Annotated in this window: 39 protein-coding genes and 1 pseudogene; 21 read left to right on the forward strand and 19 right to left on the reverse strand. The window is 41.9% G+C overall.

The annotated features are described in order from the left end of the window. Positions 1-72: 72 nt before the first annotated feature. Genes G9Q97_RS23940 through G9Q97_RS23955 form a run of 4 tightly spaced genes read right to left on the reverse strand, consistent with a single transcriptional unit; the run spans position 73 to position 4,634 of the window. The gene (locus tag G9Q97_RS23940) at positions 73-2,961 is read right to left on the reverse strand and encodes a PAS domain-containing hybrid sensor histidine kinase/response regulator (protein WP_166151687.1); all 2,889 of its coding nucleotides are present in this window, start codon (positions 2,959-2,961) and stop codon (positions 73-75) included. Continuing rightward, entirely contained in the window at positions 2,954-3,955 is a 1,002-nt protein-coding gene (locus G9Q97_RS23945) for a cache domain-containing protein (protein ID WP_166151689.1), read from the reverse strand. Before G9Q97_RS23945 ends, G9Q97_RS23940 begins: the two co-directional genes overlap by 8 nt. 26 nt (positions 3,956-3,981) lie before the next feature. Then, a complete protein-coding gene (locus G9Q97_RS23950; RefSeq protein WP_166151691.1) occupies positions 3,982-4,221 on the reverse strand; it encodes a hypothetical protein in 240 nt (79 codons plus the stop codon). Next, a complete protein-coding gene (locus tag G9Q97_RS23955; RefSeq protein WP_166151693.1) occupies positions 4,218-4,634 on the reverse strand; it encodes an OsmC family protein in 417 nt (138 codons plus the stop codon). Before G9Q97_RS23955 ends, G9Q97_RS23950 begins: the two co-directional genes overlap by 4 nt. Before the next feature lie 245 nt (positions 4,635-4,879). Here G9Q97_RS23955 and G9Q97_RS23960 point away from each other — a divergent pair, with 245 nt between their 5' ends. Genes G9Q97_RS23960 through G9Q97_RS23970 form a run of 3 tightly spaced genes read left to right on the forward strand, consistent with a single transcriptional unit; the run spans position 4,880 to position 9,907 of the window. After that, on the forward strand, positions 4,880-5,959 hold the full coding sequence (locus G9Q97_RS23960; protein WP_166151695.1) for a site-2 protease family protein: 1,080 nt from the start codon (positions 4,880-4,882) through the stop codon (positions 5,957-5,959). After that, positions 5,956-8,616 carry a cation-translocating P-type ATPase gene (locus tag G9Q97_RS23965; protein ID WP_166151697.1) on the forward strand — a complete coding sequence of 887 codons (2,661 nt, stop codon included), beginning with the start codon at positions 5,956-5,958 and terminating at the stop codon, positions 8,614-8,616. Before G9Q97_RS23960 ends, G9Q97_RS23965 begins: the two co-directional genes overlap by 4 nt. Further along, positions 8,606-9,907, forward strand: coding sequence for an acetyl-CoA hydrolase/transferase family protein (locus G9Q97_RS23970; protein WP_166151699.1), 1,302 nt, complete (start codon positions 8,606-8,608; stop codon positions 9,905-9,907). The genes G9Q97_RS23965 and G9Q97_RS23970 overlap by 11 nt, the downstream gene beginning before the upstream one ends. A 184-nt stretch (positions 9,908-10,091) precedes the next feature. Here G9Q97_RS23970 and G9Q97_RS23975 read toward each other — a convergent pair whose 3' ends face one another. The 3 genes and pseudogenes from G9Q97_RS23975 to G9Q97_RS23980 all read right to left on the reverse strand — a co-directional run bounded on the left by G9Q97_RS23975 (position 10,092) and on the right by G9Q97_RS23980 (position 13,741). Next, the gene (locus tag G9Q97_RS23975; protein WP_166151701.1) at positions 10,092-11,966 is read right to left on the reverse strand and encodes a tetratricopeptide repeat-containing sensor histidine kinase; all 1,875 of its coding nucleotides are present in this window, start codon (positions 11,964-11,966) and stop codon (positions 10,092-10,094) included. 273 nt (positions 11,967-12,239) lie between these two features. After that, a pseudogene (locus G9Q97_RS25430) lies at positions 12,240-12,407 on the reverse strand (NAD(P)-binding protein); the annotation flags it as partial. Continuing rightward, positions 12,407-13,741, reverse strand: coding sequence for an aminotransferase class V-fold PLP-dependent enzyme (locus G9Q97_RS23980; RefSeq protein WP_166151703.1), 1,335 nt, complete (start codon positions 13,739-13,741; stop codon positions 12,407-12,409). The gene G9Q97_RS23980 and the pseudogene G9Q97_RS25430, both read right to left, overlap by 1 nt. 217 nt (positions 13,742-13,958) lie before the next feature. Between G9Q97_RS23980 and rocF the strand changes: the two genes are divergently transcribed. Further along, positions 13,959-14,909 (forward strand): arginase, encoded by a 951-nt coding sequence (gene rocF / locus G9Q97_RS23985; protein WP_166151704.1) that lies wholly within the window; start codon positions 13,959-13,961, stop codon positions 14,907-14,909. An 11-nt stretch (positions 14,910-14,920) separates the two neighbouring features. Here rocF and G9Q97_RS23990 read toward each other — a convergent pair whose 3' ends face one another. The 4 genes from G9Q97_RS23990 to G9Q97_RS24005 all read right to left on the reverse strand — a co-directional run bounded on the left by G9Q97_RS23990 (position 14,921) and on the right by G9Q97_RS24005 (position 17,480). Further along, entirely contained in the window at positions 14,921-15,343 is a 423-nt protein-coding gene (locus G9Q97_RS23990; protein WP_166151705.1) for an NUDIX hydrolase, read from the reverse strand. 4 nt (positions 15,344-15,347) lie between these two features. Continuing rightward, positions 15,348-16,307, reverse strand: coding sequence for a nitrilase family protein (locus G9Q97_RS23995; RefSeq protein WP_166151706.1), 960 nt, complete (start codon positions 16,305-16,307; stop codon positions 15,348-15,350). Between the two features lie 48 nt (positions 16,308-16,355). Further along, positions 16,356-16,595 carry a hypothetical protein gene (locus G9Q97_RS24000; protein ID WP_166151707.1) on the reverse strand — a complete coding sequence of 80 codons (240 nt, stop codon included), beginning with the start codon at positions 16,593-16,595 and terminating at the stop codon, positions 16,356-16,358. Positions 16,596-16,676: 81 nt separating this feature from the next. Next, the gene (locus G9Q97_RS24005) at positions 16,677-17,480 is read right to left on the reverse strand and encodes an endonuclease/exonuclease/phosphatase family protein (RefSeq protein ID WP_166151708.1); all 804 of its coding nucleotides are present in this window, start codon (positions 17,478-17,480) and stop codon (positions 16,677-16,679) included. Positions 17,481-17,882: 402 nt separating this feature from the next. On the opposite strand from G9Q97_RS24005, the gene G9Q97_RS24010 reads away from it, so the two are divergent. The 6 genes from G9Q97_RS24010 to G9Q97_RS24035 all read left to right on the forward strand — a co-directional run bounded on the left by G9Q97_RS24010 (position 17,883) and on the right by G9Q97_RS24035 (position 26,284). Then, on the forward strand, positions 17,883-21,896 hold the full coding sequence (locus tag G9Q97_RS24010; protein ID WP_166151709.1) for a response regulator: 4,014 nt from the start codon (positions 17,883-17,885) through the stop codon (positions 21,894-21,896). Between the two features lie 118 nt (positions 21,897-22,014). After that, positions 22,015-22,944, forward strand: a complete 930-nt coding sequence (locus G9Q97_RS24015) for a ribose-phosphate pyrophosphokinase (RefSeq protein WP_166151710.1) — start codon at positions 22,015-22,017, stop codon at positions 22,942-22,944. Between the two features lie 27 nt (positions 22,945-22,971). Then, on the forward strand, positions 22,972-23,562 hold the full coding sequence (locus G9Q97_RS24020) for a 50S ribosomal protein L25/general stress protein Ctc (RefSeq protein ID WP_166151711.1): 591 nt from the start codon (positions 22,972-22,974) through the stop codon (positions 23,560-23,562). Between the two features lie 125 nt (positions 23,563-23,687). Next, positions 23,688-24,248, forward strand: coding sequence for an aminoacyl-tRNA hydrolase (gene pth / locus G9Q97_RS24025; protein ID WP_166151712.1), 561 nt, complete (start codon positions 23,688-23,690; stop codon positions 24,246-24,248). Positions 24,249-24,251: 3 nt separating this feature from the next. Further along, positions 24,252-24,542, forward strand: a complete 291-nt coding sequence (locus G9Q97_RS24030) for a thiamine-binding protein (protein WP_166151714.1) — start codon at positions 24,252-24,254, stop codon at positions 24,540-24,542. 11 nt (positions 24,543-24,553) lie between these two features. Further along, positions 24,554-26,284 carry a capsule assembly Wzi family protein gene (locus G9Q97_RS24035; protein ID WP_166151716.1) on the forward strand — a complete coding sequence of 577 codons (1,731 nt, stop codon included), beginning with the start codon at positions 24,554-24,556 and terminating at the stop codon, positions 26,282-26,284. A 111-nt stretch (positions 26,285-26,395) separates the two neighbouring features. Here G9Q97_RS24035 and G9Q97_RS24040 read toward each other — a convergent pair whose 3' ends face one another. Further along, on the reverse strand, positions 26,396-26,818 hold the full coding sequence (locus G9Q97_RS24040; protein ID WP_166151718.1) for a Dabb family protein: 423 nt from the start codon (positions 26,816-26,818) through the stop codon (positions 26,396-26,398). Positions 26,819-27,143: 325 nt separating this feature from the next. On the opposite strand from G9Q97_RS24040, the gene G9Q97_RS24045 reads away from it, so the two are divergent. Further along, positions 27,144-27,545: a response regulator gene (locus tag G9Q97_RS24045; protein WP_166151720.1), complete on the forward strand. Its 402-nt coding sequence runs from the start codon at positions 27,144-27,146 to the stop codon at positions 27,543-27,545. Positions 27,546-27,582: 37 nt separating this feature from the next. On the opposite strand, the gene G9Q97_RS24050 is transcribed toward G9Q97_RS24045, so the two are convergent. Beyond that, on the reverse strand, positions 27,583-30,513 hold the full coding sequence (locus tag G9Q97_RS24050) for a glycoside hydrolase family 3 N-terminal domain-containing protein (protein ID WP_166151722.1): 2,931 nt from the start codon (positions 30,511-30,513) through the stop codon (positions 27,583-27,585). A 214-nt stretch (positions 30,514-30,727) separates the two neighbouring features. Between G9Q97_RS24050 and G9Q97_RS24055 the strand changes: the two genes are divergently transcribed. Beyond that, positions 30,728-32,182 carry a sodium:solute symporter gene (locus G9Q97_RS24055; RefSeq protein ID WP_166151724.1) on the forward strand — a complete coding sequence of 485 codons (1,455 nt, stop codon included), beginning with the start codon at positions 30,728-30,730 and terminating at the stop codon, positions 32,180-32,182. 380 nt (positions 32,183-32,562) lie between these two features. On the opposite strand, the gene G9Q97_RS24065 is transcribed toward G9Q97_RS24055, so the two are convergent. Beyond that, positions 32,563-33,537, reverse strand: a complete 975-nt coding sequence (locus tag G9Q97_RS24065) for an aldo/keto reductase (RefSeq protein ID WP_166151728.1) — start codon at positions 33,535-33,537, stop codon at positions 32,563-32,565. Positions 33,538-33,768: 231 nt separating this feature from the next. Here G9Q97_RS24065 and G9Q97_RS24070 point away from each other — a divergent pair, with 231 nt between their 5' ends. The 3 genes from G9Q97_RS24070 to G9Q97_RS24080 all read left to right on the forward strand — a co-directional run bounded on the left by G9Q97_RS24070 (position 33,769) and on the right by G9Q97_RS24080 (position 35,418). Further along, positions 33,769-34,269, forward strand: coding sequence for a hypothetical protein (locus G9Q97_RS24070; protein WP_166151730.1), 501 nt, complete (start codon positions 33,769-33,771; stop codon positions 34,267-34,269). Between the two features lie 123 nt (positions 34,270-34,392). Then, the gene (locus tag G9Q97_RS24075; RefSeq protein WP_166151732.1) at positions 34,393-34,836 is read left to right on the forward strand and encodes a GNAT family N-acetyltransferase; all 444 of its coding nucleotides are present in this window, start codon (positions 34,393-34,395) and stop codon (positions 34,834-34,836) included. Positions 34,837-35,004: 168 nt separating this feature from the next. Continuing rightward, positions 35,005-35,418, forward strand: a complete 414-nt coding sequence (locus tag G9Q97_RS24080; protein ID WP_246255851.1) for a hypothetical protein — start codon at positions 35,005-35,007, stop codon at positions 35,416-35,418. 229 nt (positions 35,419-35,647) lie between these two features. Here the strand turns inward: G9Q97_RS24080 and G9Q97_RS24085 are convergent, their stop codons facing one another. The 4 genes from G9Q97_RS24085 to G9Q97_RS24100 all read right to left on the reverse strand — a co-directional run bounded on the left by G9Q97_RS24085 (position 35,648) and on the right by G9Q97_RS24100 (position 42,254). Beyond that, positions 35,648-37,351, reverse strand: a complete 1,704-nt coding sequence (locus G9Q97_RS24085; protein ID WP_166151734.1) for a RagB/SusD family nutrient uptake outer membrane protein — start codon at positions 37,349-37,351, stop codon at positions 35,648-35,650. A 13-nt stretch (positions 37,352-37,364) separates the two neighbouring features. Further along, positions 37,365-40,463, reverse strand: a complete 3,099-nt coding sequence (locus G9Q97_RS24090; protein ID WP_246255852.1) for a SusC/RagA family TonB-linked outer membrane protein — start codon at positions 40,461-40,463, stop codon at positions 37,365-37,367. A gap of 529 nt (positions 40,464-40,992) precedes the next feature. Continuing rightward, positions 40,993-41,652, reverse strand: a complete 660-nt coding sequence (locus G9Q97_RS24095; RefSeq protein ID WP_166151736.1) for a hypothetical protein — start codon at positions 41,650-41,652, stop codon at positions 40,993-40,995. Then, positions 41,649-42,254, reverse strand: coding sequence for an outer membrane beta-barrel protein (locus tag G9Q97_RS24100; RefSeq protein WP_166151738.1), 606 nt, complete (start codon positions 42,252-42,254; stop codon positions 41,649-41,651). The genes G9Q97_RS24095 and G9Q97_RS24100 overlap by 4 nt, the downstream gene beginning before the upstream one ends. 417 nt (positions 42,255-42,671) lie before the next feature. On the opposite strand from G9Q97_RS24100, the gene G9Q97_RS24105 reads away from it, so the two are divergent. Beyond that, complete coding sequence (locus G9Q97_RS24105; RefSeq protein WP_166151740.1) at positions 42,672-43,544, forward strand: alpha/beta hydrolase; 873 nt, start codon at positions 42,672-42,674, stop codon at positions 43,542-43,544. A gap of 4 nt (positions 43,545-43,548) precedes the next feature. Continuing rightward, positions 43,549-44,421: a mechanosensitive ion channel family protein gene (locus G9Q97_RS24110; RefSeq protein ID WP_166151742.1), complete on the forward strand. Its 873-nt coding sequence runs from the start codon at positions 43,549-43,551 to the stop codon at positions 44,419-44,421. A gap of 406 nt (positions 44,422-44,827) precedes the next feature. Here the strand turns inward: G9Q97_RS24110 and G9Q97_RS24115 are convergent, their stop codons facing one another. Next, a complete protein-coding gene (locus G9Q97_RS24115) occupies positions 44,828-45,757 on the reverse strand; it encodes a TolB family protein (protein WP_246255853.1) in 930 nt (309 codons plus the stop codon). Between the two features lie 60 nt (positions 45,758-45,817). Here G9Q97_RS24115 and G9Q97_RS24120 point away from each other — a divergent pair, with 60 nt between their 5' ends. From G9Q97_RS24120 to G9Q97_RS24135, 4 genes are all read left to right on the forward strand, one after another. Beyond that, a complete protein-coding gene (locus G9Q97_RS24120) occupies positions 45,818-46,897 on the forward strand; it encodes an oxygenase MpaB family protein (protein ID WP_166151744.1) in 1,080 nt (359 codons plus the stop codon). A gap of 182 nt (positions 46,898-47,079) precedes the next feature. Beyond that, positions 47,080-47,349, forward strand: coding sequence for a DUF2752 domain-containing protein (locus G9Q97_RS24125; RefSeq protein WP_246255855.1), 270 nt, complete (start codon positions 47,080-47,082; stop codon positions 47,347-47,349). Then, positions 47,334-47,714: a TM2 domain-containing protein gene (locus G9Q97_RS24130; RefSeq protein ID WP_166151748.1), complete on the forward strand. Its 381-nt coding sequence runs from the start codon at positions 47,334-47,336 to the stop codon at positions 47,712-47,714. Before G9Q97_RS24125 ends, G9Q97_RS24130 begins: the two co-directional genes overlap by 16 nt. Further along, complete coding sequence (locus G9Q97_RS24135) at positions 47,707-48,651, forward strand: DUF4097 family beta strand repeat-containing protein (RefSeq protein WP_166151750.1); 945 nt, start codon at positions 47,707-47,709, stop codon at positions 48,649-48,651. The genes G9Q97_RS24130 and G9Q97_RS24135 overlap by 8 nt, the downstream gene beginning before the upstream one ends. The last annotated feature ends 16 nt before the right edge of the window (positions 48,652-48,667 follow it).

Below are 48,667 nucleotides of genomic sequence, written 5' to 3' on the forward strand. Positions count from 1 at the left end.
AGGCAGAATAATTCCACATACGTGTACCGGATTATCCGAAAGTTTAGGCAAGACCTGATGCTTTAATACAGGCTATCTGGACATGGCCAGTGAACAAGCCTTGATTTTATCAATAATCTGTTGGATTTTTACCGGTTTGGTAAGGTAGTCGGTCATCCCTATCCGCAAAGCCTCATCCACATCTTCTTTAAAAACACCGGCAGATAAACCTACAATACTTACTGATTTCCCATATGGAAGGGTTCTGATCACTTTTGTAGCATCCATCCCATTCATGCCTGGCATTTGGTTGTCCATAAAAATCAGGTCGAATTTTTTTCCTTCCACTATTTTCACTGCTTCCATCCCATTCATCGCTACTTCGGGGGTATATCCCATTTGCTCCAGAAGCATGATCATAAACTTGAGATTAATCTCATTATCTTCAACAACAAGGATTTTTAAGGGGTGGTCTTCAGCCAGGGTTTCAAAGTCGGTTACCTCTTCCGTACCTGACATTACATGTAAAGTGGTATTTTCCTCTCCATTGATATGGGAGATAAGGGTAAAAGAAAACAGGGAACCTACTCCAAGTTCGCTCTCTATTTGTAAAGCCCCTCCCATCAATTCAATTAGTTTATTGGCTATTGCCAGGCCCAGACCAGTACCCTGGTACTCTCCGTTTGAAGCAGCCCCCACCTGGGTAAAAGGCTTGGTGAGTTCAGGCAGCTTTTTCTGATCAATTCCCACTCCATCATCCTGAACTGCGCAGGATAAAATGAGATTATTGGAAAATAATTTTTCTCCTTTCAGGGAAATGTGAATTTTTCCTTTTTTTTGAGAATACTTTACGGCATTGCCGATAATATTGAAAAAGATTTGCGCCAATTTTTCCTTATCCAAAACAATGGCATCTGGCAGTGATTCATCTATTTCCAATTGAATTTGTAAAGCTTTTTCCTTCACCATTCCTGAAAAAATATTAATGATCCGTTCCATTTCCTGTTTCAAATTAAACAGCACAGGATACAGCTCCATCCTACCCGCTTCAATCTTTGAATAATCCAGAATGTCATTGACAATATGGAGCAGGGACTCGCCGGAATCACCAATTATGGAAAGCAATTCTTTTTGTTCTTCCGACAGCTTGGTTTTGTTCAGCAAACCGGTGATCCCCAGCAAACCATTTAGCGGTGTCCTTATTTCATGACTCATATTGGCCAAAAAATTAGATTTCTCTTTATTGGCAATTTCAGCTTTTTCTTTTGCATCCCTTAAACCTTTCTCCCAAAGCTTCTGCCCTGTAATATCCCTGGCCACAGACATCATCCTCCCTTCATCCAGTTTAAAAAACCTGACCTCAAAAAATCTCCTGCCAATGTCCAGCAACAGATCCAACTCTTCCGTTTGCATTTTCCCGGTCATTACAGCCCTTTTGAAGGCCCTCATGGCCTTATCACCTGCATCTCCGGAAAGGATTTCACTGATGTTTTTTCCCAGGGATTTTTGAGGAGGCTGTAATAAAAATTCATCATTCTGGACATAATAATCCAGGAAATCGCCCTGATTGTTGTAAATAAAAATGATATCCGGAAGACTGTTTAAAACAGATCTCAACCGATTCTCACTTCGGATCAATTCCTGATCAGCAATATATTTATCATGAATATCAGAGCATATGCCCACATCGCCTAAAAACTGGCCTGTCGAACTGTAAATCAATTTCTCAAATATTTTTACCCTTACCGGGCTTCCGGTATTTCGGGTCATGGTCGCTTCAAAGTAATAAAAATCTTTTTCCTCCTTGATGGCCTTGTTTTTCGTAAGCAAAAAGGCGTCTGCATCTTCCTCCATCAAATGAAAAGGGCTAAGTGCTAAAAACTCCTGAGGGGTGTAACCCAAGACCTCCTTCACATTGTCACTCACCTGATAAGGGATCAATTTTTCATCATGATAATAAATAAATCCCTTGGACTGCTGCAATAATATAGTTTGTTGCTTTAAAAGATTATCCAAATCCTTAGATTTCTTTTCTAATAATTGGTTGTTTTCGCTTGTCACCTGGAAATACCTCGATAAAAAGAATACGAACAATAAAAGCAAAGCAAAAAGCGAAAGAAAAAAGTAAAAGTAAGTTCCAAAAATCCCGGATACAATAGTAGCCTTATCCTGAGAAAAAACGAAAGCCAAAGAAGTATCTAAATTAATAAGGGAAAAGGGATATTGTATGATTAAATTTATTCTTTTATCCTCAACTTCATCATATTTTACCCAGCCCTCATATTCACCTCTCAGGCCTCCTTCAATTTCCCTGTTGATGACACCCTGAAGCGGTTCATCAAGTAAAACCAGCTCCCTAACCTCATTCTCCGCCAGATTAAAAAACACCCCGTCCATAAAAATGAGTTTATGGGTATCAGCCCCTAAATAGTAATTGGCGAGGTGATTGATAAAGTATTTTTCCAGGCTAAGCTTTACCAGTATAGTCACATTTCCCCTGCTTGACTTAATTCTGAAGCAATGCTGGCAGGTTTCTTTACCTATTGCTATTGAGGATTGAACGACTGAAAAATAATTGGCGTCGGATACATGGTATTTTTTTCTAAATTCCCCCTTCTCTATGATTAAAGTATCAATAAGGTTGATGTAATTGTTTAAAAGTCTACGTACCCTTGTTTCATCAACCGGATTTTCATCAAGGGACGGATTATAATTCAATGGTTTTTCCTGATTATTGGCGTAAAAAATAAGGTCTTCATTCAGGTTATTGAAATTTCTTTGGGCTTCATTGGCAGCAAGTTCTACCTGCCTACTTAAAAAAACCTTCCTGTTTTCAATCAGGTTTTCCGACAAGGAGCGGTAAAAGAAAAATGCCAGCATGACTGTAAATAAAATCGCCACTATACTCAGACCAATAAGCCACCAAAACTTCCTGGTCTCCGTTTGGCATTTATCCAATTTGCTTTCTGTCTTCCTAGTCATGGATATCCAATAAGTACCAGTCCATAATATTCATCTTCCTGCAATAGGTCATAAAACGCCTTCCCGCCATTTCAAAACTGTGAATACTTTCTTTCTCAAGTAAAAATTTGGATGCCATTCTCCTGACTTCTTTGCTTTTGCTTTTAAAAAGGTTAAAATCCTCTCTCCTAAAGCTATCTGAATGAATGGTTTGAATGTAAGCGTGGTTCTTCAAAGGAGGCAAACTTAAAGCTTCGATTGCCGCTGCCTTACCCGCTACAACGGTACCCTGGTTGTCGATCAACATGAGCTTTTTATCATATTTATCCAGAAATGAATCCATAAGGTCCGATAAGGTAATGTCAAAGCCCAACACCCCTTTCAATTCATTTTTATGATATACCGGATGAATCAGGGATAAAATCCAACCTCTGCCTACCGGGTCAATATAAACCTCCTCTACCCAGACAGATTCCCTGTTAGGATTTCTGTCTTCATCTGCAAGGTAAAAAAAATTGAAAGCTGTGATATCAATATCAGGCTCAATGGAATTTAACAAGTCATAAGGAGGATATAACCTGCTAAAATTACTGGACGAATTGAAGTAAACCTGACTGACCATCGGCCTGTTTTCAGTGATTTTCCGGAATTCCTCATCCATTAATTCCGTAGCAAAAACCTCCCTCACAGAACGGTTTTTGTTTTCAGCCAACAAGGATATAAAAACGGTGCTCCCTTCTCCTTCATTATTCCTGCTGTAAAAAAAACCATTTCCATCGGTCTGGAATTTATCAGCATTGACAAGTGCTGCAAGGCTATCGGATTTTTCGAACAATCCCGATGAAAAAACAGCTAATTGAGATATATCTTCCTCCAGTGGTAGTAAGTCCGCTTCTGCTTTATGAATCAAGGTATCTAAAAGCAAAAAATGGTCTTCACTCTCCATCTTTCTATCCGATTGACAGGCAGAAGAAATCAATAAAACCAAAATGGGTGTAAAAAATAAATATTTCATCTTTGAATATTTAAATATATTCAAATTTAAATATTTTCCATAGCAATATGAAGAGATTGTCGCATTTCATCGAATCTTTCTTTGACTTTATCAAAAAAACTCCCTTCCAATAGCTGATCAAGATCCTTCTCATCCAACACATCCATGGCAGGGACTTTAAAAGTTTGCTCTACCATACCGGAGTCAAATTTAAGCAGGTACTTATTGTTCCAATCAAAAAGACTGATCCTAATACCCTCTTTGCTGATTTCTCGAACTACCCTCATTCCGGCCTTATTACTTTTGCGGTATAAACGATCTCCGACTTGAGAGATGAAGCAACAGAACAATATTTATCAACAGCAAGCCTGACCACTTTTTCGAATTCGGCTTGGGTGGCGTCTGGAGAGGTCAGGACAAATAACAGGTGGATTGAAGTATAAAAAGAAGGGACACCATCATTCCTGATCCCCTCTGCCTCAATTTTAAAATCAGTTACCTGCTTTCGCTTTTTTTTCATCATCAGGACGGTATCAACAGCTGAACACCCTGCCAACCCGGAAAGCAGAAGTTCCATGGGTGACTGGTACTTTTTATCCTCTCCGGCATACATGTCAATATGGACCTTATTCCCAGTGGCATTTACTGACTCGTATTCATGGTCAGCAATCATTTTTAAGGTGATTGTTTTTTTATTCATGATTAACTTTAAGATAACATAAATTGATTGTTTGACACCAATTTATGGCCAAAACTTGATCTTTTGCAAAGATAAGAATTGAAAAGGAAAAAAACAGAACGCATTACCTTACTGTCTTTACTAAGACTTTGGCTGATAAACGCAGGTATCAATTCGACCGGTATAACTTGGAAAACATGAGCAATATCCTATTTTTACACAAACCATTGACTGATCTTTACCATTTGTAAACCAGAAGTATAAAAATGAAATTCTCTCTTTATTTAGGCAAATATAGTGGCATCAAAGTATTCATCCACTGGACCTTTTCGCTACTTATATTATGGATTATTATAGCCAACACCCGCTCCGGAACGCCAATCTTAGACACAGGATGGACAATTTTATTTGTTATTTTGATTTTTTTATGTGTGATTTTACATGAGTTTGGTCATGCACTCACGGCTCAAAAATATGGTATCCAAACCCGGGATATTATTTTGCTGCCAATTGGCGGGCTGGCGAGATTGGAAAAATTACCGGAGGATCCAAAGGAGGAACTTAAGGTAGCTCTGGCAGGACCGCTGGTAAACCTGGTATTATTTTTACTCTTATCCGTCATTTTATTTTTTACCGGTTTTGACTTTAATTTGTTGGAAGCACCAAAGCTGAATGGTTCAAGTATATGGCTTTTTCTGGCTTCGGCCAATTTTTTCCTGGCAGTTTTCAACCTGCTGCCCGCCTTTCCTATGGATGGTGGCAGGGTATTAAGGGCTTTGCTATCTTTCAAAATGCCCAGGGTAAAAGCTACAGAAATAGCAGGAGGCACCGGTCAGATCATGGCCATCCTATTTGTGTTTTTCGGGCTTTTTAACAATCCGCTTTTGGTCTTGATCGGCATCTTTATTTTTCTTGGAGCCCAGGCCGAAGTCAATCAAACCAAACAACATTCCTTTCTGGAGGGATTTATTGTTGGGGATGCGCTGATGAGCAAATTCCCGGTTTTGGCATATAATTCACCCCTGCAGAAGGCCGTTGACAAGCTTTTGGATGGTCAGGCAACCCATTTTGTTGTGGTGAAGGAAGACTCCCCAGTAGGCATCCTTAGCCGTGAGGGTATCGTACAGGGCCTTCAAGACCAAAGTGCGCAGATATCCATTGAAAAAGTCACTGACATAAATCCCCTGAAGCTTGAAATAACTTTGCCTCTTGAGGAAGCATTAAAGAAAATGGCCGCTGAAAACAAAAAAGTCGCATTGGTTTACGAGGCACAACATTTCATAGGTATACTGGATCAGGAAAATATTTCCGAATTTATCATGGTAAAAAATGCCATCACCCGATGATCCAAATACCTGATCACCCACATAGCATCCATCATGTAGAAATAAAAAAAGCCCTGGAAACCTCTGAGTCCGGAATATCCCAGGCTTCGGCAGAACAAAGAAAACGCCAATTTGGACTAAATGAAATCCCCGACAGGAGCAAAAAATCCCTCTGGAGCATTTTATTTAAACAGTTTCAAAACATCATGGTGTATATCCTGTTGGTGGCTGCCTTTATTTCCTTTTTGACCGGACATCAGGTAGATGTGATTGTAATCCTTGTGATCGTAGGTATTAACATTGCCATAGGTTTTATTCAGGAATATAAAGCGGAAAATGCCATGCAGTCCCTAAAAGGTTTTATGGTTCCGCAATGCAAAGTCATCCGGGAAGGAAAATTATCGACCATCCCTTCAAAAGAACTCGTCCCTGGGGATTTGATGAGTTTATCAGCGGGTGACTTGATACCGGCTGATGGTGTAATCTTCCAAACCCATGATGCCCAGGCCATGGAGGCCTCCCTGACAGGGGAAGCTGTTCCGGTAGAAAAAGATGCCAACCCGGGGCCGGAGGCAAGCCTTGTAGCCGACCGAAAAAACATGGTCTGGAAAGGCACCTTTCTTACCAGTGGTGAAACGCTTGCCTGGGTTACGGCTACAGGACTAAAAACCCAGCTTGGCCTGATTGCAGACAGCATTTACACCATCCCTCCCAAAGATTCAAATTTTAAGAAAAAATCCGACATGCTGGCCAAACAGATGGCCATCTTGGCAATTATAAGCTCACTTATCTTATTTTTTGCCGGATACTTTTTTCAGGAAATCCCTGTAAATGAGCTGTTACTAATATCCATAGCAGCATTGGTATCAGCTATTCCTGAGGGATTACCTGCCGTCCTTTCGATTGTACTGGCCATCGGTTCTTACAGAATGTCCAAAAAAAATGCCATTATCCGGGAAATTTCAGCAACAGAAAGCTTGGGTACAGTAAGTACTATTGTCACAGATAAAACAGGCACCTTGACCCAAAACACCATGACCATCAACACCCTTTGGCAAATCGGAGGGGCTGAGGTTTCTGTTTCGGGCGAAGGTTGGGAGCACAAAGGGGAAATTACTGGTAGTTTGGAGGATATAGCCGCTATGGATCAATTGTTGGAGATAGCTGCCCACTGCAATAATGCTACCGTTTCCCTCAGTGATACCGGCAAATATCAAATTTCAGGAGACCCAACAGAGGCTGCATTTGCTGTGCTGGCCAAAAAAGCTGGTGTAGAAAAAAAACTGCCTATCCTGGAAGATTTCCCCTTCAGTTCTAAATTAAAATACCGGTCTTCCATAATTGAAAAACCCGGTGGTCTTTTTAAGCTTTTTATTGGCGCACCCGAGATTATTCTGCTAAAATCAACCCGATTCATGGGTAAGGAAAGTTATCATCCACTTGATGCAAATGAATTGGCATTAAGCCACAAAAAACTGGATGATTGGTCAAAAAAAAGCTATAGGGTTTTGGGTTTGGCATTTAAACCTCTAAATGAAAATAGGGCTGAAGAAGAAGAAGAAGAAGGTGAAATGATCTTTTGTGGACTTGCTGCCATGATTGACCCACCACGCCCGGAAGTACCTGAAGCAGTAAAGGCCTGTCACGAAGCAGGAATCAGGGTGATTATGGCTACTGGAGACCATGCCCAGACTGCATTGGCCATAGGAAAAGAAGTGGGTATTGTTTTACCAGGGAGGGAGCAGGTGCTCTCAGAAGCAGACCTGTTGCAACTAAAAGGAAAGGATTTTGACAAGGCCATACAAGAAGTAGATATTTTTTCACGCCTTAGCCCATTAATGAAACTCCGGATTGCAAAATCCCTGCAAGATCAGGGTGAATTGGTAGCCATGACCGGAGATGGGGTTAATGACGCTCCCGCATTAAAACAGGCCAATGTGGGCGTGTCCATGGGAATCATGGGCACAGATGTAGCCAGGGAGGCCTCATTGGTGGTCTTGGCAGACGACAATTTCGCTACCATTGTCAAAGCTGTAGAACAAGGGAGAATTGTTTTTAACAATGCCAGAAGAACAAGTTTTTTTCTGGTCACAACCAACCTGGCAGAAATTCTTACGCTAATAGTCGCCATTGGAGCGGGATATCCCCTGCCCCTTACTGCTACTCAAATCCTTTGGATCAATCTGGTCACAGATGGGTTTTGTGATAAGGCACTTGCCACTGAAGCAGGTGTGGGAAATGAATTGAAAAAGCCGCCTGTGAACCCCAAAGAGAATATCATCAATAAAGAAGTTCTTCCTTCCTTGATTCTCAATACCATTTTTATGACAGGCCTGGCCCTTATCGGTTTTATGGTTTATTTGCCTCAGGGCCTTGATAAAGCAAGAACGATTGTTTTTATCATCTTGGCATTTACCCAACTTTTCAATGTATTCAATATGCGAAACCTAAAAGGTTCTGCCTTTAAAGTTGGATTATTCTCTAATAAATGGGTAAATTATGCTTTACTCATTTCGATATCCATACAGGTGCTGATTATCGAAGTTCCTTATTTTGCGGGTCTTTTTGAATTCCAAAGTATTTCCTTTTTGGAATTGTTAAGTTGGGTCTTCTTATCCTCCTTTGTGTTGTGGATCAATGAATTATATAAACTTATATTTATTAAAAATGAAATTTAAATTAAATACAGCAAGTCCGGATGAGGCAGTAAAAAATATTAAAAGTCACCAAAGGGTATTTGTGCATGGAAGTGCCGCCACCCCTACTGTATTATTACAAGCCCTGGCCAAAAGAAAAGAGGAATTAAAAGATGTTGAAATTGTGTCCATCACCACTTTAGGTGAAATGCCCCTGGCCACTGAATCTTGTAAAGGAAGCTTTTTTATCAATTCTCTTTTTGTTTCTGAAAACGTAAGAAAAGCGGTGAACAGCGAGCAAGGTGGTTATGTTCCCATTTTTTTGAGTGAAATAGGCCGCCTCTTCAGAAAGCAGATATTACCTATCGATGTAGCCATGGTTCAAGTATCTCCTCCGGATAATCATGGATATTGCTCCCTTGGCACTTCGGTAGATGTGGCCAGGCCCGCAGTAGATACTGCCCGTTATATTATAGCACAGGTCAACCATCAGATGCCCAGAACATTGGGAGATGGCCAGATCCACGTAAATAATATAGATGTGGCGATAGAAGTAAATGAGCCCCTTCCCCAGGTGGATTATTCCGCTAAACTCAATGAGGCAGATTATAAAATAGGCAACTACATAGCAGAAATGATTGATGACGGCTCCACCCTGCAATTGGGTATCGGGGGTATTCCTGATGCCGTTTTAAAATCCCTTGGACAACACAAGGACCTGGGTATACACACCGAAATGTTTTCTGACGGAGTTATAGATCTGTTTGAAAGCGGAGCGATAACCAACCGTTTTAAAAAGAAACATCCCGGAAAAGTGGTTTCCTCTTTTGTCATCGGCACCCAAAAGGTCTATGACAGTATTCATGATAACCCGGCTTTTTCTTTTCATGAGGCGGCCTATGTCAATGATACGGCCGTAATCAGAAAAAACCCCAAAGTCATATCTATAAATTCATGTGTAGAGATTGACCTCACGGGCCAGGTCTGCGCAGACTCCATAGGGAGTTACCACTATTCCGGAGTGGGTGGACAAATGGATTTTATGAGAGGTGCAGCCCTTTCAGAAGATGGCAAACCCATTATGGCACTGAGGGCCAGTACCAAAAAAGGAAAATCAAAAATCGTTCCCTTTCTAAAAGAAGGTGCCGGAGTGGTAACCACCAGGGCCCACATGCACTACGTGGTCACAGAATTTGGTGCTGCTTACCTTTATGGCAAAAACCTGCGGCAGCGGGCCTACGAACTTAAAAAAATCGCCGCTCCGGAACACCAGGAAGAATTGGACAAAGCCATCTTTGAAAGGTTTGGGAATTTCACCTACCCTCTCCAATAAAATACAAACCATGGAATTAGCTGTAGTGAATTGAGAAAAATCATACAGCTGATTTCATGTGTTTATAATTGTTTCTTAATGGTCACATGCTCGTCCGGATGACGTCAGTCGGACAGGAAATCTCGCATGGTTGTTAGTCATCCAAGTGTGTGACCGCTACATCATGCTAGATTTCATGAGATATTCATGCTTTTTTTAACTGAAGGGTGAATTGCGTCCCCAAACCTGAAAGGCTTTGCACATCCATCCTGCCACCATTAAGGGTCAGAAATTGCTTGACCAAAAGCAAACCTAAACCAGTGCCTTTTTCGTTTGCTGTTCCCACCATGGAGGGTATACGGCCTTCATCCTCTCCATTGATCAGGTTTTGATGGACCTCATCTATGCCGACTCCGGAGTCTTTAATGTGACAATAGACAAAACGTTCATCTTCCTCATAAAAAATACTTATGCGGCCATATTCCGGAGTGAATTTGATCGCATTACCGATCAGGTTTTGGATAATGATTTTAAGGTGGTTTTTATCCACCCAAGCAAGACCAGGCAGGCCTGAGGCTCCCTGGTGCCGGATCTCCAGGAATTTGGTCCTTACCTGAAAATTTAAATGCTCCAATACCCTATCCACCATCTCTGTCACGTCCACCACTGTAGGTTTGGCATCCATGCCGTCCATTTGGGTATTCGCCCATTCCAGCAAATCATTTAACAAACCTTCCGTATTTTGAACCTGTCCGGATAAAAGCGCAAAAACATCCTGCTCTTCCTTTTCGCTAAAATATCCTTTTCCCTTCATGTCAAGAAGTTGCTTGATGGCGTTAATAGGTGACCTCAAGTCATGGGATATAATGGACAATAACCTTGTCCTTACCTGATTTAACTCCTTTAAAGATTGATTTTGTTGTGTTATCAAATCCTTTTGCTGTCTGATAGCATTATTTTTCTTCTCCAAAGAGCGGTTGAAATGTTCTTTTAACCGCAAATGCTTTGAGAAAAAATAAAGCATACCAGCCAGCAACACAACTAAGACCACCAAAAAACCCATCAGTTTGTAGTGCTGTTGTATCAAGGTGTTGTCCCTTTCCTTTTCTGCTCTCAGTCGCTGATTATCTGTCTGGGTCAGGTTTAGCTGAAGCCTGGCCATTTGCCGGTTCTTGGCGGCATTATATAGGCTATCGCTGTAGGCTTTATGCGCCTGCAAATGATAAAAGGCTTTATCAAAAATAGCCAGTTCACTGTAAATCCGGCTTAGCAATCCCGTGATTTGTTGCAAATCCCAATGTGCCCCATGGGCTTCTGCAATCTCCAAAGCCTGTTTACCCAGATCCAGGGCATGTTCTATATCCCCTTTGTCAAAGTGAATTGCCGCCAAACCCGTCAGGGCAAATGACTTCTCCCAGTTGGTTAGTAACAAATCGTCGTACAATACTTCCAAATACAACTCCTCTGCCCGGTCCAAATCTCCCCTTTCATGGTATACCCTGGCCATTCTGTTTTTTACCATGAGGTTTAGCACTGACTTCCTATCTGCCTCCAAAAATACCATCGCTCTTTCCAAATGGTCCAAAGATCGATTTAAATCACTCAACTCATCGTAGGCAATTCCTAAATTGAAAAGATTTTTGGCCACTCCCAAGCTATCTCCGAGCAAGGTATTGCCCTCCAAACATTCTGTCAAAAGCTGAATGGCTTCCTCATATTCTTTATCCACCATTTGGATTAAAGCCCTTCCATTGGTTGCATAGAGAGACTCTTTTATGGCATTTGCCTGATCTCCAAAGTTCTTTGCCACTGCAAAATGTTCAAGGGCTTCATTATAGCCTCCTGAAATATAATGAACCCTTCCTGCCTGGTTATGAATCCGGGCCAAAAGCAAGGGATCATTGGTAGCTATTCCCAGACTTAATGCCTGGTTCACCAAGGCCAGTGACTCCTCCTTTTGATCGTATTGTAAAGCACTCGCTTTTTCAAGCAATGAGTCAATTCTATCCGAGGCCTGGGCCAATGATACTGAAAAGAAAATCGCTACAAGAAGAATAAAAATGGTGCATTTAAAGGGCATATTATCAATATTGACAATTATACAATAAGTAAAAATGTACAAACAAAAATAGCTAAATTAAGATTTTAAACAAATATAATTTCTATAAAATTAATTTAATATTATAAAAGTATTTTGTAATCAAAAAAACGCTTTTAAAATAACTCTTTCAACACCCTATGAGCTGCATGAAAACCGCACATACCGTGAATTCCTTCCCCGGGAGGGGTTGCAGAGGAACACAGATAAACCCCTTTGGCCGAAGTGCTGTAAGGAGAAAGTCTAAGAGCCGGCATGGTGAAAACCTGGCAAAGTCAGTTCCCTGGTGCGCATCCCCCCTCCCACCTGGTCTTTGCCTTCAATCAATAAAACTTTTAATCCATGTTAGACCAATACGATCGCGGCTCCAAGCCCATTAGGTCCAGAACCAACTACAACTGCGTCATAAAATTTATCAGGCATTAAGCTCCTTTTGATTCAATATTCTGGTTTCCATTGTCGGGGGCCAGCCTGGACAAGGCCAGCACAAATCTATCCAAATCGGCGGTACGGGTATACACATGAGGCGAAACCCGGACACAGTTGATATTGCCGTAACTTATGGAGGTGGTATGTATTTTATATTTACTCAGTAGTTGTTGTCCCAGTTCCTGTGGTGTCAACCCCCTCACTGATACTCCTGCAATGGCGCAACTATAGGCCGCTTTGAGAGAAGTATGAATTTTCACACCGGGAATGGTAAGGGCCTTTTCTGCCCAGTAATTTTTTAAATACCGAACCCTTTCCTCTTTTCTTTTGGCACCAATCCCATTGTGAAAATTCAAGGCTTCTCCTATGCCTTGTTCCAAAGGAAAACTTCGGGTCCCCAGCGTTTCAAATTTCCGGATATCAGCACTCCTGGGATCACCGTTACAAAGCAATGGCCAAACTTTGGAAATTTTGTCTTTTTTAATCCAAAGCATGCCTGTCCCTATTGGAGCCGAAAGGTATTTGTGCAAGCTGGTACCGAAATAATCCGCTTCCAGATCGGGAATAGTAAAGTCCAACAACCCAAATGAATGGGCACCGTCTACAATCACCTCCAGACCTCTATCATGTGCCATTTGACAAATTTTCTTTACAGGCATGATCTGCCCCACCCAGTTGATTACATGAGTGACATGGATGATTTTGGTCCTGGGGCTAATGGCCTTCCGGTAGGCATCAACGATTGATTCATCGTCCTCTACAGGAAAATCAAAAGAAATCTGTTTGTATACTATCCCTTCTCTTTGCTCCCTTTGGCTCCAGGCCTGCATCATGTTGGGATAATCTTGCTTGCATCCTATAACTTCATCACCCTTTTCGAGGTCCAAGCCATAAATAATGGTGTTCAAGGCCTCTGTTGCATTGCGGTTGATGGCCAATTCCTCCGGATCACAACCAGCTAGTAGTGCCAGTTTTTCTCTCAAAGGTTCCCTTCCCTGGTCAAGGATTCTCCACATATAATAGGATGGAGCTTGATTGGACATTTGGTTATACCGCTCCACCGCATCCAAAACCAGCTGGGGACTAGGAGAAACACCTCCATTGTTCAGGTTCAGAACCGGAGATGAGCTGGCTGGATAGCCTTGTTGGATGAAGGCCCAAAAATCCTCATTCTCTGCCATTCTTTCCGGAGACACATCCTTGTATAGTTGGCTTTTTGCCGCTAAATCTGCAGCAAACACCTGCTGATACAGGCTATTGACGGAAAAGGCTCCGGTAAGAACCGCTGCTTTTCTGAAGAATTCTCTTCTATTGGTTACAGGTTTCATTTTCAGAGATTTTAGTTAGTGGTTGATGTTAATAAATGAAAATTAAAGGCAGTAAGCTGCCTGGTTTTATTAAGAAGTCGACATCGACTTTTGCGAAAATAATCAAATTTATCGATTTTTTCTGATTGGCTGCTTTTACGCCTCCTGCTTCATCCTGAGAAAAAATTTGCTTCTGGTGTCAATTTATCGGAATTTTGGGGATTCAAACAATAAGAGGATGAGAGACATCAAATTGGTGGAAGTCAGATCGGAATTAGCCGCTGGAACCAGGGGGGCCAGCATGGGAATTGATGCCCTAAAAGTAGCCAGCCTGGATAAGAAATCCGACTTTTTCACCAAATTCGATCCTGTCAATGTAAAAGATGCCAATGATTACCTTTGGCGGGGCAATGAACATCCCTATGCAAAACATATCGATGGAGTTTATGAGGTAATTCATAATGTCTACACCACCATCCGGGACTTGCGAGAAAAAAGAAAATTTCCGATTGTCCTTGCCGGAGATCATTCCACCGCTGCAGGCACGATAATGGGTATTAAAGCTGCCCATCCCGAAAGAAAACTTGGAGTAATATGGATAGACGCACATGCAGACTTGCATTCACCTTTCACAAGCCCTTCCGGAAACATGCACGGCATGCCATTGGCCATGTGCCTGGGAATTGATAATCTGGAACAAAAACTAAACGACCCCCTTCCGGGAACTGTAGCCTATTGGGATAAACTCAAAAACATAGGCGGAGAAAAACCAAAAATTTCACCCGAAGACATCGTATTTATCGGCGTAAGGGATACTGAATATCCGGAAAACTACCTGATAGAAAAGTACGGAATCACCAACATTTCCGTGGCAGAATTGCGCACTTCCGGCATCCCTTCTGCAGCATCCAAAGTTTTGGATAGGCTGAAAGCCTGCGATCAAATTTACATTTCCTTTGATGTAGACAGCCTGGACACTTCTATTTCGAAAGGAACCGGCACCCCCGTGCCCGACGGATTGACTTTATCTGAAGCTGTGCAACTCAATGAAGCATTGATCAAGGATAAAAGGGTGTGTGCCTGGGAAATTGTAGAGGTTAATCCTACGCTGGATACAGAAAATGCCATGGCTGAAAATGCCTTTGAGATATTGGAATCTACCACCAGGTCCCTGGTACAAAACTTCTAAGTTGCCAAAATTTATAATCCCGGATGCTTTTCCATAAACATTCTGGCGAATGCTGTAACATTAGGATACATGTTGGTTTCCTCGAGCACTTCAATGGCAGAAAAAAAACGGACTTCACAACATTCAGGTGAAGGGACAAAGCGCAGGTGTTCCAGTTCCGTAAGGTATATGACATTGGCAATATAAACCCCTTTATGGTTTTTTACCGTGAAAAAAAAACAAGGTTGATCGGCAATAGCACTTGTTTTGAGTTGCATTTCTTCCCATATCTCCCTTTTGATTCCCTCCTGAGCAGATTCTCCATGGTCTAGTCCTCCACCGGGCAGCTCCCATATGCCATTGTCCTCTTTGACCAAAAGAAAACGATGGTTCTCATCCAGAATGAGTGCTTTTACACTTATCCGGTAAAAACATTCCGGTATTTCCAATTCCATGAATTCAGTTATTTTTCTGGTTTGAGAGCCAGGCAACTTTCTGGACAGGCACATGTTCACGACCCAGGATATCCCGGTAAAGTTCCGGTCTGCGTGCATTCTTGTACCTAAACCCACCCGCCTGCTTTAGCTTTTCCGGGTTTAGGGTAGCAAGGGCAAAATCATCATCCAATTTCCGGCATTCTGTGATGATATCTCCAAAAGGGTCAATCACCATCGAACACCCATTTTTCAACTGATCATCATCCATGCCAATTGGATTGGAAAAAACAGCATATATGGCATTATCATAGGCCCTGGCCGGGAGCCATTTCATGAGCCATTGGCGGCCCTTCATTCCATCAAATTCAATCCTCAGTGAAGTTGGGTCTTTGTGCCTGTTATCCCAAAGGAGGGGATCCACAAATCCCGCCCCAGGCCTGGAAGAAGGGGTACACATGGTTACATGCGGCATGAAAATCACATCTGCCCCCAATAAGCTGGTAGCTCTTACATTTTCTATAATGTTGTTGTCATAGCAAATCAGTATACCACAATTCCAGCCATGTATATCAAAAACAGTATATGAAGATCCCGGGCTGAGGTGGGGATTGATAAAAGGGTGCAGCTTGTGGTGCCTGGCTTTCAGCCCTTCTCCATCCACACAGACATAGCATTTGTACATGCGCTCCTCTTTATCCTTTTCAAAAAGCCCTGCCAAAATGGTTATTTCATGCCGCCGGGCTATTTGGATAAGCCGTTCAACGCTGGGGCCATTTGGTACAAATTCAGCCAAACCCAACATCTGTTCACGATTTAATTTGCGGGCAAATGTGTATCCTGTGATAGAACATTCATGAAAAGCAATCACCTTTGCCCCCTGACTGGCAGCCTTTTGGCTTATACTTTCAATAATCTCCAGATTATACGCTTTATCCCCACTTCTGTGTTCAAATTGTGCAGTTGCTACTGTTAACTCTTCCATAATCAAAATCCAATGAAATTTATCGGGCAAAATATTGCCCCCGGGCTATTATTGCAATTCTTCTTTTATAGCGGCCAACAAGGAAAATTCATCCGGACTGTCTGCCTGAACATGCCAGACCATTACCCCTCCCAATCCTCTTGCTTTTGTCAGGGCGGTTTTTCGTTTGATGAGCTCTTGGCTGTTATAATACAATACCTTGAAATCCGGATCAGAATCCATTACTTCCATCGGTGCAATGGAACAGGAAAAAAATCCGATAATTGTAATTATCAGGCGAATCAACATGACGTACGTATTGTTTGATTTGATGTAACAATTTAATGTTCATCCTTCAAATAACAATAATTCAGTAGGAAATATTCTTTTTTACCAAACCAGGGTAGCGATCACTGGCAAATGATCTGAGGCATAGGTTTCATGGATCACCCGGTGGTCCTTTACCGAAATCTCAGTGTCTGGTCTGTAAAATATAAAATCTATGGCCTTTTTGGGATCTATCACTGGAATGGTAGGTGGGCAATCTTCCTGACAAGTCCTGGTAAAATGACGGTCCAATTGATCAATGGCCTCAGATCCTATTACGGCATTGAAATCTCCGGCCATGATCAGCGGCAAGGTTTCCTTCTCAAAATAAGCGGTAATATCCCTTGCCTGGTTGGCCGCATTGGTATTGCTGCTAAAATCAAGGTGGGTAGAGGCAAATTTTAGTTTCTCTCCGTCAGGTAAGGTAACCAGCACTACAAGCATAGCCCTGGGTTCAGTATTCTCTGCTGAGGACAATTGTAATTTTTCTTTTTCCTCGATGGGAAACCGGGACAGAATGGCATTTCCATATTCACCTCCCTGGAAGGAAATAGATCTTTCAAAATAAAAATACATCCCGGTCATTTCGGCAAGCATTTTGGCCTGGTGCAGCCCTGAACCTGAGCGTTGGGTATACACATCCACCTCTTGCAAGGCCACCAAATCGGCCCCACTATTTTTGATTACTTTGGCTATGGCCGGTAGATCTATAGAATCCGGAATAGATGGTGGGTTGGCATGGTGAATATTATAAGCCAAAACTTTCACTCCACTTTGGCCAAAAACGGGAGTAGAAAGCCCCAAGATTGAGAGGCCAAACAACAGGCAAAACAGAAAATGACAGGAGACAAAAAAGATAATTTTCATAGGATAAAGGGTTCAGATATTTAATAAAATTTAAAGATAGGAAATCGGTTTTAAAATATAGTTTTTGTTTAGCTTTCAATTTACTTCCTAATATAAACCCCTTACAAGTACCTGTCCAAAAAATTTGTACTGCCTCATGATTTATATATTTTTTATTATAAAAGGACTCAGGCAATTTTAAGATTGCAAAATATTGAAGCAAAAGTCAGCCCATATTAAGAATAAGACTTTCAGGTTAAACCATTTATCTATTAAAAAATGAATTTTAAACATTATTTTTTGATTTTTACATATTTTTTTAGCTTTTTTAAAGTAATTCAAGGGAAAATTGCATGATTATTTTTAGGATATGGGTACTTTTTTAATTAAAATCAACCTCAATTTCACAGTTATAAATCTAAGATGAACAGCAGTGCTGCCCACATTCCGGAAAATGAAAGCGAAAGATTAAAAGCTTTGTACGCCACCCAACTTCTGGATACCCTACCTGAATCTTCTTTTGACAAATTAACAGAGTTAGCCGCAGAAATCTGCCAAACACCCATAGCTCTGGTTACCCTTGTGGATCAGGAAAGGCAGTGGTTCAAATCCAAAGTAGGTCTGGATATTTATGAAACCAAAAGGTCAGATTCATTTTGCCAGTATACCATTATGCAAGATGACGTTTTTTTGGTAGAAGATGCTTCCAAGGACCCGCGGTTCGAAAAAAACCCATACGTTAAAGGGGAAGAAAAATTCAGATTTTATGCCGGATTTCCCATAAAATCTGAAACGGGCATGAATTTGGGCACCCTTTGTGTTTTGGATAAAAAACCCAGAAAACTGACGGACAAACAAGTAAAGGCTCTTAAAACCCTTTCTCTTGAAATAGAGACACTTATACAATTAAAGGTAGAGCGAATCAAACTTAAAAAGTTGAACCGCAAACTGGAAAAAGTTCTGACAAATGTTGGGGACCTGGTACTTCTGATTGATCATGATTTCGTGATCCGGGAATATTTCTCCATTAAAAACAACCATTTGATGTTTCCGGCTGAGGATTTTTTGAATAAAACCATCAATAATTCCGGATTATCCGAAAACCTTGTGGGATTGTTTGAAAGCATGCTCGAAGAGGTTTTTTCAAAAGGGCAAAAACTTTACAATGAATATTCTCTTGATGTTCGCGGAAAAAGGGACTGGTATGAATTTACCTGCGAACCCCTATTCAAAGACAAAAAAGAGGTGTTATGTATTATTAACTTAATTAGTCCAAAAAAGCAGCAGGAATTAAAGATAAAAGATCAGGAAAAAGAGTTTAAAGAATTTTTTGAGCAGGCTCAGGGAATGATGTTCAAACATGATTTGCAGGGAAAAATCCTACAGGTCAATAAGGAGGGTGCTGCCATGCTGGGATATACTTCAGAAGAAGTATTGGGCTTAAACATGAAAAACCTCATAGAAAGACCTGAATTATTTGAGCAATATCTTGCTGAAATGCTAAGGGAAAAAAAATTCAACGGCAAAAGAAGGTTGGTATCAAAAAATGGCTCCCCTGTAACCTTTCATTTCAACAATGTGCTTTTTGAATCGCAATTGGGAGAATCCTATATTTTAGGCAATGGCCTGGACATGTCTGCGTATTACAAGGTTCATGATGAGCTGGAAGACGTGGCCAAAGCAATCTCCGAGGAAAGAACATTGCTTCGCACCATTATAGATAACATCCCTACCAATATTTATGTAAAAAACACCCGATATGAAAAAACATTGGTAAATAAAGCAGAGCTGGACTATTTGGGATTCAAAGAGGATAAAGAAGTTTTGGGATCAACTGATGAGATGCTCTTTACCGATGTGAGTGCCAGAGAAGCCCAGGAAGAAGACGAAACTGTCATTTCTTCCGGCCAGATCATTATCAATAAGGAAGTAGTCCAGGAACAAAAAAACGGAAAGAAAAGGTATTGTCTGATATCAAAAATACCTTTGAAAGACGATTCAGGCAAAATTATGGGGATGGTCGGCCTTACCCATGATATCAGTGAAAGAAAAAAGGCAGAAATCGCCTTATTGGAAAAAAGCAGAAGACTCGATGCCATCATTAAGGGTACTCATGCAGGCACCTGGGAATGGAATATCAAAACAGATGAAATCATCATCAATGAGAGGTATGCAGGAATGCTGGGATATTCCCCAGATGAGCTTTTGGAATTCACTTCCAAACAGTGGAATGAACTTTGCCACCCGGATGATTTCCTTCACCGGGAGCATCTACTGCAAAAACATTTTGATAAAAAAACTGACCATTATCAAAGTGAAATACGTCTACGGCACAAAACCGGCCACTGGGTTTGGATTCAGGACCGGGGCAAAGTTTTTACCTGGGATGCAAAAACCGGAAAACCTTCACTGATGTACGGAACCCACCAGGACATCAGTTCCAAAAAAGAAACAGAAAACCAGCTTAAAGAGGCAAAACATAGTGCTGAAAATGCCAACAAAGCAAAATCTGAATTCCTGGCCAACATGAGCCACGAAATACGGACGCCCCTGAACGGTGTCATAGGCTTCACTGACTTGCTGATGAAGACCCCACTTTCAGACACCCAATTGCAATACATGAATACGGTTTATCAATCCGCTCATTCCCTTTTGGATCTGATCAATGACATCCTTGATTTTTCTAAAATAGAAGCGGGCAAAATGGAACTGTCCATTGAGCGATCCGACCTCTATGAATTGGGCACCCAGGTTGCAGATATTACCAAATATCAGGCCCATTCCAAAGGACTGGAGCTACTGGTCAATCTTTCTCCCGCTTTACCTCGCTTTATTTTCGCCGACGATGTTCGACTTAGGCAGATTTTAGTAAACTTACTGACCAACGCAATAAAATTTACTGAATTGGGAGAAGTAGAGCTAAAGGTTGAAATGAAGGATAAAGGCAATAGTGAAAGTTCCCCAACTTTGTTTCGGTTTTCTGTAAGGGATACAGGAATGGGAATACCTTATGAAAAGCAAAGGAAAATATTTGAAGCCTTCTCTCAGGAGGATGCCAGCACTACACGAAAGTTTGGGGGTACCGGGCTGGGACTGACCATATCCAATAAGTTATTGGAATTGATGGGCAGTCAATTGCAACTCGAAAGCGAGCCTGGAAAAGGAAGCCTTTTCTTTTTTGACATCCATCTCATGGCCGAAAAAGGGGAAGAAGAGCAGTGGCCTGATAATCACCATATAGAAGAGGTACTGGTAGTAGATGACAATGACACCAACAGAAATCTGATTCGCGAAATCATGGAATCCAGGAATATATCCTGTCATCAAGCTCCTAACGGGATGGTAGCCTTACAACTTCTTGAGACGAAAAAAAATATTGACCTTGTATTTATGGATTTGCGGATGCCCTTTCTGGACGGTATCGAGGTAACAGAAAAAATCAGAAAATTAAAACACCCGAAATTGTCCGGTTTGCCAGTAGTTTTGCTCAGCAGCTCCAGTGATGATGCCTTGGATCGGGGTAAAATGGAAACTTTAAAAATCCAGCACCGCATTTTAAAACCAATAAAAATCCAGCAGATTGCGCAGGTGCTCAGGAAAATCACCCAATCTTCAGAAGGAGATGAAGTAATAATGGAAGAAGATCTTCAGGTACAACAAAACCTTCTGGCCAACAAAAAACATGTTGTTCTGATTGCCGAGGACAATCCGATCAATATGAAACTATCCAAGATCATCCTGTCTAAAATCAGTCCCACTATTCAAATTGTGGAGGCAGACAATGGGCTAAAGGCCTACGAATATGTCATCCGTCAAAGGCCGGATTTGGTATTGATGGATGTGCAGATGCCCATTATGAACGGATATGAAACAGCCAAAGCCATACGGTCAGTCAAAAACGGTAAAGACCTCCCCATTATTGCGCTTACAGCCGGCACTGTCAAAGGAGAAAAGGAACGGTGTCTGGAAGCTGGTATGGATGACTACCTGAGCAAGCCACTCGTGCAAAATAGCCTAACCACCATGATTATGAAATGGCTGCTACCCGAACAGCAATCGGTTAAGGAAAAAAAACAAACGGAAGAATTTCAGGACTTCAGGAGCAAACATTTCGATAAAATCCATCTGCTTAGCCTGTTTGATGGAGAAAAAGCCATAGGAAGAGAACTGTTGAAAATTGCCAGATCCACTTTAGAGGAAAGCAGTAAGAAACTCAGGGAGGCACTTCAAAGTAAAGATGAAAAAATCCTGCTGGAAGTAGGTCATAAACTAAAAGGGTCGGCAGCAACTGCCGGATTCTTTAGATTGCTTCCTTTAACAGATCAATTGGAAAAAAGAGCTGATTCAGGAAAGAATCAGGAACTTTTTGAATTGGGCAAACAAATACGGGAGGAGTTGGATTACCTTCTGGAAAATTATGGTGATTTTACATTGTAACTAAAATCAGGGTCAGGTGAAAATTCTGCTTTAAATCCTTTTAGGTAGGGCGAAAAGAGAACCGCCATTTTTTCTTACCTTTGGTGCTCTTAAAAAACAAACCACAAAAAATCCAATTATGCCCGAGACCAAAATATTCTCAGGTTCAAATACGCTCTATTTGGCCAAAAGTATTGCCAAAGCCTACGGACAAACCCTCGGCGACCTGACCCTTGCCAAGTTTAGTGATGGAGAAATGTCTCCCAGTTATAACGAATCTATCAGAGGTTGCAATGTATTCCTCATTCAGTCTACAAACCCTTCAGCTGACAATCTCCTTGAACTTTGCCTCATGATCGACGCAGCCAAGCGGGCAAGTGCCTATAAGGTTTGTGCGGTTATTCCCTATTTTGGATACGCCCGACAGGACCGCAAGGACCGTCCCAGGGTCAGCATTGCGGCCAAGTTAATTGCCAATATGCTAACTTCCGCCGGTGCCGACAGGATCATGACCTGCGATCTACACGCAGGGCAAATCCAGGGATTTTTTGATATTCCTTTGGATCATTTAAACGGTTCAGCTATATTTGTGCCCTATTTGAAAAGCCTGGATTTAGGCAACCTGATTTTTGCTTCACCTGATGTAGGCGGGGTAGGAAGAACCAGGGCTTATGCCAAACATTTTGAAGTAGATATGGTCGTCTGTGACAAGCACAGAAAAAGAGCCAATGAAGTGGCTTCCATGCAGGTGATCGGAGATGTAGATGGAAAAGATGTGGTTTTAATCGATGACCTGGTGGATACAGCAGGCACTATGTGTAAGGCAGCGAATATCCTTCTGGATAAAGGGGCTAATTCCGTAAGAGCCATCTCCACTCACGGTGTACTTTCAGGGAAGGCATATGAAAACATTGAAAAATCCCAGTTGTCGGAATTGGTGATTACGGATACTATACCGGCTAAACAGGAATCGTCTAAAATCAAAGTGCTGACTGTGGCGGATTTATTCGCCAAAGCCATCCATGCGGTGACGGGAAACTCTTCAATCAGTTCACTATTTATTCAGTAATAATTTTAATTTTAACCAAATATATTCATGAAATCAATTGAGATTATAGGGTTTAAAAGAGCAAATCTCGACAGAAAATCCCTGGATGTCCTTCGGGAAGAAGGGAATGTCCCCTGCGTAGTATATGGCCCCGGAATCAAGGAGCAGATACATTTCCATTCTCCGGCTATTTTATTCAGGGACTTGATCTATACCCCGGAAGTTCACATGGTAGATCTAAACATTGAAGGAACCACCATAAAAGCCATCCTCAGAGAGGCGCAGTTTCACCCGGTAAGTGAGGTATTGCTGCACGCCGATTTTTTGGCTTTCAGTAGTGATAAAGCCATCAAAATGGAAATACCAGTTAAACCATTCGGGAATTCCCCAGGTATTATCAAAGGGGGTAAATTGGAAATAAAAACCCGTACCCTTTTGGTTAAAGGTTTGGCCAATGACTTGCCCGATGAAATTCCAGTAGATATTTCTTCTCTTGAACTGGGTAAATCAGTGAAAGTAGCCGATCTGAATGTAGAAAAGTTTGAGTTGCTGAATAGTCCCAATGTGACCATCGCAACGGTTGGTATTCCAAGAGCATTGAGAGGCAAAAAAGGTGAAGAGGAAGAAGGAGAAGTTTAATTCTTTCATTCTTTGCAAAACATTCCCAATCCTGCCCTGTTTTTTCACAGAGCAGGATTTTTTCTTGCTAAACCATTTGGTACACTCTACAAATAAATTTTAGTGAAAAGCAATAGACTTAAAAAATGAAATACCTTATCGCAGGCCTGGGAAATATCGGACCGGAATATGAATTGACCCGCCACAATGTAGGTTTCCTGATATTGGATAGACTTGCGGACAAGGAAAAACTAAACTGGGAAAGTAACCGCCTGGCCTTTAATTCACTTTTTAAGCACAAGGGAAGGCAAATCCATTTAATAAAACCGACCACCTATATGAATCTCAGTGGCAAGGCGGTCAATTACTGGATGAAGGAATTGAAAATCCCCAAAGAAAATGTTTTGGTGGTGGTTGATGATATTGCCTTACCTTTTGGTAAATTGCGGATGAAGTCAAAAGGATCTGATGCAGGCCATAACGGACTGAAAAATATTGCCGAACTCACTGGAGGACAAAATTACGCCAGACTACGATTTGGTATAGGCAACGATTTCTCCGCAGGTCGCCAAATTGATTATGTTCTGGGCAGATGGTCTCAACAAGAGATAGATTTTTTACCAGAAGCCATGGATAGGGCAACAGAGATGATTATTGCCTTTTGCACTATCGGGCTTGAAAAAACCATGAATCAATACAACCAATAAAGCATGCCTCACATTAATCTCGGGATACAGATAGTCCCAAAAAGTAAAACAATAGATAGCTACCCCTTAGTAGACAAAGCCATTGCCGTCATTGCTGCTTCGGGTGTGAAATACGAAGTAACCCCTTTCGAAACAGTAATGGAAGGCCCTGAGGATCAATTGATGGCAATAGCCAAACAGGCTCAGGAAGCAGTACTTGCAGCAGGCGCTGATGAAATATTGGTCTATTACCGCATGCAGATTCGACCTGGCAGTGAGGTTAGTATGGAGGAAAAAACCAGTCCTCATCGATAAACTTTCCAGTTATGATCCGGCAAGCCAAGAAAAAGCCATGCATCAATCCATTAAGAAGGATGGAGCGGCCGGTGTTTGTATTTTTCTTGTTTTTATGCTACGCTGATCTATCAGGGCAAAGTCTGCCCGTAAACTTTCCCTTGTATCAGGACTACCTGAGAAGACAACAAATTGCAGGGGAGTTTCCTATTGAACATAGTTTTCAGCTTTTACCCCTGCAAGCCGAATTTACTGAAAAACAACACATTTTAGCAGACAGCAACACCAACCTGGGATTTACCAAACCCTTATTACCTGGAAAAAGCGGAATCCAGTTTCACCTTTTGCCGCTGCTACTCAGCCAAAATTTCAATGCTTCTTACCCCTATGGTTGGGGAGAAGGGCCTATACTACCCGCCAGAGGCTTTCAGCATTTACTGGAAGTAGGATTTCAGGCCAATTTTGGGCCTGTTAGCCTGCAGCTATACCCCCAATTTTTCCATGCCCAAAACCTGCCATTCCAGGAATATGACAACTCTCTTCCCGAGATATTTTTTATTCGGATAAGCAATTTTATTGGCCGGCTGGATATTCCCGTCAGGCACGGCAACCAACCCATTCGCCGGGCTTTGCCGGGTAATTCTCATTTAAAAGTTAATTTCGGTGCTTTTGCAGCAGGAATATCTACGGAAAACCTCTGGTGGGGCCCGGGAATACAACAGGCTTTGCTAATCAGTGACAATGCAGAAGGCTTTCCCCATGCCACCATCCATACACGTAAGCCTGCCAGGACAGCCATAGGCCACTTTGAAGGTCAATATTTTATGGGTAAATTGGGAAATTCCCACCTGCCCTACTATAGCGACAGCAGTTTTGAACGGTTTAGAACATTTCCCGATGATTGGCGCTATTTTACGGGAATTACACTAAACTATTCCCCAAAATGGGTGAATGGCTTATCCATTGGTGTGGGAAGAACTTTTATGATGTACAGCAGAAAACTGGCTGAAAATGGCTGGGCTGCCTGGTTTCCTGTTTTTGAAGGTCTGCAAAAAGAACGTGTCGGGCTGAATGCATCTAGAGCCCGTGAAACAGACCAGCACTTTTCTGCTTTTGGACGTTGGGTTTTACCAAAAGTGAAAATGGAAATTTATGGAGAATTTATTCGGACAGATCACGCCTTAAACTGGCGGGAATTGATACTCAACCCTGAACATGCACGGGGTTATACCTTGGGATTCAGCAAAATAGTGCGCCTTAGGGAAAAAAAGCAGGTTTTCATCAACCTGGAAATGACCCAAACCGAAAACAGTATCAACAACCTGGTAAAATACGAAGGCAGCAATTTTAATTTTAATCATGGTGGACTGGGGCTTTACGAGAATTTTCAGGTGGTCCATGGCCTGACCCATAAAGGAGAAATAATCGGATCCGGCCTTGGGCACAGCGGCAACAGTGCCAGGTTTACCGTCAGCAAGGTAAATGGCCTTAACACCTGGGGATTCTCCCTGGAACGGCTGTCCAGAGACAATAATTTCTATAATTTCAATCAGGCCAACGGGCTGGATCTGCTCCCATGGGTAGATTTAAGCCTGGGAGCCCATTGGGAAAAAAAAGTGGGGCATTTTCTTTTTTCAGGCAGGGCACGGCTAATTCGCTCTCACAATTACAATTATGGAATCAAACAAAGCAACTCTCTGGGAGACATTGGAGAGAAGCAGCTAAATTTTCATTCCAGAATCAATTTGGCCTACCTTTTTTAAACCCATTTAGGTAATAACCTGGGATTTAAAAAAAATTGGAATGGTGGGTGCTAATCCTTTCATCATGAAAAATACGCAGGCTTTCAACCAGGAAAGCCTGCTTTTCAATGTTCATTTTGCCCAATAATCCACTACGGTCACATCCTTCATATGTGGACTTAACACTTCCACAAAAGCTTTATGGTCGGGGTGTGGAAGATAAATTTCCCGGTCTTCTTCACTTTCAAAGCTTACTAAAAAACAATGCGTCAATCCTTTATTCAAGCCCTCAGGACTATTGTTTGTTCCCCATTCAAAGTCCCTGATCTGAGGTATTTTATCTTTTAAGGCGATAAAAGCATCTTCCACCTTTTTGATATCTTCCTGACTGGAATCCTCCTTAAAGGACAACAACACCACATGTCTCAACATGGCTTTCTCGGTTACATTTTGCTCCATTTCTATGACTTTTTCTTCAGTTTCATTAGATGTGTTTCTGGATTGACAGGCTGAAGCCAACAATACCAGTATGGCGATTGGAAAAAATTTGTTCATGGTTTTTTTATTTTGGTTATCAATTGAACGATTAATAAGTAAAATAAATGAAAAAAAATCATTTTAATGCAAACAACCATCTTAATTGTTCCTTTGATGGCTGTCTATTTTTGAAAAACCTTGATGATTAGGTGAAATCTTGATTTTTTATTGCTTGGCTTTCTTATTTTAATTTAAGTCATATTCAATTTTTTATGCTACTTTTATAAAAAATTTATTTATTCTAGGCCAGTATTTGGATAAAAAACATTTGCCTTTTAATAGGTGGATGCGACCAAATTAAAATAGCAGCTATTTTAAACAGCATTTAAGCGTCGTAATTTTTATGGATAAGATCGGATTTACGTACATTGTGGACGATGACCCACTTTACAATTTTGGAACAAAAAAACTCCTGGAATTTACTTCCTTTACAGAGGAGGTATCTTTTTTTTTAAATGGTGAAGCCGCCTGGAAAGATTTCGAAAAAAGAAACAGCGAAGGAGCTTCGCTTCCTGATGTTATTCTCCTGGATATCAATATGCCCATCATGAATGGCTGGCAATTTCTGGATTTGATATCAGCGGCAAAATTTACGCATCCCGTAAAGGTTTTTGTTATTTCATCTTCCATCAACCAGGATGAAATGGACAGGGCAAACACTTACCCTTTGGTAGTGGACTACATCACCAAACCGATGACACTCGATAAATTCAAAGACCTGAAAAAACGAATCCTTAGTTTGTAATTTTATTAAACAGGCATTCAAACAATTTAGCTGGCTTTTATTCCTGACCAGCTGTTTTTTTCATGGCCTGGTAGACCTCTTCCAATATATTGGTTCGTATATTCAGACGGTATATGTTTCTGTTTTCTCGTGTAGGATATACCCTATTGGACAGAAAAATGTAGACAATTTCATTTTCAGGATCTATCCATGTATATGTCCCTGTAAAACCAGAATGGCCGAAACTACTGGCAGGTGCACTGGGAGCAGCATTCCCGTTGGGATCTCCAGGCTTATTGGGCCTGTCAAAACCCATACCCCTGTAATTTCCTGATGCGCAATACACACACCTGGAATATCCGGATACTACCCCAGGAGCAATGAGCTGCTGTCGGGCATAATTTCCATCATAAAGGTAGAGGTGCATGAGTTTGGCCAAATCATTGGCATTGCCAAACAATCCCGCATGTCCACTGATCCCGCCCAACATTGCTGCACCCTCATCATGAACCGTGGCATGTAACAATTGCTTTCTAAATGCGGTATCTTCCTCTGTAGGAACAACCCGATTCAGGGGATAATTCTTATAGGGATTAAAGGTGAGGGTACCAGCTCCCAGAGGCTTATAAAGATTTCGTTCCAGGTAATCGTAAAAATCCTCTCCGGTAATGGCCTCCACCACCTTTGGCGCTAAAATAAAAGAAAGGTCACTATAAACATACCCTGGTTCTGGATTTAAAGGTGATTCGAGTATCTCCGAATAAATCTTCTGGTCGTATTTGCGATGGATGTACAAATTATTGGCAACTTTAACGGGAAACCTCCTTGAGGAGTCTGACTTCATGGTATACCATTTAAAACTGCCATTTTTCCTGACGGTGGACATCCAGAAAGGAATCCAGGACCTTAACCTGGCCTGGTGTGTCAATATATCCGTATATTTCAAATCCGCTTTATTTGTCCCTCTTGCGGGTGGATAATAGGTGCCCAGGGTCTGGTTTTCATCAAACTTACCCAGTCCCTTCAGGTGCATGAATGCTGCCAGTGAAGTGCTTATTTTAGTGATAGATGCCAGGTCATACAGGTCATCAGCGCTCACCTCCTGCAAAGAATCATAGGTATGGTAGCCAAATGCCTTGTGGTAAAAGACCTTTCCTCCTTTGGCCAATAAGATCTGTCCCCCCGGAATAGCCTTCTCGCTGATAGCAAGCTGCATCAGGGAATCAATTCCTGTCAAATCTGCTGTGGAAATTCCCACTCCTTCGGGTTGGGTATAGGCCATACGTAGACCTGCTGCTGTTTCCAACCCATCGCCTATTCCAAAAGCTCCATTGACGGTTACTGGCAATTTACCACTGGCCCCTATTGCTCCGAAAATTAACTGAGCTGTCAGGTCCTGTGTCAATGGGGTTTCCTGATAGGCTGCGATCAGTCCGGATGCCCTTTCCAATCCGGGGATTTTATCCAGACTGTACACATTACCAAAAACACTGACGACAACAGCCTGGTTTTTCATCAGTTCCCTCAGCAGAACGCTCATTTCGGGGCTGATCCCAAAATCATTGCCTCCCTCACGGATTCCCAGACCATGTATTCCTACCAGGATCAGCTGAAAATCCGAAAGTTGTTGCTTCAATTTGTAAATGGCTTCCATGCCTCCTTCCTGTGGAAAGGTGAAATGATCCATGGGGACATACCTTTCCAGACCCTTCTGAAAATCAGTGATCTGACTGGTACCCAAAGATAGCGATGCGATTTTGGTGTTCTCCAAACCCTTTACCGGTAAGATATTATCCTCATTTCGTAGCAAAGTAAGCGATGCTTCGGTTAATTTCCTGCTGAGGAATTCTGCCTTAGGGTTATTCAAATCTGCAATCAGATGGTCTGTTTCCACCGGTTGAAAGCTGTCCAGGCCCAGCCATGCCTTGGCTTTGAGCACTTTAAGTACCCGCTGGTCTATTTCTTCCTGGCTGATCTCTCCCCTTTCCATGGCATTTTTCACTTCTCTAATGGTAGCAGGAACATTCATGGTATTCAATAGCATGTCATTACCCGCCAAAAGGGCTTTCACATCCACTACACCGGGGGGATAAAAACCTGCCACAGCCTGCATGTTCAGGGCATCGGTAAAAACCAATCCCTCATAACCCATTTCCTCTTTCAGTAAATCAGTAACAATGGGTTTGGATAAGGTGGACGCCAATTCAGGTGTATCATCCAATGCCGGAATTTGCATATGGGCGACCATGATGCTGCCAAGTCCCTTATCCATCAATTGCTGAAAAGGATACAATTCCGTTTCCTGCAACCTCTTTTTAGAAAAATGAAGTACCGGCAGGGAATAATGGGAGTCTGCATCAGTATCCCCATGTCCCGGGAAGTGTTTGGCAGACGCCAATATCCCATGATCCTGCATGCCTGTCATGTATGCCAGTGATTTTCTGGCCACATTCTCCTTCTCCTCCCCAAAAGAACGAAAGCCAATAACCGGATTATTGGCATTGTTATTTACGTCTACCACAGGTGCGAAATTTACATGGATACCAGACCTTTTGGCCTGTCGGGCTACCTCCTTTCCCATGTCATAGAGTAGGCCTTCATCCGAAATTCCTCCAAGTGCCATCTGGTAAGGATAGCGAACTGTACTGTCGAGTCGCATTCGCAATCCCCACTCTCCATCCAGTCCGATCATCAGAGGTACTTTGGTTTCCTCCTGAAAGCGGTTGATCATGTGGGCCTGCCGGACGGGTCCCCCCTGAAAAAAAATGATGCCTCCCACCCCATACTTACGTACCAATCCGGATATGGAATCCACATGAACCTGATCCTTGTTGGAATAAGCAGGTATCATGATCAACTGGGCTATACGTTCTTCAGGACTGAGGGTGGCCAAAACTGAATCTGCCCATGGCTGATATTGTTCATCCAAAAAAGGAGGAGCCTGCTCTTGGGCCATAAGCAGTGAAATCGCTTGTAAAAAAAATGCCATTAAAAGTAGTATTCTTCTTATAAAAATTAGCTCACCTTTACCCTTAAAAACCGAAATGGGAAAAAGAATTAACTCTTTTACGTTTAAATTTTTTATCATCATTACGAATACCGTCAAATTGACCGGAAAGATACCAATTTTGTTGCTTCCCGTTTAAATGATTTAAAGAAATTGCCTATCATTGGAAGTTAATTTTCACTTCAATCAGGAAAATATGAGTCCACTGTTGGTTTTCGGTGTCATCGCAGGATATTTTGCACTTTTATTACTGATCAGTTACCTGACTTCCCTTAAATCAGACAGCCTTACGTTCTACACCGGCAACAGGGAGTCTCCCTGGTTTTTGGTAGCCTTTGGCATGGTCGGCGCATCCCTGTCAGGTGTTACCTTTATTTCAGTTCCCGGTGAAGTGGGCAATACCAATTGGGCCTACCTGCAATTCGTAATGGGCAACATGGTGGGTTATGCCTTAATTGCCCTGGTACTGATTCCTTTATTTTATAAACTGAACCTGATTTCCATTTACGAATACTTAAAAAGTAGGTTTGGCCAAAAGACCTACCTTTCAGGGGCAACGATTTTCCTTATTTCACAGACTATTGGCGCCTCCTTTCGCTTATTCCTTGCGGCTACGGTCTTACAGATTGCCTTTTTCGACGCTTTTGGTATACCCTTTTATGCCTCGGTTTTTACGACCATGGTCCTGATTTGGTTATATACCTATAAAAGTGGTATCAAAACCATTGTCTGGACAGACACGCTGCAGACCGCCTTCCTGCTATTGGCGGTTATGATAACCATAATCGTAATCGGCAACCAACTGGGGAAAAGTGGAGGTGAAATCCTTTCCATCATCGGAGAAAGCGACCTGTCCAAAATCTTTGTCTGGGAAGGCAATACCAGTCAGAACTTTTTCAAAATGTTTGCCGGCGGGGTATTTATCACCATTGCCATGAACGGACTTGACCAAAATGTGATGCAAAAAAACCTTACCTGCAGAAACAAGGGGGAAGCTCAGAAAAATATCTTTTGGTTTGCTATCAGCTTTTTTCTTTCCAATCTGCTTTTCCTGGCCCTGGGTATTTTGCTTTACCACTACGCAGGTGTAAATGGTCTGGCACTGCCGGAAGCCACTGACGAGCTTTTCCCTACTCTGGCACTGAATCATTTTGGTACTCTGGCAGGAGTAGTCTTTTTATTGGGCATCACGGCAGCAGCCTTTTCAAGTGCAGATTCTGCTTTGACAGCACTGACCACTTCCTTTTGTATTGATATCGTAAACCTTCCAGCCAAAAATAATATCAACCAGGACCAAACCAGAAGGTGGATCCATATCGGCTTTACCTTTTTGGTATTCCTTACCATCGTGGTTTTCAATGAAGTCAATGACAGAAGTGTGGTAAGTGCAGTATTCAAAGCTGCAGGCTTTACCTATGGACCATTACTGGGGCTCTTTGCTTTTGGATTGACCAATAACCTGAATATCAGGGATCGTTGGGTGCCTTACATTTGCCTACTCAGTCCAGCACTGTCATTTGTGATCGATTGGAACGCCGCCTCCTGGTTCAATGGTTTTCAGTTCGGATTTGAAATCCTTTTGGTGAATGCTGCCATCACCTATCTGGGCCTATTGATTGTTTCCAAAAATACCCGGTCAGCGCATCAGTGAAAATGGCAACATAAACAAAGCGAATATCATAGATAAAGTAAGAGTGACTCCGAAGCCCAAAAGCCGAAATGGGAGCAGGATCAGCCAGATTAGTGGGTATAGGAATAACAACAAAATGGCGAGGGGCCAGCAAAGAACAAAGAGAATAGCCCAAAGCACCAGTCCGGTAAATGCGCTCATGATTTGAATTTTAATGGTGGTATTGACTTTATCTGATCCAATTGAATGCCAGGAATTCGAAAGGCTCTTTTTGCCATCCCAGAGTTGTTTTAATGGAACTACCCATTTTCAGAGTCCGGTATCGAACAGTATTTTGTCCGAAAGGCCGCATTTCAGATTTCTGAATAAAAAATAAAATTGATGCTTCCTGCAAACCAATTTTAGAATAAAAGTGCTTTGAAATGAGACAGGTAAAGAGACTGTAAAAAGGCCCGGTCTTCACCACTTGACTTCACCGTGCCTGCGGTATTCTGAATGGCTTGCTCGGGGGTTCTGATTCCAGGTATCACAGTGGATACCCCCTCAAAACCAAGCACAAAACTCAAGGCCAACTGTCCCGGGCTGATCCCATATTTTTCCGCTAGCGGCCATACCTGATCCAGTGCATCCAAATATTTTCCCAACAAATCAGGGGGGAGCCTGAACCTTCGGTGGTCGTCCTCAGAAAAACGGGTTGCTTTAGTAAATTTCCCGGTAAGCAAGCCAAATTGAAAAGGCATTCTGGCAATCACCCCATAAGCAGACCGGGCAGAATTTGCCACAACAGGCAAAGCTTCCTGGTTTAAAATATTCAGCACCAGTTGAAAGCCCTGGCCCAAACCCTTTCCAAGCAGATAAGCTGCTTCGGGTTGAGGGTCAAAAGTATTCAGAGAAACACCCCAATGGCGTATTTTACCTTCCGTTTTTAATTGTTCCAATGCTTCAATGCACTCAGCATTCTCCATATCAGCTACTTTAGCAGTATGCAATTGGTAAAAATCGATGGTCTCCCTTCTGAGCCGCTTTAAGCTGCCCTCGCAAGAGGCCAAAATGTGCTTTTTGGAATAATCCATGTATATATTGCCGTTACCATCTATCCGGTGCCCTACCTTGGAGGCCAAAACTACCTCTGGGTCATTGGATAACTCCTTACCTATCAGCTCCTCTGAATGCCCCAAACCATAAAAGTCAGCTGTATCGAAAAAGTTGATACCCCTGTCCCTTGCGGTTAGCAGAGCTTTTTTAGAAATGGCATCATCTACTTGTCCCCAGCCTATTGGGGTATCTCCCGCCATGGCCGGACCTCCAATAGCCCAGGCTCCAAAGCCTATTTCACTTACACTCAAGTCAGTTTCTCCAAATTTTCTGTAATTCATGGCAAATGTTTTGAGGAATAAGAAATTGATTAGGAAGCTGGAAATACGATATCAGTTTAATATTTCAATAAAAATTTAATAAACCAAATGTTTTAATGCTTAAAACTAAATCGAATTACAGTAACCTTATTTAAATAAACAGGATAAGGCTATTTGGCATTTTTTCATAAACATAAAAAGAGAAAACTAAGTTTAACTTATTTTCGTAAAAAAAGGAAACTCAAAAACTAAATGGAAAAACACTTTACGCTCCCGCTTCTACTGATTCTGTCGATTTTCAGTTCCTGTCAAAATGAGGAGGATACTTTACCGCCCTTTCCTTCAACAGTTTTGGGTACCTGGGAAATGGTAGGTTTTAATGATTACCTTAAACTGGACTATGTTACCTCTTTTCAATTCGATGCTGACGGAACATATACTTACAGTTCCACCCTCCGAGAGAAAGACAGTGACCTTGACTTAGGGTTCAATTTCCTCGAAACGGGAACATTTAGAGCTGGTTCGGAAAAAAATCTGATCAGATTGGCCCGCACCGATTTCCTTCACAAGCCTTATGGCGCAGAAAAACAATTCTATGCTAAAGAAGAACTCGACAAGGGCTTTGTAGAACCAAACAGTGAATATCCACTGCGGTTTGAAATTCGGGATAATGGCAATACTTTCTTTATCCCCGGGGGTATAGTAGGTGGGGATGTTCTTGTACCGGATAAATTCTTTGAGCGGAGAAAATAAAGCGTTTCATTACGGGGCTTCTCCTCAAGCCAGGGGACCTGAATCCTGCCTATTTATTCGGTCAGTATCCATTTTTTCTAAAAAAATATTTTATTTTTATAGTTAACATTTACTATCTCCATCATGGTAACCATCAAAAAACTTTCTCACTCAGAAGTCCATCAATTTCAGGCCCTTATTCAGGTATTTGAAAAGGTATTTGAAATGGAAAACTTTTCTATGCCGGCCCGGGAGTACCTGGAAAAGGTTATTCAGAACCCTGGATTCATGGTTTTTGTGGCAGAATGGGAAGGGAAAATCATCGGTGGCCTGACGGGCCACACGCTGGATAAATACTATTCCGAAAAACAACAAGGCTATGTGTATGACTTGGCCGTTTCAGTTGCCCACCAAAGAAAAGGGGTTGGAAGAAAATTAATGAACGCCGTTTTGGATTATTGTAAAGCTGCCGGATATGATGAAGTGTTTGTTCAGGCCGAAACGATAGACAAATATGCGCTGGATTTTTACCGGTCCACTCCGGTCACTTCGGAGGAAGATGTGCGGCACTTTACTTATGATTTGTAAAACCATGGCAAAGCTACAGTTCCCTTTCCCTTTTAGTGCAACTGTAGAATAGCATGCAAAAGCCAATTTCACCGATCAAAATAATGCCAAAAACCAAAAAAATAACACCCTACCTCAACAGACTGACCAAATCCCTCGTCTCAGTGATATAAACCAAAAAAATTACCCATGAAAACAACCTTATTTACTTTTGTGCTTGGCCTGTTGCTTTTCTCCTGCATGGAAAATGAAGATCTTTCCGCCCTCAGCTCAGGCCCGGTACCGGTAGGGAACTGGAGCAATCTGGAGTACCGGGAAAATGGCTTTGAAATGGAAAAGGTGAATCAGCTTCAGGAAAACACCTATGGCTACCGCTTTCTAAGCAATGGTAAATTGATCCACCGGGCCAATAGCGGTTGGTGCGGCACCCCTCCGATCGTAACTAGTGATTTTGAAGGAACCTGGGAAAAAGAGGGGGATATCATAACACTAACTGCTGCGTTCTGGGGAGGAACTCAGGTTCAGAAATGGAAGATAAGTAGTTCCACTGGAAATAGCCTGGAGATTGAAGTAATTAGCTCGGAAATGCAAATGGAGGAATAGCTATCATTACAAAAGACTATTTTTACAGGACGAAACGAACTGTACCTCTTTGTTTTTTTGACACTTGCCATGATGAAAAGCTAAACCCCGGTTATCAATTGCATTGCGGTGGTCTGCGTGAGGTCTAAAAATCCGGGAGCAAACAAGAATTTATTTGCCTTTAAGAAAAAAGCGATATCGATCTTTTCCTGTTTGAGGAAAGACTGATATCGCTTAAATTTTAATTCACTTAACAATCAGCTCCGATATACCCACAATTCTGTTGATACCCTCCACTGGTTCTATCAATTTGCTCCAGCGGTATTGGTCTGAAAATGTGGTAATCCTGTATGTTATTTCTGCCTTCCGGGTTGTGGGCCCTTACCCTTTCTACCAGTTTTCCTGTCCTGGCAAGGTCAAACCAACGGTGACCTTCTCCAACCAACTCCCTCCCCCTTTCATCCAAAAGGAAATCCAGTGTCGCTTCACCTGCCGCAATTTCGATTGCTGATTCCATACCAGGCCAAGCCCCCCTTCTTCTTATACTATTGATATCTTCTGCAGCACCTTCCTGGTCTCCCAGCATGATACGGGCTTCTGCCCTGATCAAATAGGCGTCTGCCAAGCGCATCAAAGGATGATCCCTTTGTCCCGGAGGATGTTGCCTATTTGGCCGGGTTGGATCTATCCATTTGTTCAAGGTAGGGTACCATCTCTCATCATATTGACTATTGGTGATCACCAGGTAGGGAGTTCTTCCGATCCTATCCTCAGTCCAGAGTTCATCTTTGCCTGGACCCGGAATAAAAACTGCTGTGTCACCGATACTGTACTTTTTGGTACCCACCAGGTTCGGGGCTACATAGCCCTGATTGGCATCCTCTGCTGTCCATTCAGGAATACTACTTTCAGTATTGGATATCCAGGCATGTTTATAGGTTTTGTCATAACGAGCATCCATGTCCCGGTCCCAGAGGCCAAGAAGGAAGTCGGTAGGCCGAAACCTTATCCAGGGCCTGCCATTTTCTGTATCCCTGGCCATTCCCGGTAAGATATCGTATTCCATCAGGAAATATAAATGGCCACTATGCCCACGCGTATCCAATCCTTCATCCACTTGATTCTTATTATTCTGAATGGAAAAAATGATTTCGCTATTCCGTTCATTGTTGATATCCCAGAGATTTGCGAAATCAGGCAACAAATTGAAATTATAATTGTTAATTACATTCCCCATTAACCGTTCTGCCTCCTGAGCATCTGCATTGCCCTGTCCATAGGATTGGTAGGCCCTGGTCATCATCACCTTTGCCAGGAGAAATTCTGCTGCAGGTTTGCTGACACGTCCATAATCATTTTGAGCATCCGGTAAATTGGAAATGGCAAATTCCAGGTCCGGAATTATGGCTTCACTGTAAATTTGCCCTGCAGGCGTTCTGTTGGCCTCAATTTCCACTCCCACTGTTTCCTCCAAAGAAAGGTGAACGTCCCCGAAAAAACGCACCAGATTGAAATAGAAAAGGGCTCTCAAAAAACGTACTTCAGCAATCCTTGCAGTTTTCATGGCCTCAGAAACTCCATTTACGTTTTCTGACCGGTTGATGACAGCATTCGCCTGGTTGATTCCCCTGTAGAAATCCCTCCAGGTGTCCCTCACAAAACCTTGTGCCGGACTGAAAGCTCCATCATAAAAATTGATCATTTTATGACTTCCTCCCCTACCATTCGTATGCAGATCCGTCCCAAAAACGGTCATGGTAAAACCCCGCTCCCAACCATAAAAGCTTTTGGTCTCTGCATATGTGGCAGCAACTGCAGCCTCAAATCCGCTGGCGGTGGTATAATAAGTACCCGCTGATACCCCTGAAATGAGATCTTCCTCCAGATAATCTTCACAGGAGGTGCTAAATATTCCTGACAACAGGACAATAATAATAATCCATTTATTGTTCATGATTTTTTTCTTTTTAAAATGATACATTCACCCCCAATAAAAATTGCCGCGCCGATGGAATGGAACCAGCGGTAATATCACCTGCCAACTCCGGATCCCAGGTGTCGAATGTGGACCAGAATACAGGATTTTGAGCAGATGCATAAATCCTTAACCTGCTCATGGCCATCTTTTCTGCGAGACTTACTGGTAGATTATATCCAAGGGTGACATTTCTCAATTTCACAAAACTGCCATCGAAGTAACTCCTGGTGGATGAGTCTCTGGGAAATTCCTGATAAACATTGGGCCTGGGATTGGCATTGCTTGGGTTATCAATTGTCCAGTAATCCACATTTAGGTTATTGTACCTTGCCTCGAGGTTATTGTTGGAATCATGAAATCTACTTCTGATCATGTGACCCATCCTGTAAAAAAAGAAGAAGCTTAAATCAAAGTTTTTGATTTGAAACCTGTTGGTTATTCCTCCTACATAATCAGGAACATCAGATCCCAACACCAACCTGTCGTCCGGCGTGATCCTATTATCTCCATCCTGATCTTTCAACCTGATCTCACCGGGAAATTTGTTTTCCATTTCCCTGGCCATATCCACTTCATCTGCTTGCCAAATACCAATTTTTTCATAATCGAAAAACACCCTTATCGGTTGTCCAATGAACCATTGGTTACCCGTATCGTCAATTGGATTGCCATTTTCGTCCCTGAAGACAAGATCAGTAATTTGTTCTCTATATCTGGAAACGTTGAATTGAACATCCCATCGGAAATTCATTTTGTCGATCGGGGTGGCATTCAGGGTCAACTCCATTCCGTTGGTTTTGGTGGCCCCAATATTTTGGAGGATATTCTGATAACCAGAGGTATAGGGCAGGTTCCTTTCCAATAAAATATCTGTTGTATTGGTAATATAATATTCGAATGAACCAGAAAGCCGGTTGTTGAAAAAGCCAAAATCAACACCTAAATTCGTGGTTGCCGAAATTTCCCAACCCAAATCACTGTTTGGAATTTCATTTAAACCAAATCCCAAATAAGGCGTATCCCCTAAAGCATATACGGTTCTCCTTAACCTGCCTAGAGTTTGGTAGGGATCTACTGAGGTGTTTCCTACCTGCCCATAAGAGACCCTTAACTTAAGTTCTGTCAATAAATTTTGATCTCTTAAAAAGCCCTCTTCGATTACACGCCATCCCATAGAACCCCCTGGAAAATAAGCCCATTTCTTTCCCGGCCCCAACCTGGACGAGCCATCTGATCTTAAAGTAGCCTGAAAAAGATATTTTCCCATGAAGTCATAGTTTACCCTTCCCATATAAGAGGAAAGAGTCCATTCCTCCAATCTACTGCTCAAATTCCCCTTGACTTCAGCTGTCCCAATATCATAAAACAACTGGGATTCATAAGGAAGGTTAGAAACTTCGGTGCCATGCTGTTCTGTCCTCAATCCCTGTATACTTTGTAAAAAGGTAGCCTGAAAGGAATGGTTTTCTCCAAAGTTCTTATTAAAGTTTAGTATATTTTCAACAGTATATCCAAAATCTGCCTGGTTTTCAATGGAAGCACTGGCGGGACCTCCCCTGTTTGTATTGGTTTGGCTGGCCCTGAAGTTCCCAATCCTATTGTACCTGATATCGGGGCCTGCATTGACCCGGAAAGTTAAGCCCTCAACAATCTTAGCTTCCATATAGACCGGGGCAAATATCCTTGTAGACTTTCGTTCATCCACATATGCCCCGGGCACCAATTCATTTAAAGGGTTTGTCCGGATGCCGTCATTGGTAGGTAAAAACCGCAAACTACCATCCTCATTAAAAGGTACGCCGAGGGGATTATTGGATACTGCCTCTCCAATGGCTGATCCTGATCCCCAATTCTGAATGGCAAAAGAAGCTAAAAATGATGTGCCTACTTTAAAAACCTTACTGATTGAATGATCCAGATTGATCCGGGCAGTGGCCCGGGTGTAATCCATGTTGTCCACAATTCCTTCCTCGTTGAAATAACCCAATGATATGTTAAACTGGGTTTTCTCACTGCCACCATTGACACTCACCTGATGATTGGTTTGATGTCCCTGCCCTATGATCAAATCCAACCAGTCGGTGGACCTTCCCATATTGACGGATTCCAGTTCAGTGGGATCCAGAAATACCTGTTCATCGGATGGCACTACACCATTCCAGGAGGGCTGACCGGTATCGGGATCCCACCTTCTGGCCTCTCTTTTCATGGCAGCATATTGTTGTCCGTTCATCATGTCCACCATATTGGTGACATTGGAGATCCCATAATATCCTTCATAAGAAACGGTGGTTTTTCCGGTAGAACCTCTTTTGGTCGTAATAATAATAACCCCATTGGCGCCTCTGGAACCATAGATGGCAGTTGCTGCCGCATCCTTTAATACCTCCATGGAGGTAATATCCTGGGGATTAATATCAAAAATGGCACTGGTGGCACTGGTTTGGGGAATGCCATCAATAACGTATAAAGGGTCATTAGAAGCGGAAATGGACCTTCTTCCACGGATAAGTATCTGGGGATTTTGTCCTGGCCTGCCTCCTGAGGATACAATATCCACACCTGCTACCTGACCTTGCATGGCTTCAACAGCACTCGCTACCGGGATTTCCTTTATGGATTTTTCATCTAAAGAGGATATAGCCCCGGTAATATTCCTTTTCTCCTGAGACCCGTAACCTACTACAACTACTTCATCCAGAGAAGAAAAATCCTCCTCTAGTACAATGTCCAATTGGGTTTGGTTTCCTACGGTGACTTGTTTGGTTTTGTATCCGACAAAAGAAACAACCAAAACAGCCCCCTCCTGGGCCTCAATTTGGTATTCACCATTGATATCAGTGGCAGTTCCTACGGAGGTACCCTGAACCAGAATCGTAGCACCGGGAATGCCCTCTCCTAGCTGGTCGGTAACCCTACCTGTAACAATTATCAACACATCAACCACATCTGCATAGCTGTTATGATCCCTTGCCATACCATCCAGATTGATTGCCATTGAAGTCGGTATAACAATCATTAACAGAAGATTGCCATACAATAGTTTTTTACCTGCCTTTTTAAAAAGGTTTGGAATTGTTTTTTTCATGAAATTTTGGGGTTTAAATTAATTGATATTCATTTTTTTTACATTCCGGAAATCCTTTGCCGATCTCCTTTAAGTACCTTTCTTCATAGGCAGGGGGTTTAACTAATTGTAAAATCCAAATTGTAGAGCGGATTTTATACCACTTTACCTTGTTGTTTTCAAAATCAGAATCTTAGAAAAGGAGAAGATCACCTAAAACTATCGCCATGACATTTCCTTTTCCTATAATAAATAGTTGGTGTATTATGATATTCAATTTAGTGATTAAATTGGCATTTAATACTTTTTTTAAATATTTGTTCCTTCAATGGTATAATTTCAAATTATAATTGGTAAAACAGGAACTTATACCCAATACCTGTATAAAAAATAGTTTTAGTATTGAAGGCTTTATTTTAAAAAGAAATACCTACAATTCGAATGAAGAGCCTGCCCTAAAATGAAGGGCCATCTTGAAAAGGCTTTTCAAGATGGAATCTGGCAACCATTAGCTCGACAAATGAAATTTTAATATGATGTTTTCCCTTATTTAGAAAAAGTACCTTAGCCCAAGACTGGGTTGGTTGAGAAAACCGGCTAATTCAAAACCCCATCCCTGATATTTGGTGGTGTTCAATTCTCTATAAAATCTTCTTTTATTATAAATTCTAAAAAACCGGGCATCTAAAAAAATAAGTTCAAAACTGAATTTTTCATGTGGAAAATAGGCCAGTCCCAGATTGCCAAAAAGGCCTACATTCCTGGCAGTCTGCAGGGAATTGGATCTATCTCCTTGTTGCATTTGTTCTACATAAGTTTCATTCCAATGGTAATTTAATTCATAGGTGCCCATCAAAAACAACTTGGGTTGGACCTCAATGTATCTTCTCAACCCCATAAAAACGTCCACCTCTTTTCTTTCAAATCCGTAGGCCAACCCTTGAAAGTCTGAGCCTTGATAATCATTGTTACCTTTATTGCTTTGGTAGCTTCCTCCACCTATAATACTCAGCCTATCTTTAATAAAATAGGAATAAGAAGGCGTTAATCGGAGATTATCAATTTGACTGTCCAATCCATTCTCTATAGTTCTGCTGTTCCAATCGATTTTTAATCCCAACGCATGAGTGCCCTGTGCTACCTGCCCAATGGCCTGGAAGCCTATAAAATAAAGCCCAATGCTCAAAAAAAGGTAAGTTAGCTTCTTCATTGGTCTTTCTGTTTAAAAAAATAGATCAGCCCTACACTATTGGTGGTGATTAAATCAAATGCAAATCGGGAATCACTGGATTCCTGGTCTGTTCCCAATTGATCCAATGACCTGGAATAAAGCAGGCCTCCTAAAGTGGCTTCCACCATCCATTTGGAGCTGATTCTATAAGCTGCCCCCGGGGAGATGGATAAGGAAAAATTATTAAAGCCATCATCTCGTATGATAGCACCTGTGTATACTGCTCTTGGCTCAAAAAAGAGGGAGAAATTTTCAGCCACTGTGAAATACTTTCTATAAAAAACACCCATTCCTCCCGAGAGGCTGTTGGTTGTGGATTTACCCCCATTCACGTTAGTTGAAGTACTTCTACTAAAGTTGATTTGGGGAATAAGCCCGATTGCAGCAGACTCACTTACAAAAAAGCCCAAATTTGGATTAAGATGGATACTAAAATTGGAGTTGTTTGATTGGGCAATTACTTCGCTGGTATTGATGGATAAACCAAAACTTCCTCCCGCAAACTTATCCCCTTTATTAAACTGGGCAAAGGCATTGGAAATCCCGGATACAAAAATAAAGAGTAGAAATAGGTGCTTCATAGAAAAAGGGTTTTTGTTAAATAGGATTAATTTAAAAATTAAATTTAATGGTTTGTTAGTTATATTACGAAAATTTTAATTTAATGGTTTGACTTACAATGGGAAAATTTAAAAGCTTTTGGGGCTTCAAAAATTTCATAGATCCTTTTACAGGTCAAAAACTGAGCTTAAAAGATAGTCCAAAAGGTTTGATGGTGGAGAAAGAAAACCGGCATTTTCCACTCTTTTTTACAGGATTTAAGGTAAAACTACTATCTTACCTTGCCAATGAGGCGGATTCCATTATATATGCATTCCGGTAATTTTGAAATCTTGCAACAAGTAGCCGTCACACAGAGGGAAGACTCACAACCCTGCGAGATTCCAACCCGATAAATTGGCGCAAGTTATGCCCATTAAAGAACAAATTAAAGACACATGAAAACGTATTTAATCTTTTTCTTTTTGCTTATCTTCTCCCTCATGAGCAAAGCACAAGGAACCGACACGCTTTACCTGTGGCCGGATAAGGTCCCCGGTGAGACCGGAGCCAAGCATCCGCCCGTTCAGACCCCCAATACCAGTGGTGAGGTCACGCGGCTAACCGATATTACCGACCCGGCCATAATGGTCTTCAAACCCAAAGGCGCAGCTAACGGGGCAGGGATCATCGTTTGTCCTGGCGGAGGCTACAATATCCTGGCAATAGACAAAGAAGGCTACGAGGTCGCGGAATGGCTCAATCAATTGGGATTCACTGCCTTCGTACTTCAATACAGGGTCCCTGACAAAAGAGATGCAGCTCTCTGGGACCTGCAGCGTGCCCTCCGGCTGCTTAGAGGTCAGGCAGCTGATTGGCAGCTTGACCCGGATCGCCTGGGAGTTATGGGCTTTTCAGCGGGTGGCAGCCTGGCAGCAAGAGCCAGCACCCGATTTTCAGAAAGTACCTATACTCCTGTTGACAAGAAGGACAGCCTTTCTTCCCGTCCGGATTTTGCCCTGCTGATCTATCCGGCCTACCTGGACGAAGGAAAAAATCGCAGCCTGACACCAGAACTGCGTCTTAGCGATGATACTCCTCCGCAATTTCTCTTCGGTACCGCAGATGATCGCTATGGCAACAGTGCTTTGGTAATGGCGGGAGCACTTCGTGACCAAAAACTGCCTGTTACTTTGCATTTTCTATCAGAAGGTGGCCATGGATATGGCCTGCGAAAAGGAAATATTGCCGCCGAAACCTGGCCCGGACTGGCAGAGAAATGGCTTCGACAACTTCTTTTAAAAGATAACCGGCAATTGATACCCAGATAAATCCATGAACTTTAATGAATCCCTGGAAAAATTAACTGCACTTGTCACTGGCGATTTAGCAGATTTGCGGCAGTTGCTGATTGCCCTGTTGATTGGGCTCGCAGTTCTTTTGTTTTTTATTTACCTGTCCAGGTGGATAAAAAAAATCGTCCGCACCCGGCTCAACAAAAGAACGGAGGACAGTTTACTGGCTGCTTTTATTGCCGGTAGTATTCGCCTCCTCATAATGCTGTTCGGGATAACCCTGGTACTTCGTTTTTTGGGTCTCACAGGTGCGGTAAGTGGGTTATTGGCTGGAGCTGGCATTACTGCATTCATTATAGGCTTTGCGCTTAAGGATATCGGTGAAAATTTTCTGGCCGGGATTTTACTGGCTTTCAAAAGACCCTTTAAGGTGGGAGATATTGTGGAAATCACAGGCATCAGCGGGAAAATTCTGGCCCTTAACTTACGGGATACCCAGATAAAAACGCCGGATGGCAAGGACGTATTTCTACCCAATGCATCCATTATCAAGAGTCCTTTGATCAATTTTACCATTGATGGCTACCTGAGCTACGGATTTACAGTGGGCCTGGGTTATGGCTGCGATTACCAAAAAGCAATAGCACTAATCACTCAAACCATGCAGCAAGTACCTGGTGTCTTGACAGGAAAAAAGAAACCTGTGGCACTGGTTACCGAAATGGGCGATAATTCCCTACAGGTACGCGTGAATTATTGGGTTAATACCTATGACAGGAAGCAACCGGATGTGCAGGTTCGTTCCCAGGCCATTATTGCTGTATTAAAAGCACTGGAAAAAGAAGGAGTGCCTTTGCCAGGAAAAATTATTGAAATCAAAAGCCCTTTACAGACAGGAAAAGGAAGCATTTAAATAAAGCCTGATCGCAAGTGGCAAACAGGATATTTTTAATTTTATCCTTACCTTAAAAAAAACAATATGGAAGTACCCTCTCCTACTGGCCAGTGTTAACAAATATTAAAAGAGTTTTTGCCGTGGTTTTATCAGATTAATCCTAATCAGTGATCATTTTTGTTATTCCCTAAAAGATTTCCTCATTATTAAAAAGGGCATTAATGGATATAATGATAGGGTCAAAGGAAAACCTTATATGCCATATATGATTCATTTTTTTTACCATATAAGATGGGGCTGCAATCAAAAAAAATCGTGGAAATCTACGCCTACTTCTTTTGAACCCATCATGTTCAACAGGGATTGCAAAGTAGGGATCAAAAAAACCTCATATGTCATATATGGTTTTCTTTTTTTTTTACATTCAGTCCAATTGCTCAAAAGTAAGGGCCAACTTTTTATTGTCCGGACTAATGGATATTCTACTGATATTACCGTAGCCGGGAATGCTGAAAGTGGCTATTTTTTCCCATTGTATACTTTTATTTACTTTCCGCATGTACAAATCATTTCCTCTGCCCATCAACAAGGTATTTTTATCCACCCAGCAAAAATCCTCTGCTCCTCCCAGTGCCAAACCTAAACTTGTTGTTTCCCTTTTTTCAATATCATAGGCTTTCAATTCATAAGTGGTTTTCCCATCTGCTACTATATTGTTGTTTTTATCCAGAAACACTATTTCCCCTTTCTTCGGTCTTTTTTGAACAGACCTCCCCGTATTAACCGCAATCTCATGGACATCATCCCTGCTATAAGGGAACACCAGGCGATTGGGCTCACCGATAACAAAAAGCGCAGCCACATCCTCATGCCATCCGTAATACCCCACGGGTTGAATATCATCATACAATAGTTCGGGCTCTCCCAAATTAATAGGGTATAGCCAGAGCCTTTGGCTGCTGTCCTCCTCTACTGTTATGGCCGATATGTATTGTCCACAGTTGGTTAAGTCTGGAGAAAATTCACTTTTGTTTTTGGTTCGGGTCATGTTGGTGAATTTTTCACTTTCCCAATTGTACATGATAATATCAAAATTACCAGACGGGTCTTCAGATGAAAAAACCAACTGTAAATCATTGATAAACTTTGGCTGGTTATCGTAAAATTCATTTTCTGTTATTTTCTCAGCAGTTCCTGAAAAGATCTTGAAACCCAGCAAATTGTTTCTGGTGTCTACTAAAAACAGATCAGTGGATTGCTGTGCAAGGCTCATGTTGCCAATTCCACATAGGTAAATAAAAAGAATAATAAGGATGTAGGGAGCTGGAAATTTTTTGATTCTATAAAAAGGCATAAAAAAAGCTGGTTTAAATTTAATTTAAAACTAATCTACAAAATACTTGTTATATTCTCAGTGGGAAAATTAGATTTATACACAGATAAACATTTAAATCAACTTAGACATCTTGAGGACGGACTCGCTGACAAGGCCGTTTGTTCACTTCTATTGGAAAAAGAGTTGCTTTCAGGCATCAATTCATGGCAAGAAATCCCCGATAGCCTGCCTGATATTTTCCCACCAGCCGTAAAGAACTATTTCGAATTTTTCCTGAAAGACCATCCCCACAAAGAAGCTCCATTTATTCGGGAAGCACAGTTTTTTTTTGAAAAATATTCCAGCATGATTTTGTCTCTGCTTGGTTTCTATTCCTTGCCTTATACCTATGCCTTTGGAGACGGTGCTGAGGTATTGGTGAGGTCAAGAAAAATTGTTGAAAATCCGGGTGAACGATTGGCAGAAACTGCCCTTTTCGTATTGGAGTGTTATCGTCCCGGAGCTTTTGAAAGTGATAAAAGGGTTTTAATGGTCCTCGCTAAGGTGAGGTTGATCCATGCCATGTCCAGGCATTTCATAAAAAAACATGCCGTAGACTGGGATCAGTCATGGGGTCGACCCATCAACCAGGAAGATTTATTGTCAACAAACCTTACTTTCAGTTTATTGATAAGTAGGGGAATTCAAAAGTCCAATCATTCCATTTCCTCCAAGGAACGGGAGATGCTTTTGGCCTACTGGGGTTTGGTAGGCTATTATCTGGGCATTGACACTAAATTTTGGCCAGCGTCCAACAAGGAAGCATTTGAATTAGAAAAGATCATTAGAAAGAGGCATTTAAAAAAATCCATAGCGGGCAAAGTATTGCTACATTCCCTGTTGAATTTTTATAGAAAAAATTTATTCAGACCGGAGCTTTCTCCGTTTTTAGAAAATATTTTACAATATTATCTGGGTGAGGAAATTAGCCGTATTCTGGAACTTAATGCCAGCCAAAAATTGCCGGAATTTTTTCTTAAGAACCTCAATAAATTTAGCCCTTTCAGCCAGAGTGCGGGAAATTCAACATTCCATTCCATTTATAAAGAGTTTCTAACCAACACGCAAAAGGCTTTGGGGGTGGAAGTTGGGATCAACCTGCCAATGCCCCGAAAGTAAACATGTCGAATTCCGGCAATTATTATCAATTCATTGTCCAAAACCGGACATAAAATGTATTGCTTCCGAACATCAACTTTTAAAAAATGCCCCTTAGCGGCCAGAATACATCCTTTTAATAATGGCATTCATTTCGTATGTTTATTGTCATGCGACCTTTACCACCAGGACTTTTGGAATTGATGACGTGGACCCTTGCACTACTGGGAATATATTTTTTTGGAAGTGCATCAGATCATCATTTCAGTCTATGTCCATTGGATAACCTGGGTTTTTCCTGGTGCCCCGGATGTGGATTGGGCAGGTCTTTGCACCATTTGATGCATGGAGAGTTTCTAGTTTCATGGCAGCTTCACCCATTGGGAGTTTTTGCACTGACAGTGATTCTGTGGCGTCTGGTTGATTTGATATTTCTTATTAAAAAACAAAAAAAGTTATGGCAAACGTATTGAAACACTTACCTGAATTGGAAGGAATGGAATTGGGATACATTCAGGGTATTTTAAAAGACATGAATGAGGAGCAGGCAGCCCTTTTTTCTCAGGTTTACCGAGCCCGGAGAAAAGATAGCCAGATGATCTTGATTTTGACCCTGATAGGCTTTTTCGGCTTTGCTGGATTGCACCGTTTTATTTTGGGACAAATTGGTTTGGGTATTTTATATCTTTTGACTGTGGGACTGTGTTTTATCGGGACTATCGTGGATTTGGTCAATTACAAAAGCCTTGCTTACGAGTTCAATATCAAGGTTGCACATGAGACCATATCATTAATGTCAATGAGCAGTAACCTTAAACAGGAGGATAAAAATGAATAAGAGCCGATTTGCCCTTCTGCTTCTGGCTATATCCAGTTGCCTCATTGGTTGCAATCCCTTGCCCATGGAAACCATATCTGACCTGGAAACTTCATATGAGGGAATTAAAAAAGTTACGGTCAACGGAGGAGCACTTGAAATAAGTTATACCGGTGGAGAAGACACTGACAAGGTTTACCTGAGTGCGTACATCACCTCCACTGACCCGGATTTGGAAGGAGTAGTGTTCAATAGGTCAGGCGACGAACTGATTGTTGAATTTGATCCGGACATTGATTTTTCCTTCTTCTTCGGGAATAGGGTTAAGGGGTTTATCAGTATGACAGGTCCATCGGAAATGGCGCTTGACATGCACAGTTCATCCGGAAAAATGGAGGTCAATAATGTACGTCATGAATTCATTGAACTTAGGGGGAGTTCTGGCAAAATTGAAGCCAGCAACCTGGAATCCCCTAACCTTCATGTCAAAATTTCGTCAGGAAAAGCTGATTTGGAAAATATTCAGGGAGATTTAAATCTGGAATTGTCTTCAGGAATGGGGTCTTTACAAGGAATGAAAGGGAATGTCAGGTTTAAAGGCTCTAGCGGATTGGTGAAAATTTCTGATGTCAATGGCCTTGTCACCGGGGAAATGAGTTCCGGAAAAGCCGATCTGGAAAGCGTGGAAAGTTTGGGCGCAATCTCTATTTCTTCAGGCATGCTGTCTGCCGTAAACTGCGGATTGGGAAAGGAAACCCAATTATCAGCCTCCTCTGGCTACATGAAAATTGAAACGATTTCTGACCTCAATAAGTATAATTTTGATTTTAAAGTAGGTAGTGGCAGACTTAGTATAGGAGATCGATCCAGTAGTGAGGATCTGATCATCGATCATGGCGCCGAAACAACCATTAAAGGCAAACTTCAATCCGGAAGATTGGATATACAGGGCAGTTAAAAAAGGCAAAAAAAAG

This window comes from Cyclobacterium plantarum (assembly GCF_011290685.1).
Taxonomy (GTDB): domain Bacteria; phylum Bacteroidota; class Bacteroidia; order Cytophagales; family Cyclobacteriaceae; genus Cyclobacterium; species Cyclobacterium plantarum.

Bases quoted from the DNA above. Each gene is read 5' to 3' on its own strand.
- G9Q97_RS24085 (WP_166151734.1), bottom strand. From the start codon at position 37,351: ATGAACAATAAATGGATTATTATTATTGTCCTGTTGTCAGGAATATTT.
- G9Q97_RS24000 (WP_166151707.1), bottom strand. From the start codon at position 16,595: ATGTTGATTCGCCTGATAATTACAATTATCGGATTTTTTTCCTGTTCC.
- G9Q97_RS24035 (WP_166151716.1), top strand. From the start codon at position 24,554: ATGATCCGGCAAGCCAAGAAAAAGCCATGCATCAATCCATTAAGAAGG.
- G9Q97_RS24065 (WP_166151728.1), bottom strand. From the start codon at position 33,537: ATGAATTACAGAAAATTTGGAGAAACTGACTTGAGTGTAAGTGAAATA.
- G9Q97_RS23945 (WP_166151689.1), bottom strand. From the start codon at position 3,955: ATGAAATATTTATTTTTTACACCCATTTTGGTTTTATTGATTTCTTCT.
- G9Q97_RS24135 (WP_166151750.1), top strand. From the start codon at position 47,707: ATGAATAAGAGCCGATTTGCCCTTCTGCTTCTGGCTATATCCAGTTGC.
- G9Q97_RS24095 (WP_166151736.1), bottom strand. From the start codon at position 41,652: ATGAAGAAGCTAACTTACCTTTTTTTGAGCATTGGGCTTTATTTTATA.
- G9Q97_RS24050 (WP_166151722.1), bottom strand. From the start codon at position 30,513: ATGGCATTTTTTTTACAAGCGATTTCACTGCTTATGGCCCAAGAGCAG.
- G9Q97_RS24105 (WP_166151740.1), top strand. From the start codon at position 42,672: ATGAAAACGTATTTAATCTTTTTCTTTTTGCTTATCTTCTCCCTCATG.
- G9Q97_RS24110 (WP_166151742.1), top strand. From the start codon at position 43,549: ATGAACTTTAATGAATCCCTGGAAAAATTAACTGCACTTGTCACTGGC.
- G9Q97_RS24020 (WP_166151711.1), top strand. From the start codon at position 22,972: ATGAAATCAATTGAGATTATAGGGTTTAAAAGAGCAAATCTCGACAGA.
- G9Q97_RS23990 (WP_166151705.1), bottom strand. From the start codon at position 15,343: ATGGAATTGGAAATACCGGAATGTTTTTACCGGATAAGTGTAAAAGCA.
- G9Q97_RS24010 (WP_166151709.1), top strand. From the start codon at position 17,883: ATGAACAGCAGTGCTGCCCACATTCCGGAAAATGAAAGCGAAAGATTA.
- G9Q97_RS23965 (WP_166151697.1), top strand. From the start codon at position 5,956: ATGATCCAAATACCTGATCACCCACATAGCATCCATCATGTAGAAATA.
- G9Q97_RS23980 (WP_166151703.1), bottom strand. From the start codon at position 13,741: ATGAAACCTGTAACCAATAGAAGAGAATTCTTCAGAAAAGCAGCGGTT.
- G9Q97_RS24070 (WP_166151730.1), top strand. From the start codon at position 33,769: ATGGAAAAACACTTTACGCTCCCGCTTCTACTGATTCTGTCGATTTTC.
- G9Q97_RS24005 (WP_166151708.1), bottom strand. From the start codon at position 17,480: ATGAAAATTATCTTTTTTGTCTCCTGTCATTTTCTGTTTTGCCTGTTG.
- rocF (WP_166151704.1), top strand. From the start codon at position 13,959: ATGAGAGACATCAAATTGGTGGAAGTCAGATCGGAATTAGCCGCTGGA.
- G9Q97_RS24130 (WP_166151748.1), top strand. From the start codon at position 47,334: ATGGCAAACGTATTGAAACACTTACCTGAATTGGAAGGAATGGAATTG.
- G9Q97_RS24075 (WP_166151732.1), top strand. From the start codon at position 34,393: ATGGTAACCATCAAAAAACTTTCTCACTCAGAAGTCCATCAATTTCAG.
- G9Q97_RS23950 (WP_166151691.1), bottom strand. From the start codon at position 4,221: ATGAGGGTAGTTCGAGAAATCAGCAAAGAGGGTATTAGGATCAGTCTT.
- G9Q97_RS24045 (WP_166151720.1), top strand. From the start codon at position 27,144: ATGGATAAGATCGGATTTACGTACATTGTGGACGATGACCCACTTTAC.
- G9Q97_RS23995 (WP_166151706.1), bottom strand. From the start codon at position 16,307: ATGGAAGAGTTAACAGTAGCAACTGCACAATTTGAACACAGAAGTGGG.
- G9Q97_RS24115 (WP_246255853.1), bottom strand. From the start codon at position 45,757: ATGCCTTTTTATAGAATCAAAAAATTTCCAGCTCCCTACATCCTTATT.
- G9Q97_RS23975 (WP_166151701.1), bottom strand. From the start codon at position 11,966: ATGCCCTTTAAATGCACCATTTTTATTCTTCTTGTAGCGATTTTCTTT.
- G9Q97_RS24090 (WP_246255852.1), bottom strand. From the start codon at position 40,463: ATGAAAAAAACAATTCCAAACCTTTTTAAAAAGGCAGGTAAAAAACTA.
- G9Q97_RS24015 (WP_166151710.1), top strand. From the start codon at position 22,015: ATGCCCGAGACCAAAATATTCTCAGGTTCAAATACGCTCTATTTGGCC.
- pth (WP_166151712.1), top strand. From the start codon at position 23,688: ATGAAATACCTTATCGCAGGCCTGGGAAATATCGGACCGGAATATGAA.
- G9Q97_RS24030 (WP_166151714.1), top strand. From the start codon at position 24,252: ATGCCTCACATTAATCTCGGGATACAGATAGTCCCAAAAAGTAAAACA.
- G9Q97_RS23940 (WP_166151687.1), bottom strand. From the start codon at position 2,961: ATGACTAGGAAGACAGAAAGCAAATTGGATAAATGCCAAACGGAGACC.
- G9Q97_RS23960 (WP_166151695.1), top strand. From the start codon at position 4,880: ATGAAATTCTCTCTTTATTTAGGCAAATATAGTGGCATCAAAGTATTC.
- G9Q97_RS24055 (WP_166151724.1), top strand. From the start codon at position 30,728: ATGAGTCCACTGTTGGTTTTCGGTGTCATCGCAGGATATTTTGCACTT.
- G9Q97_RS23955 (WP_166151693.1), bottom strand. From the start codon at position 4,634: ATGAATAAAAAAACAATCACCTTAAAAATGATTGCTGACCATGAATAC.
- G9Q97_RS24080 (WP_246255851.1), top strand. From the start codon at position 35,005: ATGAAAACAACCTTATTTACTTTTGTGCTTGGCCTGTTGCTTTTCTCC.
- G9Q97_RS24100 (WP_166151738.1), bottom strand. From the start codon at position 42,254: ATGAAGCACCTATTTCTACTCTTTATTTTTGTATCCGGGATTTCCAAT.
- G9Q97_RS24125 (WP_246255855.1), top strand. From the start codon at position 47,080: ATGACGTGGACCCTTGCACTACTGGGAATATATTTTTTTGGAAGTGCA.
- G9Q97_RS24040 (WP_166151718.1), bottom strand. From the start codon at position 26,818: ATGAACAAATTTTTTCCAATCGCCATACTGGTATTGTTGGCTTCAGCC.
- G9Q97_RS23970 (WP_166151699.1), top strand. From the start codon at position 8,606: ATGAAATTTAAATTAAATACAGCAAGTCCGGATGAGGCAGTAAAAAAT.